Origin of the sequence: Exilibacterium tricleocarpae (assembly GCF_007004655.1) — a bacterium.
GTDB lineage: Bacteria > Pseudomonadota > Gammaproteobacteria > Pseudomonadales > Cellvibrionaceae > Exilibacterium > Exilibacterium tricleocarpae.
The window spans coordinates 188,329-245,999 of record NZ_ML660087.1 but is presented as its reverse complement, the minus strand read 5'-3'; the positions used below and the strand labels follow the sequence as shown (position 1 = coordinate 245,999).

Annotated in this window: 48 protein-coding genes (2 of these 48 only partly in view); 12 read left to right on the top strand and 36 right to left on the bottom strand. The window is 52.5% G+C overall.

The window, feature by feature from the left end; translation table 11 throughout:
• The 27 genes from FKG94_RS00985 to FKG94_RS00855 form a co-directional block, all read right to left on the bottom strand.
• Nucleotides 1-664: the 5' portion of a DUF1702 family protein gene (locus tag FKG94_RS00985; RefSeq protein WP_142902311.1), read on the bottom strand. The gene continues 308 nt to the left of window position 1, outside the view; the window shows 664 of its 972 coding nt (coding positions 1-664); it begins with the start codon at nt 662-664; its stop codon lies beyond the left edge, outside the window.
• A 17-nt stretch (nt 665-681) separates the two neighbouring features.
• The gene (locus tag FKG94_RS00980) at nt 682-2,994 is read right to left on the bottom strand and encodes an efflux RND transporter permease subunit (RefSeq protein WP_142902310.1); all 2,313 of its coding nucleotides are present in this window, start codon (nt 2,992-2,994) and stop codon (nt 682-684) included.
• On the bottom strand, nt 2,978-4,015 hold the full coding sequence (locus FKG94_RS00975) for an SMP-30/gluconolactonase/LRE family protein (RefSeq protein ID WP_142902309.1): 1,038 nt from the start codon (nt 4,013-4,015) through the stop codon (nt 2,978-2,980). Before FKG94_RS00975 ends, FKG94_RS00980 begins: the two co-directional genes overlap by 17 nt.
• Before the next feature lie 112 nt (nt 4,016-4,127).
• Entirely contained in the window at nt 4,128-4,679 is a 552-nt protein-coding gene (locus FKG94_RS00970) for a leucine-rich repeat domain-containing protein (RefSeq protein ID WP_142902308.1), read from the bottom strand.
• A 53-nt stretch (nt 4,680-4,732) separates the two neighbouring features.
• Complete coding sequence (locus FKG94_RS00965) at nt 4,733-5,953, bottom strand: choice-of-anchor Q domain-containing protein (protein ID WP_142902307.1); 1,221 nt, start codon at nt 5,951-5,953, stop codon at nt 4,733-4,735.
• Between the two features lie 239 nt (nt 5,954-6,192).
• On the bottom strand, nt 6,193-6,690 hold the full coding sequence (locus FKG94_RS00960) for a DUF6265 family protein (protein WP_142902306.1): 498 nt from the start codon (nt 6,688-6,690) through the stop codon (nt 6,193-6,195).
• Between the two features lie 82 nt (nt 6,691-6,772).
• Entirely contained in the window at nt 6,773-7,546 is a 774-nt protein-coding gene (locus FKG94_RS00955) for a hypothetical protein (protein ID WP_142902305.1), read from the bottom strand.
• Between the two features lie 1,148 nt (nt 7,547-8,694).
• Nucleotides 8,695-9,702, bottom strand: coding sequence for a hypothetical protein (locus FKG94_RS00950; RefSeq protein WP_142902304.1), 1,008 nt, complete (start codon nt 9,700-9,702; stop codon nt 8,695-8,697).
• A 646-nt stretch (nt 9,703-10,348) separates the two neighbouring features.
• Nucleotides 10,349-11,353, bottom strand: a complete 1,005-nt coding sequence (locus tag FKG94_RS00945; RefSeq protein ID WP_142902303.1) for a hypothetical protein — start codon at nt 11,351-11,353, stop codon at nt 10,349-10,351.
• A gap of 825 nt (nt 11,354-12,178) precedes the next feature.
• Nucleotides 12,179-12,784, bottom strand: coding sequence for a PqiC family protein (locus FKG94_RS00940; protein WP_142902302.1), 606 nt, complete (start codon nt 12,782-12,784; stop codon nt 12,179-12,181).
• A gap of 9 nt (nt 12,785-12,793) precedes the next feature.
• Nucleotides 12,794-13,756: an MlaD family protein gene (locus FKG94_RS00935; RefSeq protein ID WP_142902301.1), complete on the bottom strand. Its 963-nt coding sequence runs from the start codon at nt 13,754-13,756 to the stop codon at nt 12,794-12,796.
• On the bottom strand, nt 13,741-14,523 hold the full coding sequence (locus FKG94_RS00930; protein WP_142902300.1) for an ABC transporter ATP-binding protein: 783 nt from the start codon (nt 14,521-14,523) through the stop codon (nt 13,741-13,743). The genes FKG94_RS00935 and FKG94_RS00930 overlap by 16 nt, the downstream gene beginning before the upstream one ends.
• Nucleotides 14,524-14,552: 29 nt before the next feature.
• Nucleotides 14,553-15,680 carry an MlaE family ABC transporter permease gene (locus FKG94_RS00925; protein WP_218943385.1) on the bottom strand — a complete coding sequence of 376 codons (1,128 nt, stop codon included), beginning with the start codon at nt 15,678-15,680 and terminating at the stop codon, nt 14,553-14,555.
• A 236-nt stretch (nt 15,681-15,916) separates the two neighbouring features.
• Nucleotides 15,917-16,777 carry an FAD-binding oxidoreductase gene (locus FKG94_RS00920; protein ID WP_142902299.1) on the bottom strand — a complete coding sequence of 287 codons (861 nt, stop codon included), beginning with the start codon at nt 16,775-16,777 and terminating at the stop codon, nt 15,917-15,919.
• Nucleotides 16,778-16,795: 18 nt separating this feature from the next.
• Complete coding sequence (locus FKG94_RS00915; protein ID WP_142902298.1) at nt 16,796-17,374, bottom strand: electron transport complex protein RnfA; 579 nt, start codon at nt 17,372-17,374, stop codon at nt 16,796-16,798.
• On the bottom strand, nt 17,364-18,032 hold the full coding sequence (gene rsxE, locus FKG94_RS00910; protein ID WP_218943384.1) for an electron transport complex subunit RsxE: 669 nt from the start codon (nt 18,030-18,032) through the stop codon (nt 17,364-17,366). The genes FKG94_RS00915 and rsxE overlap by 11 nt, the downstream gene beginning before the upstream one ends.
• The gene (locus FKG94_RS00905) at nt 18,022-18,723 is read right to left on the bottom strand and encodes an RnfABCDGE type electron transport complex subunit G (protein WP_142902296.1); all 702 of its coding nucleotides are present in this window, start codon (nt 18,721-18,723) and stop codon (nt 18,022-18,024) included. The genes rsxE and FKG94_RS00905 overlap by 11 nt, the downstream gene beginning before the upstream one ends.
• The gene (locus tag FKG94_RS00900) at nt 18,704-19,768 is read right to left on the bottom strand and encodes an RnfABCDGE type electron transport complex subunit D (protein WP_142902295.1); all 1,065 of its coding nucleotides are present in this window, start codon (nt 19,766-19,768) and stop codon (nt 18,704-18,706) included. Before FKG94_RS00900 ends, FKG94_RS00905 begins: the two co-directional genes overlap by 20 nt.
• Complete coding sequence (gene rsxC, locus FKG94_RS00895) at nt 19,765-21,132, bottom strand: electron transport complex subunit RsxC (protein WP_218943383.1); 1,368 nt, start codon at nt 21,130-21,132, stop codon at nt 19,765-19,767. The genes FKG94_RS00900 and rsxC overlap by 4 nt, the downstream gene beginning before the upstream one ends.
• The gene (locus FKG94_RS00890; RefSeq protein WP_218943382.1) at nt 21,129-26,099 is read right to left on the bottom strand and encodes a 2-oxoacid:acceptor oxidoreductase family protein; all 4,971 of its coding nucleotides are present in this window, start codon (nt 26,097-26,099) and stop codon (nt 21,129-21,131) included. Before FKG94_RS00890 ends, rsxC begins: the two co-directional genes overlap by 4 nt.
• A gap of 153 nt (nt 26,100-26,252) precedes the next feature.
• Nucleotides 26,253-27,215 carry an RnfABCDGE type electron transport complex subunit B gene (locus FKG94_RS00885; RefSeq protein ID WP_218943381.1) on the bottom strand — a complete coding sequence of 321 codons (963 nt, stop codon included), beginning with the start codon at nt 27,213-27,215 and terminating at the stop codon, nt 26,253-26,255.
• 133 nt (nt 27,216-27,348) lie between these two features.
• Nucleotides 27,349-27,609, bottom strand: coding sequence for a hydrogenase maturation nickel metallochaperone HypA (locus tag FKG94_RS00880; RefSeq protein ID WP_142902294.1), 261 nt, complete (start codon nt 27,607-27,609; stop codon nt 27,349-27,351).
• 30 nt (nt 27,610-27,639) lie between these two features.
• Complete coding sequence (locus FKG94_RS28625; RefSeq protein ID WP_179957421.1) at nt 27,640-28,251, bottom strand: hydrogenase maturation protease; 612 nt, start codon at nt 28,249-28,251, stop codon at nt 27,640-27,642.
• Nucleotides 28,248-29,579, bottom strand: coding sequence for a Ni/Fe hydrogenase subunit alpha (locus FKG94_RS00870; protein WP_142902293.1), 1,332 nt, complete (start codon nt 29,577-29,579; stop codon nt 28,248-28,250). The genes FKG94_RS28625 and FKG94_RS00870 overlap by 4 nt, the downstream gene beginning before the upstream one ends.
• Nucleotides 29,572-30,360, bottom strand: a complete 789-nt coding sequence (locus FKG94_RS00865) for an NADH-quinone oxidoreductase subunit B family protein (RefSeq protein WP_142902292.1) — start codon at nt 30,358-30,360, stop codon at nt 29,572-29,574. The genes FKG94_RS00870 and FKG94_RS00865 overlap by 8 nt, the downstream gene beginning before the upstream one ends.
• 3 nt (nt 30,361-30,363) lie before the next feature.
• Complete coding sequence (locus FKG94_RS00860) at nt 30,364-32,349, bottom strand: 4Fe-4S dicluster domain-containing protein (protein ID WP_142902291.1); 1,986 nt, start codon at nt 32,347-32,349, stop codon at nt 30,364-30,366.
• Nucleotides 32,342-32,827 carry a cyclic nucleotide-binding domain-containing protein gene (locus tag FKG94_RS00855; RefSeq protein WP_142902290.1) on the bottom strand — a complete coding sequence of 162 codons (486 nt, stop codon included), beginning with the start codon at nt 32,825-32,827 and terminating at the stop codon, nt 32,342-32,344. The genes FKG94_RS00860 and FKG94_RS00855 overlap by 8 nt, the downstream gene beginning before the upstream one ends.
• A 480-nt stretch (nt 32,828-33,307) precedes the next feature.
• Here FKG94_RS00855 and FKG94_RS00850 point away from each other — a divergent pair, with 480 nt between their 5' ends.
• Nucleotides 33,308-33,667, top strand: a complete 360-nt coding sequence (locus tag FKG94_RS00850) for a DUF7670 domain-containing protein (RefSeq protein ID WP_142902289.1) — start codon at nt 33,308-33,310, stop codon at nt 33,665-33,667.
• Nucleotides 33,668-34,122: 455 nt separating this feature from the next.
• Nucleotides 34,123-35,265 (top strand): hypothetical protein, encoded by a 1,143-nt coding sequence (locus tag FKG94_RS00845; RefSeq protein WP_142902288.1) that lies wholly within the window; start codon nt 34,123-34,125, stop codon nt 35,263-35,265.
• On the opposite strand, the gene FKG94_RS00840 is transcribed toward FKG94_RS00845, so the two are convergent.
• The 3 genes from FKG94_RS00840 to FKG94_RS00830 are packed head-to-tail and all read right to left on the bottom strand — an operon-like array spanning nt 35,266 to nt 40,351.
• Nucleotides 35,266-36,978 carry a class I adenylate-forming enzyme family protein gene (locus FKG94_RS00840; protein WP_142902287.1) on the bottom strand — a complete coding sequence of 571 codons (1,713 nt, stop codon included), beginning with the start codon at nt 36,976-36,978 and terminating at the stop codon, nt 35,266-35,268.
• Nucleotides 36,887-38,782: a CocE/NonD family hydrolase gene (locus FKG94_RS00835; RefSeq protein WP_179957420.1), complete on the bottom strand. Its 1,896-nt coding sequence runs from the start codon at nt 38,780-38,782 to the stop codon at nt 36,887-36,889. The genes FKG94_RS00840 and FKG94_RS00835 overlap by 92 nt, the downstream gene beginning before the upstream one ends.
• 33 nt (nt 38,783-38,815) lie before the next feature.
• A complete protein-coding gene (locus FKG94_RS00830) occupies nt 38,816-40,351 on the bottom strand; it encodes a M28 family peptidase (protein ID WP_179957419.1) in 1,536 nt (511 codons plus the stop codon).
• Nucleotides 40,352-40,361: 10 nt separating this feature from the next.
• On the opposite strand from FKG94_RS00830, the gene FKG94_RS28620 reads away from it, so the two are divergent.
• Together FKG94_RS28620 and FKG94_RS00825 are read left to right on the top strand one after the other, a co-directional pair.
• Nucleotides 40,362-40,652, top strand: coding sequence for a hypothetical protein (locus FKG94_RS28620; protein ID WP_179957418.1), 291 nt, complete (start codon nt 40,362-40,364; stop codon nt 40,650-40,652).
• Between the two features lie 156 nt (nt 40,653-40,808).
• Nucleotides 40,809-42,098: an MFS transporter gene (locus FKG94_RS00825; RefSeq protein WP_142902284.1), complete on the top strand. Its 1,290-nt coding sequence runs from the start codon at nt 40,809-40,811 to the stop codon at nt 42,096-42,098.
• 55 nt (nt 42,099-42,153) lie between these two features.
• Here FKG94_RS00825 and FKG94_RS29455 read toward each other — a convergent pair whose 3' ends face one another.
• Nucleotides 42,154-42,600 (bottom strand): MaoC family dehydratase, encoded by a 447-nt coding sequence (locus FKG94_RS29455; protein WP_425460024.1) that lies wholly within the window; start codon nt 42,598-42,600, stop codon nt 42,154-42,156.
• Between the two features lie 487 nt (nt 42,601-43,087).
• Here FKG94_RS29455 and FKG94_RS00815 point away from each other — a divergent pair, with 487 nt between their 5' ends.
• The 4 genes from FKG94_RS00815 to FKG94_RS00800 all read left to right on the top strand — a co-directional run bounded on the left by FKG94_RS00815 (nt 43,088) and on the right by FKG94_RS00800 (nt 49,953).
• A complete protein-coding gene (locus FKG94_RS00815; protein ID WP_142902282.1) occupies nt 43,088-43,357 on the top strand; it encodes a hypothetical protein in 270 nt (89 codons plus the stop codon).
• 352 nt (nt 43,358-43,709) lie between these two features.
• Complete coding sequence (locus FKG94_RS00810; RefSeq protein ID WP_142902281.1) at nt 43,710-44,387, top strand: TetR/AcrR family transcriptional regulator; 678 nt, start codon at nt 43,710-43,712, stop codon at nt 44,385-44,387.
• Nucleotides 44,388-44,816: 429 nt separating this feature from the next.
• Complete coding sequence (locus FKG94_RS00805) at nt 44,817-47,171, top strand: TonB-dependent receptor (RefSeq protein WP_142902280.1); 2,355 nt, start codon at nt 44,817-44,819, stop codon at nt 47,169-47,171.
• Nucleotides 47,172-47,370: 199 nt separating this feature from the next.
• Nucleotides 47,371-49,953: an alpha/beta fold hydrolase gene (locus FKG94_RS00800; protein ID WP_142902279.1), complete on the top strand. Its 2,583-nt coding sequence runs from the start codon at nt 47,371-47,373 to the stop codon at nt 49,951-49,953.
• Between the two features lie 148 nt (nt 49,954-50,101).
• Here FKG94_RS00800 and FKG94_RS00795 read toward each other — a convergent pair whose 3' ends face one another.
• Complete coding sequence (locus tag FKG94_RS00795) at nt 50,102-50,614, bottom strand: fasciclin domain-containing protein (RefSeq protein WP_142902278.1); 513 nt, start codon at nt 50,612-50,614, stop codon at nt 50,102-50,104.
• A gap of 386 nt (nt 50,615-51,000) precedes the next feature.
• On the opposite strand from FKG94_RS00795, the gene FKG94_RS00790 reads away from it, so the two are divergent.
• Together FKG94_RS00790 and FKG94_RS00785 are read left to right on the top strand one after the other, a co-directional pair.
• Entirely contained in the window at nt 51,001-51,333 is a 333-nt protein-coding gene (locus FKG94_RS00790) for a hypothetical protein (RefSeq protein WP_142902277.1), read from the top strand.
• A 25-nt stretch (nt 51,334-51,358) separates the two neighbouring features.
• A complete protein-coding gene (locus tag FKG94_RS00785) occupies nt 51,359-52,228 on the top strand; it encodes a DUF547 domain-containing protein (protein WP_142902276.1) in 870 nt (289 codons plus the stop codon).
• A gap of 369 nt (nt 52,229-52,597) precedes the next feature.
• On the opposite strand, the gene FKG94_RS00780 is transcribed toward FKG94_RS00785, so the two are convergent.
• Nucleotides 52,598-53,614, bottom strand: coding sequence for a GlxA family transcriptional regulator (locus FKG94_RS00780; protein ID WP_142902275.1), 1,017 nt, complete (start codon nt 53,612-53,614; stop codon nt 52,598-52,600).
• A gap of 125 nt (nt 53,615-53,739) precedes the next feature.
• On the opposite strand from FKG94_RS00780, the gene FKG94_RS00775 reads away from it, so the two are divergent.
• A complete protein-coding gene (locus FKG94_RS00775; protein ID WP_218943380.1) occupies nt 53,740-55,149 on the top strand; it encodes a hypothetical protein in 1,410 nt (469 codons plus the stop codon).
• Between the two features lie 179 nt (nt 55,150-55,328).
• Here FKG94_RS00775 and FKG94_RS00770 read toward each other — a convergent pair whose 3' ends face one another.
• The 3 genes from FKG94_RS00770 to FKG94_RS00760 form a co-directional block, all read right to left on the bottom strand.
• Entirely contained in the window at nt 55,329-55,925 is a 597-nt protein-coding gene (locus tag FKG94_RS00770; protein ID WP_142902274.1) for a hypothetical protein, read from the bottom strand.
• Nucleotides 55,926-56,508: 583 nt separating this feature from the next.
• A complete protein-coding gene (locus FKG94_RS00765; protein ID WP_142902273.1) occupies nt 56,509-56,865 on the bottom strand; it encodes a DUF1428 domain-containing protein in 357 nt (118 codons plus the stop codon).
• 256 nt (nt 56,866-57,121) lie between these two features.
• Nucleotides 57,122-57,433 carry a YciI family protein gene (locus tag FKG94_RS00760; RefSeq protein WP_142902272.1) on the bottom strand — a complete coding sequence of 104 codons (312 nt, stop codon included), beginning with the start codon at nt 57,431-57,433 and terminating at the stop codon, nt 57,122-57,124.
• Nucleotides 57,434-57,622: 189 nt separating this feature from the next.
• Between FKG94_RS00760 and FKG94_RS00755 the strand changes: the two genes are divergently transcribed.
• Nucleotides 57,623-57,671 carry the beginning of an ArsR/SmtB family transcription factor gene (locus FKG94_RS00755; RefSeq protein ID WP_142902271.1) on the top strand. Its footprint extends 281 nt past the window's final position, so the window shows 49 of its 330 coding nt (coding positions 1-49); it begins with the start codon at nt 57,623-57,625; its stop codon lies off the right edge, out of view.

The following is a 57,671-nucleotide window of genomic DNA, read 5'->3' as shown; positions in this document are numbered from 1 at the left end:
ATAGTTCACCCTGCGCCTCAACAGGCCAGGTCAATATCTGTTGATGGATTCTTTCGGGACTACCACAATGGACAAACCACATAGCGCGCCCAACGCCTTGCAGATATACACTCCTGCTCGCGCCTCTAAACCTTATTTTTCGAGCGGTAACAATCCTTTTTGTGTAAAAAAAAGTATCGTGAAAACCCCAGCCATCCAAAGCCAACCAACGCAACAACGGATGCATACCTTTAAACAACAGTGAACGCGACCAGGGTATCTTTGCAAATGTCCAACCTATTCCGACATAAAAAAGATACTTATACGATTGACTAATTTTAAGAAATTCCAGATATTGCTTTCTCTGGCTGAATGCCCGGAGTGTGGCATCAATGATCGAGACAGACATTGCCGCACCTTCGTACCTGAAGCCACGAAATCTATCCTCCACTCCTAAAGCTAGTGATAGCTTATCGACATCTCCGTTATCCAAAGCCAGATTAAAGCCTTCTACAAAGTTTTCACCAATATTTTGCAAGTGCTGCGTTTGCTTTGGGCAGGTGGTGTCAAAGCCCCGATAGTCGAAATCCACCTCCCTCTTGGAGAGATACAGCTTGGACTTAAAAAAATCCGTTAAAGGTGCACTGCCCTCTTGATTTTGAAAACTAGCCACTCTTTTCGTCATTATGGGGCTCCTTGAACTTAGGGCCTTGCGGTTATCTCAAGAAAGTCTGTATTTTTCTGTTGTGTCTCCGTCTGCAAGGCCTGCATGACAAATACAGTGACTACCGCCGCAACCGTGACCGCCGACATAAGAACCAAACCCAACTGTGTATTTGCCGGTACAGTCGAGAAAAGCAAGATGCCAAATCCCAGCAGCATAATGAGGCAATCGACTAAGATCGCAAATACAACTGTTTGCTTTAGCAAAGCGTCACGCTGATAGAAATAGTGAATCGAAAAATCGACACCCACTCCGAGACACACTGCAATAAACATTGACGTTGCAATACCTAAGGGAATAGACAACCAGCCCATAATAGCCAGGGAAGCCACACAGGCAAAAATAGAGGGTAAAGTCAGCACCGCCGCCGGCATTGGGTGGCATGTTATAAAACACATGCAGACAAAGATGCCCCCAATAGCGAGCATTACCGATGTTATCTGTGAAGACACCAAGCGGCTGATCATATTCTGGCTCTTGTACACATCACCACCAAAAGTCATCTTGCCTTGCATGGGTTTTAGTACCGATTCGTGAAATCCCTTCGCAGTTTCAATAATCAACCCGGTATCACGGTAATTCGCCTCTTTCAAATAGATATTGACCATTGCAGTCGTCAATGTGTCGTTCACCACTTCCCGGCGCCGGTGCTCTCCCCGCCCCAGGTCAATCTTCCTCCACATCTGGCGAATGTTTATCGGGTCGGTCGGTAATTCATACCGGCCATCGGGTCGACCGTCGGCCAGGTGTTTAGCCACCCTCAGATGTACAGCCGGCCCTAACACACCGCCAACACTGGGCAGTTGTCTGAGTCTTTCCTCAAATCTGTCAAATGCTTCGATAATATCCGCTTGGTGGAAAGGTGGGATATCCTGGCCGTTATCGGGAAACGAGACCCTTATCCGCAGGATGTGCGTGCCCAGCAATGCGCTGTTAACTTTTTGCATGCTTTGATAGAACGGGCTGGTTTTAGCAAAGCCCCGCACCCAGCCATCCTGCACTTCAAGCTGAACAAGCCCCAAAAAGAGCAGAGCGACCGTCGCTGATACTATAAGTGTGTACTGCGACTTTCGAATGCCGCATCCCGAGGCCATTTTTCGACTGAAAGCACTTAAAAGCTCTACCAGCGTAAACCTTCGCTTCCCAAGCTTGATGGGCTTCAGAGTTAGGACAGCCGGTATAAACATCAGCGACCAGAACATACAAAAGAAGATGCCAACCGCAGCCCAAATACCCATTGCTCTCAATGAGACCAGATCGGCGGACACAAAGGCCAAGAAACCAAGTGCTGTTGTGACAGACGTCATAGCGATGGCGACGGCTAACCGGTTAAAGCTCCTGGCGTTAAACAACTTGCTGGTCGCGATACCCTCTGCCTGAGCGCTGCGGTACCAGGAAAAGAGATGCACTTCATCGATCAGGCCCATCGACATTAGGATAATAGGCAAAACCGATGTCGTCAGATATATGGACTCGCCACTCCAACCGTACAAACCAAAGGTAAAGGCCAAACAGGCTAAAACCTCGGAGAAACACAGAGCCACAACGCCACTGTGTTGAAACACAAGCCACAGTATCGCCGCTACGGCCAAAACGGCGAGAGGCATCATATAGGCCAAATCGCGCAAGATATGATCGCCCAGTCTATTTTCCGCAACGGGTGCGCCTACCAGGTGAAGCTGGTGCATATCGTCCTGGTGCTGCGCAGCTATCCGGCTTAGCTGATCCAATAGCTGCGGCCTCGACATATCTTGCTGTAAGCTGACTATGACCGAAGCGCCGGAGTAATCCCTGCCGATAAGCGTTCCCGCCACTATCCTGCCCGCCTCGATATCGGCCCTTAATGCCTGTAGCTCTCTTTTTGTTTCCGGTATTGGCACAAGAAACGGGGCGTAATTGAAGGAATCCACCCTGTCGCGCCCCTCAGTGGCCAGACTGTAAACTTGTCTTATATCAAAGCCCGGTATGCGGCTGACGGCTTCGGTCAGCTCCGCCACCAGGGAAAGCGTATCCCTATTGAGTACGCTTTCTCCATTGCGCCGCTCCAGATATATTACAACTTCTTCGCCAAGGTTAAACTGCTCACCAATCTCTCGATCGGCAAGCCTTGACAGATTGTCATCCGTCACCAGGGCGTCACCACCCAACTTCAGCTCAATAGAGAATAATCCAGGCAGGCACAGCAACAAAACAATGAAAAAGCACCCGATAGTTAGCCGGGGATGCCTTACAGCCACATTAGAAATTGCCTGTGGCTGCAATCCAAAAACCGTTTTAACGGGAGGTGACATTATTTAATCCGTTAACGGCAAAGACTTGAACTCTATTATTGCGGGTATCAGCCACGTAGAGATTGTCCACCGAGTCGATACTGATACCCTCGGGAAACAGGAATTTCCCGGAACTCTCTCCTCGCGCACCATAGACTCCCAGGAATTTTCCTTTTCCACTAAATTTTTGCAAACGGTGATTGCGACGATCAACCACCCATAAACTATTAGCTGAGTCAATTGCCATTCCCTTTGGCTCCACAAACTGGCCCTCTCCCGTTCCGACACTGCCGAATTCATCAATAAACTGCCCTTTCGCAGTAAACCTTTGAATGCGATGATTGGCTGTATCTGCCACCAGGACATCCCCATTGCGGTCTATCACCACGTGGGTCGGCTTACGCATCTGACCGGGCTTGGTACCGAAACCACCCCAGGAAAGCAGGTGTTTCCCCTCAGGGCTGAATTTCTGTACACGGTGATTGCCGGTATCCACGACATAAAGCATACCTTTTGCGTCTATGGCAATTCCGGTAGGGTTAATAAACTGCCCCTCTTTCGTGCCCTTTGAGCCGAAAGCGTGCAGGAATTTGCCAGGACGTTCGCGTAAATTTGACGAGCCCACTTCGGTCTTTTGCACCCGGTGGTTTTGGGTATCCACAATATAGAGCTTTCCTTTGCGGTCGACCGCCAGACCATGAGGCTCCTTAAACTCGCCGTGTTGGTCCCCGCTGGTCCCCCATTTATCCACAAACTGCATATCATGGGTGTAAACGCGAACCATATCCCGTCCCTTATCAGCCAAGACAACAAGGGTGCGGTTGCTACTCTTACGGTCCAAGGCAACGATCCCCTGTATGGAATTGAAGCGCCCCAGGGTCACACCACCTTCCCCGTACTTGTATTTATAGGTAAGCAGGCCTGATTCCGGTTCTGCCACTGTGTTGAGAGGCAATACTGTCAAGCTGGCGGCTATTGCAAGCAGCTTAAGGAGAGTTACCCCCGGTCCACAATTTACTTCACTAAGCTTTTTCCCAAACATAAACACCTCTTCACTGTCTTTAGTTGTAAATGAAAACTATGAAATAGCGACGACGTTGGTCTTCGTTTTATAGTTTCCCTAAAAACCTATTCCATAGTTTATCGAAATCGCGTTAGCCGGGCTTAAACCTTCCCTCAATTTTGGTGTTGTGCAACTGACGTTTCAGCCTGTTAACAGCCGGTTTTGATACTTGGGTATAGGCCAATCCAAGCCATTTAAGATTCTTCAGAGTAGACAATTTCTGCAACCCCTGATCCGTGACTTGTGTATAAGTCAGATTCAGCCGCTCTAGCTGATGCATTTTTCCTAACTTGGCAATACCGGCATCAGTCAACTTCAACAAGTGTAAATCCAACGCTACGATCGATCCTATATCGGTTATATGATCGATGCCTGCATCTGTGATATCGCCGCCGAGTCTTAACTTAAACAGGCTGGGCACTTCTGCCAGATGGCTCAGGCCGTTGTCACCACCTTTCCAAAATGAACCAATGGAAACCATAATGCCCCTATTGCCATAGTGATCTTCCTTGTATTCAATCGCAGCCCCTAGGGCTTTCAGCTTTTTAATAGCACTGTTTTCAACATCTGCAAAACTCGAAGCGGTAGAGAGCAATAAGGTAAGAAGCGCTAATCTATTTATAACAGCGGCTATTTTTTTCATTGACTACACCCTCATGAGCCATCCTAACAGGTTTTATCACTATTGCGTTTTTGCTACAGCAGTTCGTAAGCACCGATATCACACCGTTTATTTTTTTGATTTTTCAGCCTCGGCCGATCCAATTGATCCCTTTGTTCACAGGCACTTTCGCTGAAATCAAACGGACTGCCTGTATCTATTATCGGAGAGCTGGATTTTGGCGGGTGAAAGGGGGGTTTCCCGGCAACTTGTTGCAATGGCAGCAGCTCCGGCAAAATACCGACCCGATCATTTTCTTCCTGGCGGTTAAACTGGCAGTTGTAGGTCTTGCCTAAGAGGTTATAGCCACTGGAATTTATCACTCCGCTGCAGTCGGGTGAGAACTGTGCAAAGTTACCGGACAGAATTGAGTTGGACATGACAACGGGAACAAAAGTGTGGATACCACCGGCATAGATATCTGCGCTGTTATTGGTAATCGTGGTATTTTTTAGCAGCATGGTGTCATAGTTTTGTATCGCGCCACCGCGTTGACCGGAAAAGTTCCCGCTTATGGTCGTATTGGTAATGGTGGAGGCACCTCTGGACCAAATACCGCCGCCAGGGCCCAGGGCCTCGTTCGCTAAAATAGCACTTTGTTCAACAATGAGAGTACCCGGGCCATACTGCACAGAATTTTGAATAGCACCACCAACACCCGATTTCCAAAAGGCCCGGTTTTCACGCAATATAGAGCGCGAAATTCTCAGGATTCCATCATTGCGAATGCCTCCACCATCGTCACCCGATACATTTTTCTCTATGGTCGAATCTACCAGATGTAAGGAACCGACATTCCATATGGCCGCACCATCAAAGCCAGTGGGAGTTCTGCCGTTTCTGATTGTCAAGCGGCGGATAACGACATCGGCCGACCGGCTTATTCTAAGCAACCTGAAATATTTTGTGTTCGAAGCGTCACTTCTCTCAAGAATCGAACCAGCCCCTTGAATTTCGATAGTGGTCGTCAATGCCGGTAAACCAACGCCCGCTTCACTTTGATGATCGATATCCTTTATGGTATGGACACTATTGTCTTCCAGACGTATAACACTTCTGTCCGGATGTTGATTGGCGCTGTTGATCGCGTCTGCCAAAGAACAAAATACCTTTGCCGACTTATTACATGATCTGTTGTCTTGCTTCACCAAAAGTAGATTCAGGTCGTCAGTCTCTTTGTTGTTGTGTGCACAACTCACGACCAAAAGCAGTGCTCCCAGGAAAAAAACATTTCTTACCGTGCCTGCAGAGATCATATTTTTTACTCTTTGTCAAATAGCCTGGCACTGCTTTACACCCAATGATCTTATCTGGAAAAAATACTTATATTGATGTTTACCAGCTAAGTGTATTTGCGCCATCCAGGATGGCGCGACAGATGCATAACAGCTTCTGACCACACGCGCTGAAAGGCGACGCAAATATGTCAAGCAATAACGAACTGTAGCTAGTGACTATACGAGCGTCACCACCGACAAAATGTTAATTATTAAAACTATTTAAGCTTTTTACTTCTAAGCGCTTTCAAATGTGTCTCGGCACCACAATCAACCGGCGCCATATAGAAGTTTTGAACTTTTTCTTTGTTCGCACCTTCGATGCGCGCATTTAGCATGCCATCGCTCTGATAACGATAAGAGATTATTTTGGGATAGTCATTTTCCATATTTTCAAATACAACTTCCTTATCACCCAGCTTCACCATTTTGAAATTTGCAGCCTCTTTTCCATCAGGATAGGGACGATAATTGACGCCCGATTGATCTTTGTAAATCCTGATAAATTCTACAAACCTGTTTTTATTGTCAATAACAATCTGACTATTCCCCAGAATCGTATCGCCCCTGGGCCTGGTGAAAGTCTCCCGGATACTGCCGCTCTCACCCATATTGCCTTGCCAGCAACCGGAAAGGAATGACAGTTTTTCCAGCTCCGTAGCACTGGCCGATGACATAAGAATGATACAAATACCCCAAAGCGCACAACGTGCCATATATAACCCCTTAAGAAGACCTAGCCTGCCGCCACAGCGGAGGCCAGGTTCATATCTATTATTGTTAGCAGGATAACAATCACTAGTGAGAGTAATAGCTATCTTTCAACGAACGCAGGCCCTTACGTACCTCCTCAGCAACCTTCTTGCCAAGCATATACTCTTCTTCGGTGATCTGCAGCATATCTTCGCAAGTGCCATCGCGAAAGATAATTTCAGAAGCCGCGTTCCTGCCTACTGCCGCCTGGGTGTTGACCCCCAGTACGCTTGAATCTTTGATTTCTGTGGGTTTTTCGAAAGCCACGCTTACATTCCTTGGCGGTATCTCAAAGACATTTTTCGTAAAGGCTACGCCCGGCTTATTGGAAACTATACGTTTCTGCCCTATCCATACATCATAGATGGCGTTATAAATAATATTTGACGGATAATCGCTGCCCTCCTGCAGGGCAATGACCAGGCTCTTTGGCTGAACGGGCAGCTCTGACAGCGTGAAAGTGACATCGGCGTCGAGGTACTCGCTGTAACCATATAACTCCCAATCGGCGATAGTAAACTCGATCTGCCGATAACCGAGGCCGTTGGTTATGGGTTTTTCTCTCTCCAGTCTCATAAAGGCTGTCAACTTGAGAATTTCTACCGGGCTGGTTTCACTTCTCGCCATATCATAAATGGGGATGGTAATCACCGACTGCTCATACTCCGTACCCGCCATTGGTGGATAAGCGCTTGAATAATGGCCGTGCGGCTCTGATTTCGCGGCAGCCAAGCCGGAGATTGTCGACATGATAAAAACTGATATAAGACTGAGAATACGAAAATAGGAAAGTGGTTTTAAAAGTTGATAGACGTTCATGACTGTGCATCTCCGCTTGACTTTAGTGTGTGCCGGGTCGTGATCCAACCCAACCTGGGTCTAACTGACTGCATTTCCTTTTGTGAGCGACGACATAAAGCTCTAGAAATTTCTGAAGAATTTCCAAAAATCATAAAACTTGATAGTTAATTTGCCTTTATTTAAAGGCTATCTCTTTTCGACGTCTAATTTTTCATATCTTACTCGCCGATTGATCTTTCACCCCAAGCGCAAGCCGATCACGCATGGCGTGATCTATACCGGTTGGATTTTCAGGCTATTTCGGGTAGGGCTATCGCTTCCTGCATATCGGGGTATCTATTACAAAGCTAGTTCTTATTCTTCACACACTTCTTTTTCACCCACTTCAGAAGTATGTCCTCATGTTTCCGAGGCTTGCAGGGCTGTCAATGTTACACAGGCAGTTTTTATATTGACTTTCTTCGCCTACAGTGCTCATTGGGCGTAATAGTGGCTCTTCTCAACTAAAAATGTCAATTGCCTATATTTGCGGTATATCTTCGTCTTTATGGCTGAGATGAATCAATCTCATTAACCGCGCCGCAAGTCGGTTAACTCCAGTGACAGGAAATAGGGAAGGATGACACAAGGTTAGTTAACGTGACGGTTATAAGGTTTTTCTATTTTTAGTGTGTCTATTTATATTTCAAATTAGTATAAATTTCTTACCGATAGGAGAAGTAGGCTGTCGGTTATCCACAACGCCTGGGTATTGCTATTACGCAACTGTTGACAACCGAAATCATGAATTCAAACCCTCAAGCCAAATTGCACCAAACCTCTAGCAGATTAGTACCAGGTGTTTTTCGTTTGTCGATATCTCATTGAGTTTCCAACGATCAGTCGGGCAATAGTTAAACTGAATAAAGATTTCATATTCTCGATTGGATAAGTCTCGAGAAAGGCGCTTTCCAACAGAATGCTGATACCAGATGTAAGGCTCATCTCTCAAAACCCGCTGACCGGAAAAGCCAGGGTAGTGCAGGAGAGACACGGTGGTCTGCGCACGAACGCGGGCCTGAGAAGCAGAAGCTATGCAGAAATTATCTCAGAACGGTATGTCATATCAACCTTTCAAAAAAGCGGGCCAACCATTTCCAGGCCTGCCCGCTTCCAAAAGTTGAGACTTAATTACAGAAGGGGACGATGTCGCTGCCTGCCGTCTCTGTGAACCGGCATGGGTTCCAGCCCTTATAGCCTTTTTGCCCTGCGGTGATAGCTATACCTTTTCTTGGCAGAGCAATCTGCAATATATTACCTATCGGGTAAAAGCTAACATCGCCGACCGTTATTTTGAGATCTACGTTAGTGATCAAGCTGGCAAGCTCATTTTTAACCACTATGGCAAGGTCTTCTCCATTGTAGTAAAACTGACCGTCTGGAAGGTAAACATCCAAACCAAAGATAACCTTGGAGTAATTATCCGCCCTGTGTTCAAGACTCTCCCTTATTTTTTCTTCTACTTCGCTGGCGAATTTTGCTTCAAGACGGTTGGTTAACAAATTGATCCCGGGGATCAAAAAGTCAAGTATCGTATCGGTATCTACATTGACATTTAAGCGAAAGTCGTTAAACACCAGATTATCGATAAGTCCCGTGTAGACGTTATAATTACCGGTCAGCCTGATATTCTGTGCCGTGATTGAGGCTGAAGCTTCAGCATACCAGCTCTTCTCAAACTTGGCGTGAGCTGAAAGATTAAAACCACCAACACTCACCCGAATATTACCTGTGGAATCCCTGTTTCCCTGAATATGAAATTCAATTGGACCGGTCAATGAGGCACCGCTTCTCTTCAACGATAGGCCTTCATCGCTGGCGAGCTGGCGTGCCGCCTCGTTAAGTTGCGTACTAATCGCCCTCTGTAACGCCAGGCGCTGCATAAACACATCAATCGTGGCACTCGATACCTGTGATTGAATCTCGTTGTATCGAGCCTCGCCAGGAAAGTTGAGTTTGTTGGTATAGCATAGACCAAACCCGCTTGCAGCCACATGGAAATAACTGGTAACCCGCTCAGTCTCATAGGTATAGGGCGGCGCGTCGATACAGGCATTGATATGAGTCAGGGCGAAAGAGGTTAAGGGAGTTAATGCCACAACGGCACTTAGTACAATTTTTTTCAGCGTCATCATTTATCACTCCGTTGATTTATCCTCTGCAAGCATTTGACACAAGCAGAGGTAAGTCAATTGAAAAAATACCGATCAACCGGAAAATTACAATTTTGTAACACTTTTCGTCCTATTAAACGAAACTGTTACACAAAAAAAGCCAACTCCCGATTAATCGAACAGGGATCAAATTTATCCATAGATCTTACATTGGGATCAAGACCATATAGGCGAAATATTTTTTCAGGTTATTATAAAAACACATATTACGAAGTCATTCCCAATGAGAACGTATATTACAGGAACGAGCGTTACAAAATGTTTGCTATGAAAGAATTTTGTTACAATAATTTGTCAGCAGATACTACAAGAATTAATTGCCCGCAACCTTCGCTTAGAGTAACAGTGGTTTTTCAGCACCACTAAGTTTCTCTACTAATGACAATATCTTTGAGGTAGGCAAACAGGAATATTTTCACAACCTACTGACTGAAAAGCGGTGCAGATATCACAGAGGTGCAGCAACTGGTGGAACGCGGCGATCTGCGCACGAACGGGCATCGGGGAGGCAGGGATATACGGAGATTATATCGAGGGTAACAGTCAACTTAACCCTTTTAAAAAAGAGCCGGCCGTTGCAAGGCCGGCTCGTATCAGCATACCGACACTAATTACAGAAAGGTGTGATACCGTTGCTCTCTGCATTTCCGAACCGACAAGGATTCCATCCGATATAGCCTTTTTGCCCTGCGGTAACCGCTAGACCTTTCCTCGGCAAAGAAATTTGTACTATATTGCCCGTAGGGTAAATGTTAACGTAGCCAACCGATACCTTCACATCCACATTCGTAACCAGGTTGGCAAGCTCGTCTTTAACCAATAGGGCGAGATCTTGACCATTGTAGAAAAACTCGCCCTCGGGGAGATGGGTATCTAAACCAAAGATAACGGTGGAATAATTATCCGCTCTGTGTTTCAGGCTCTCTCTTATTTTATCTTCCACTTCATTGGCAAATTTTTCTTCCAAACGATTAGTCAACAAATTGATTCCGGGGATCAAAAAGTCGAGAATCGTGTCGGTATCGACATTGACATTCAATCGAAAGTCGTTAAATACCAAATTATCGATAAGTCCCGTGTAGACGTTATAATTACCGGTTAGCCTGATATTTTGTGCGGTAATCGAGGCTGAGGCTTCAGCATACCAGCTCTTTTCAAACCTGGCATAGGCCGAGATGTTAAAACCACCAATGGTGACACCAATATTGCCCACAGAGTCCCTGTTTCCCTGAACATGCAATTCAATCGGGCCTGTCAATGCAGCGCTGCTTCTTTTCAGCGACAGCCCCTCGTCGTCGGCCAACTGTCGCGCGGCCTGGTTAAATTCGTTACTAACTGCCGCCTGTAAAAGGAAGCGCTGGGTAACCACATCCCTGGTAGCACTCGACACCTGAGATTGAATGTCGTTATACCGGGTTTCACCAGGGTAGTTAAGTTTATTGGTGTAACACAAACTAAATCCGTCTTTGACCACATGAAAATAGCTGGTGACCCGCGCATCCTCATAGGTGTGCGGCGGCGCCTCAATGCAGGCATTGATATGAGACAAGCCAAAAGAGGTTAAGGGGGTTAGTGCCAGGGTAGTACTTAGTATTAATTTGCTTAGTGTCATTGTTTCACTCCGTTGATTTATCCATCACCGGCATTTACTACAAGCAATGGCATATCAATTGAAAAAAGGTTTTTTAATGGGAACAGGTATCTCAAATAAAAGGCATACCAGTCGATCTGTTAAAAAACTGCAATATTTTTCGTGTTGCCGGGAAAGTCGTTAAGCGAAAAATTTCGACTCCTGTTTAATTGAAAAGAAACCAAATTTACCCACACACCTGACACGAGGATCAAGCCCATAGAGATGGAATATTTTTTCAAAATTTTTCCAATAAGTTTTATACAATAATATGCGCTACAAAGACATCCACCAAGAAAACACCTGTTACAACTACAATGTTACAAATACACTTTTACAACAGTGCACGTTACATCTGTGTGTCGACGCCCCACCGTAGAATCTGCACCTTCTTGACAGCGCCCGGCACCCAAAGACACTCCATGGCGTCTTTCACCGCCAGTATGTATTCGAAACGAGAGTTCGGCACTTTCTGATCGCCAAAAAAATACTGCGTCTTATCCGTAGTTACCCAACAGTTACGGTCTGACTGCTTACAACTTTTTTCCGGTGGTGATTTTTTATGTTGACCTACGGATGGCTGGAGAGAGGCAAGGTTGAATTGCCTAAGGTGGTGAATCACCTCAAGCACGCGTATTTGTACCAACGCGCTATAGCATTAATTGTTGCAACCACGCTATATATGCCCACCCCAGTGAAAACGGGCCGACACTCTGGAATGGCTACATTATACTGTGATGCGATATCGACCATTACTAACGCCCGGCCGATCATCCCGTCATTGGCCGCTACAGCCCATTATGCAATTTAGCTCCGTTTAGAGCCGGCTGCTGCAGTAAGCGCTTGGTGCACTTCGGTACTGAACTGCTGCAACAATGCGCTCATCGCTGAAACTGCACCTGCATGGGTCGATTCAGCCCTACTTGTACGCGAGAAATTGCCGGCAGCCACCACCTCACCGTGCTGGTCCAGCCAGGCCCAGACAGCTTCCAGCCGTGCGGGGCCGTCCAGTTTTACATCGAAGCGCAAGATATCGACCCGCAAGCGCCGTAGGGGTCTGGTATTGAGCATGCTCGGGTGTTTCACATACAGGTAGCGGGAATCGAGATTAGTGAAATGTTTCAACAGTGCAATCTGAAATTCGTTTTCGATATTGCCGGCCCACTGCTTGACATTGGAGACCTTGATGTTAACGCTGGAATTACGCTCGACAATAGACGCCCGCTTCAAATAGTCAGCAAAAGTAATCGGCCCGAGTGCAATCACCTTAATATCGCCATGCGCTAACTTTTGATCGGCCAGTTGTGGCGACGACAGCACGTAGTAATCGGTCTCAACGGACTTTCCCGAGGAAACGCAGCCCGCCAGCAAGATGCTTAGCGACAGGATGGGTAGTCGCAACAAACGGTTCATAACTTTATCCTAGGGTTGTTTGCCCATTAACAGGGATTCCGGGTTACGCTGCAGAGTTTCAGCCAACTGGCGAACCTGATCAGCAGAGCGCTCAAAGGCACCTAGCGTCTGAATCAAAGCGACGCTAAGTTCCGATCCGGGCTGTATGGCTTGTTGATACGTCTTGAGCGTGCTCATCGCCCCTTGCAGGGTAGTGTCCAACAGTGCCAGTGATGCGGATGCCGATTTGAGTGCTGGCCTAGCTGTAACCGCCGCTTCATTGATCGAGTCTGCCATTTGTCGCACGGATTGTGTAGCGGCCATTAGTTCCGTCGACAAGGTTTCTTTATCGTTATCCAACACTGACAGGATACTGTTCAGGTGGGTAATCGCGGCTCGCAGTTGCTGCGCGGTAGCCTGCGACTCCTCTGAGCCGAGGATGTTGTTTAACCCCTGAGCGATGGCCTTGAAGTCGTCCACCAGGTCCTGCACTACATCGGCCACAATCTCATAGTCGCTGGGCACGGTTGGAATAACCGGATAGTTGTACTTGCTCGGCAGTGAAAACTTCTCCAGGTCTTCAAAAAATTCCAGCTGCACCTGGAGTCGCCCGGTAACCATATTTTCGGCCACTAACTGTGCGGCAACGCCCTGGGCCACCAGATTTTGGATCAGTGCCAGGTGCTCACCTTGAGTTATCGGGTCGGGATCATCTCCCTGAGGGACGATAATACCGGTCACTCTGACAACGATCCGTGTTTCACTTTCGTCGAGCTCCAGATTCATGGTCCGCACTTCGCCAATTCTTACCCCGCGAAAGGTGATATAGGAACCAATTGCCAACCCCTTCACATTGCCCTCAAACGCCATCTCAACTTTCTGCTCCGGCTGAAACCAGTCGCCGGAACCAAAGACGAGCAAGCCGGCTGTCAGTACCAGGATGGCGCCAATCGCGAACAACCCGATATTACGGGCACTTACTTGTTGGGACATAATGTCGCTTCTTTTGTTGCTCCGCGCCGTAAAAAACGCTGTACTTTTTCAATCTCACAGTACTCCAGCAAATCGGCCGGCTTGCCGGTTGTGAGCATGGTTTTGGTTTCCGGGTCGAGGAATACCGAATTGGTGCCGATGGTGAGGATACTGGCAAGCTCGTGGGTAACCACAACAATCGTGGACTTCAGGCTGGCATTCAGTTCCAGAATCAAATCGTCCAGTAAGCGCGCGCTGACCGGGTCCAGACCGGCGGAAGGTTCATCGAAAAACAGAATCTCCGGGTCCATGGCAATTGCCCGCGCCAGGGCAGCCCGCTTCAACATGCCACCACTGATCTCGGCGGGGTAGTAATCGGCAAAGCCGGCCAGGCCGACCATCGCCAGTTTAAGCTCCACCAGCTCCCGTATCTCCGCACGGCTGAGTGCGGTATACAACTCCAGTGGCATACCGATATTTTCCGCCAGCGTCAGCGAACTGACCAGGGCGCCGGCCTGATAGGAAACGCCAAATTTCTGCATCAGTTGCCGGCGCTCGGTTTCGCCGGCATCCCAGAGACTGGCTTCATTAATCAACACTTTTCCTTGCGCCGGGTGCAGTAACCCGAACATATGCTTTAACAAAGTGCTCTTACCGCTGCCACTGCCGCCCATAATAATAAAAATATCGCGCCGGTTGACATCGAAAGTCAGATTTTGCTGTATCACTTTGCTCCCATAGCGCATGGTCAGGTCGCGGACTTTGATATGGACGGCGTCAAGGTTCATCGTTTTGATATATACAGTGTCGGGGGTTCTCAAATGCCCAATACGGTCGTGACAATAGTAACGAGCGCATCAAAGACAATAATCAGCACTATACCGAGCACCACCGCCGCGGTTGTCGCCCGGCCGACGGCGGTGGCGCTGCGGCCGGAGTTCATGCCCATATAGCAACCGGCCAGGGCGATTAAAATACCGAATATCACACTTTTAAACAGGCCGATAGCAAAGTGCCTGAGCGGCACGCTATCGATCATTTGTTCAAAATAAAGCGTCCAGGACAGGTCGAGCATCACAACACTGACCAGGCCGCCGCCGAGAATGCCCATCAGGTTGGCGTAGATAGTCAGCAGCGGCATCATAATGACCAGCGCCAGCGTGCGTGGCAACACCAGAAAATCCGCCGGTGCCACACCCATGGTCTTGAGCGCATCGATCTCTTCATTGACCTGCATACTGCCCAATTGTGCGGCAAAGGCGGCACCGGTGCGACCGGCCATAATAATGCCGGTCATCATCGGCGCCATCTCCCGGGCCATCGCCAGGCCCACCAGGCTGGCGACATAAATACTGGCGCCAAACCTTTCCAGTTGCACGGCACCGACAAAAGCCAGGATCATACCGATCAATACGCTAATCAAGGTGACGATACCCAGCGACGCCGGCCCGCAATCGGATAAAAAGGCGAGCAAATCGGCGCGTCGATACACGGCTTTACCCCGCAGCCAGTGGCCGATAGAGACCAGGGTTGTGCCGATAAAAGTGGCAAAGGCAATAAATTGACTGTAAACCGAGAGAGTGCGGCTGCCGATACGTTCCGTAAAATCGGGCTTGTGTTTGCTGTCGAGCTGACCGGGACGGGCCGGTATGGCCTGTGCCAGGGCGATCAGGCGCACGACCCCTTCGGGGACATCACGGTTTTCGATGCCGATACGGCGACTTTGGGCAGCGGCGGTGATAGGCAATAAGTAGGACACCAAGGTGCTGTCCCACTCGCCCAGGTCCCGACCGTCGACCACCAGTTGGCGGATATCCGCATGACTCACCCGCTCAATGCCGGTGGCGGGATTCTCCAGGCCGCCCGTCAACAACCAGTCACCCGCCAGGGTGATATGCAGTGTACCGGTGTCTTCCTGCGAAATCTTGATAGATTTACCGATCAATAGTCGCCTTAATACACAGCTTGTGGTGAATGACGATACCCAAATTCGAGACTGTACAGCTTGGGCCCCAAAGCCGGTAGAGTAGCCTGAGATTATGACGGAAATCAATGCAGGCGCATTATTACCAGTATCCGTTGTTCAGCCTTTTAGAGATCCAATACGCCGGCCTGGCCCTATACCGGGCGGTCGGCAGCCATATCCAACGGCAGCCAGCGAACTGAGCCAGGCCCGGCCACTTAATAGATTAGCTCTATCCAGCGATCTTCCTCGATAAGCTCCGACTTTATCTGTTGCCATTTCTCCGCAGAACCCGCGATGCGGCCAAACACCTTATCCAGCGTAGCCTGGATATCCATACGGCCGGCAATATAGCTATAGCCCTTTTTATGGGTCAGCATCTCAAACAGCTCCTCGGCCCACTGCTCCAGTGCGCTGTCCATGGCCACGGGGTCGGACCAGTGAGGCCTGGGACTCAGGGCCTTGATCGCCTCGAAGGTTTCCTCGTCATAGTATTGCCCAAAGTCGTCTTTCTCATTATTCATATAGAGCAGTTCAATCCCCGATCGCGCGCCGTAAAACAAGCGGACCCTGCCCCTCCAATCCCCCACATCCCGATACAGGTGCTTGATAAAGGCGCGGAAAGGCGCAATGCCGGTCCCCATACCGATTAACAGCAGATCGGTGTCCTTGTCCTCGGGCACGGGAAAAGGTGAACCGAAGGGGCCATTGATGGTCAGGCTGGCACCGGACTGCAGGTCACACAGGTAGTTGGAGGCGATACCACGGTATTCCTCGCCGCTGTAGGCGTCGATATAACTACAACGCTTCACACACAGTTTTACTTCCGGTTTACCATTGTTATTCCAGTCGGCGGTATCGGCGACACTGTAGAGACGGAAATGATGGCGGTGGCCGATCTCGTCAGAACCGGGCACAATCACCCCGATACTCTGCCCGATCCGGTACTCGAACGCCTGCTGCTGCACTTCGAGCACTATCTCCCTGACCTCCTCGGGCGAGGCGGCCGGTGTTATCCGTGTGTTCGACAACACTGTTGCCTTATAGGTGGCGCCCGTATCGTAATCCTGCAAACGCATGGCAGTCCTCCTGTTGTTTTAGCCCAAACCTGCAAATCCCATAAAAGAGAGCGAGAGAACACCGGCGATCATCAAACTGATGGCCGTCCCCTCGACGGTATCCGGTAACCGGGCCAAGGCCAGCTTCTCCCGGACGCCGGCCATCAGTATCAATGCCAGCATAAACCCGAGCCCCGCCCCGAAGGCATAGACGATCGACTGAATAAAATCGTAACCTTTGTTTGTCTGAAACAGTGCCACTCCCAGAATCGCGCAGTTACTGGTAATCAGTGGCAGAAAAATGCCCAGTGCGCGAAACAATGTCGGACTGGCCTTCTTGATAAACATCTCCACCAACTGCACCGTCGAGGCGATAACGACGATAAAAGCGATCAACTGTAGATAAGGTGCGTTGAGTGCTTGCAGGACCCGATGAATAAAATAGGCGCAGATGGAGCTGACCAGCATCACAACGCAGACGGCCACCCCCATGCGTGAAGCCGTCTCCAGTTTCGCCGAAACGCCCAGGAACGGACAGATCCCGAGAAAATACGCCAGCACGAAATTGTTGATCAGGCAGGCGTTGATAAAAACTTCCCATAGAGAATCACTGTTCACTGCCCATCTCCTGCAATCTCGCTTGCAACCGTGGCTGTTTTCGCTGTTGACGCTGCTTGATGCGGTTGAACAACAGCAGCCAGGCACCCAGGGTAAAAAAGCCGCCGCTGGGTAAAATCATCACCACCCAGGGTTGATAGTTATCGGCAAACAGCGCGACCCCGAACAATGTCCCGCCGCCCAGTATTTCCCGAACGCCTCCCATGCAGAGCAACGCAAAGGTAAAACCCGCCCCCATACCCAGAGCATCCAGCAACGACCTGCCGATACTGTTCCTGGAGGCAAAGGCTTCGGCGCGCCCCAAAATCAGGCAGTTGACGACGATCAACGAGATAAACGCGCCGAGACTTTTATGGATCTCAAGACTGATGGCCTGAATCAGGTAGTCAACCACTGTCACAAAAGTGGCAATGATCAGTATAAAAGTGGCGATGCGCACCTGTGGGGGAATATAGTGACGCAGGCAGGAGACCAGCAGATTCGACAGCAGCAAGACAAAGGCGGTGGCCAGCCCCATGGTCAGGGCGTTAATCGCCGAGTTGGTGACCGCCAGCACCGGACACATGCCCAGAACCTGAACGAACACCGGATTCTCCCGCCACAGTCCCTTGAGAAACTCATCGGCGCTGCCGCGCCTGACAACCTCTTTACGAATCACTATGGGCTTCTCCGGCTGCATGAAATACCTGGAGGTGGCGCTGCACGAGCGGAATCCATCGCCGTGTGCTGGCCCTGAGTATGCCGGCGACAGCCTTGGATGAAATGGTAGCGCCGGTAATACCGTCGATCTCCCAGGGCTCGGTTTTTTGTCCCGGTTTGACCGCTACGATCGCGTTCTTTATCGCACTGCCCTCTGCCGTCAGGCTGACATCGAGTTGTGAAAAATTTTTAAGGAAGCTTTTATCCGTTTCGATTTTACTGCCCAGTCCCGGCGTCTCCTTACTTTCCAGCACCTGCATGCCGGCGATAACCTGCCGATCCGGTATATAACCATAGAGTATTCGAATCGTATCCTGGTACCCCATCCCCTGCGCCTCTATCGCCACGCCGATTAACTGCCCGTGCGCGCCGTACCCGGCGTGGATCACCGCCTCAGCGTCGGACGCATCTGTGTTCGCATCGGCAACAACAAAGTGTTCCCCGCCAGTTAGCGCAAAGGCCAGCTTGGTATTGGCGCCGGGCAGCACGGTAAAAATCGCCTGCGCCAACGCTTCGGACCGGTTTTTCTCAATAGCCGACAGCGTCAGCAAAAAAACCGACACAATCATCAGCGCACAGACCAAGCCCACGCCGACCAGGGCGCGGTAGACGATCCAGGCGGGCTGTTTGTCACTGGCGATAATCTTCATGGTATCTCTCGCTTTTCAGGCCGCTTTTATAGCCAAACACACGCGGCTGGGTCAGCGCGTCAATATGGGGCGACAGGGCGTTGCCCAGCAAGATCGCATACATAACACCCTCGGGCATACCGCCCCAGAAACGGATAACGATAATCAGGGCACCAATAACGATACCGTAGATCACCACCCCCAGAGAGGTCATTGGCGAGGCCACCATATCGGTGGCCATAAATACCGCGCCGAGCATCAGGCCGCCGGAAAACAGCGTAAACCAGGGCCCGGGATAGCGCGCCGGGTCCAGCCCGTTGAACAGCGCGCTGAGAATAATCACGGTGCCAAAAATCGCGGCCGGAATTCTCCAGTTCATCATCTTGCGCGCGACCAGCCAGATGCCGCCCAACAGAATCAACACACCACAGGTCTCGCCCATGGAACCGCCGGTAAACCCGAAAGCCAGGTCGTAAGTGCCGGTCGGTTGCTGGTCGAATTTCATCAGCGCCAGCGGCGTCGCGCCGGTAACACCATCGGCCGCGGTAAGCGAGTAATCGGGTGTCATAAACGGTAGCGTCAGCGTGGACGACGGCAAAACCTGGAAGCGCTCCGGCGCCAGCGCCGGCGTCCAGGTCGTCATCGCCGCGGGAAACGCCGCCTGTAAAAAGGCGCGCCCTACCAAAGCGGGGTTGAATGCATTGTAGCCGAGCCCACCGAACAGGTACTTTCCCAAAGCCAGCGCGACTACGCCGCCGCCCACCACCATCCATAACGGCAGCCCGGGCGGCAGGGTCAAGCCATAAAGCAGCCCGGTAACCACCGCCGACCAGTCCCCCACGGTTGAACGCCGGCCACCGCCGCGACAGAGCAGGTGTTCGGTCGCCACACAGGTCAATGTCGCCACTGACAGCGTCAACAAAGCACCGATACCGAAGGCATAGATCGCAAACGCCGTTGCCGGCAGCAGCGCCCACACCACATTGCGCATAATATCTTCAACACTGCGCCCGCTGGCGATATGGGGCGAGGTTGAGATTTCCAGCGTCTTGCGCAGATCGTTCATGGCTTGCCCCGCCGTTTTTTTGCCATCACCTTGGCGGCGCGAAAGTACTGCACCAGCGGGATATGGGAAGGGCACACATAAGAACAGGCACCACACTCGAAACAGTCCATAAGATGAAACTTTTCGACCATGGTTTCGTACTGTTCGTTCCTGGCGAGCAGACCGAGCTGCGAGGGGTTGAGAAACAACGGGCAGGCATCGACACAGTAGGCGCAGCGAATACAGGGGGATTCTCGACGTCTGCCACCGGTTTCGCGCTCGGTGAATGCCACGAATCCAGAGGTGCCTTTGGTGATGGGAATATCCAGGCTGGGCAGGGCGGCTCCCATCATGGGTCCGCCCAGGAAAACCTGGCTTAAGTCCTTCTCGACACCGACATAGTCCAGGGCAAACCGCAGCGGCGTGCCAACCGGAATGCGATAATTTCCCGGCTTTTTGATTGCCGGGCCGGCGATAGTGATGACCCGCTCCTGGATACCGCGGCCAAGGGGCAACAGGCGACCGACCTCGGCGGCGGTAGCCACATTGACCACCACCGCCTGCACATCCGCCGGCAGTCCGCCGGAGGGCACGTCCCGGTTCAGTAAAGCCTTTATCAACAGTTTTTCAGCACCCTGTGGATACTTGACTTCGAGCAACTCAACCGAAACGTGATGACCGCGGGGCAAAGCCGCGCGCAGAGCCGTGGCGGCATCCTGTTTATTGGCCTCTATGCCAATAATGGCACGCCGGGCACCTGTGGCCTTAAGCAGGTAGCCGATGCCGGTAAAGATATCGTGTCGCTGTTCCAGCATCACGCGATAATCGGTGGTCAAGTAAGGTTCGCACTCGACACCATTGAGAATAAGGGTGTCGACGCTATGCCCGGCGGGGACTTTTAGTTTGACATGGGTGGGGAAGGCCGCACCACCGAGACCGACGATACCGGCGCGCTGGATGGCTGTGATAATTTCGTCGGCAGTGGCACTATCGAGATCACAGGGCGTACCGGAACTGACTTCCTGGGTGGAGCCGGGGAAGGGTTTCAAATAAATCCCGGTTACCATTTTCCCGGCGATGCTGGGCATTAACCCAATCCGCTGGATCAGCCCCGAGGCTGGGGCGTGCATGGCGACGGAAACGAAACCGCCGGGCTCGGCCAGCAACTGGCCGCGCTCCACTTCCTGTCCCTCCCGCACCACCGGCACAGCAGCCTCGCCAATATGCTGCGCCAGTGGAATATTCATCACCGGGGCAAAAGGGAACTGGCGAATCGCGAGTCCACGAGTTTGCTCTTTCGACATGGGTGGATGCACCCCGTGGGCGAAGCTCGGGTCCCGGTGGACAAAATGTCCGGCCATTTGACGAAACCATTGCGCAGTCAATTGAATTTTTCCCCGCGCTTAATCCACTTGTCGATATCTTTCGCCGAACGGTCGCCGGGCAAGCCCGGATGGATAATCCGGGCCGTGCATTTTTCCGCCGCCTTGACCAGGTCTTTATAAGGGCCGGCCAATGGATTTTTGATATAGGCTTTCTTGGCGTCGTTGTAAGCAAAAATACCGGGGTTCAGATTAGTGCACTCATCGCAGGCGGTGCACTCCTCGGTATCGATCCAGGGCGCCATATAGGTTGCCGTATCGGCGTCGACAGACACCGCCGGCACTGTGTCGATCGCCGGGCCGGCAGCAGCGGCCACGGCGGCCCCCGCTGTTGCCGGCGCGGCTTCCGCGCCCGCCAGTTTGAGCAGGCCGTCTGTGAGTTTACTGACCACCTGCCGGCGAATCTTATCCTCCAGGTCTGCAGCGGGCGGTGTCTGTTTGCGCGCCACGCCGGCGACCGCTTTCAGTAAAATCCAGAAGTCGCGCCGGTCTTCGCAGGATTCCACCATCGCCTTGGCGACCAACAGGCGGCTCAAACGCTGCTCCCTGTCGACGGTCCAGATAAACGGATACTGCCCTTCCCGGTCGGCTTCCGGCAGTTCGAGAAAATCGGCCAGCGGCACCATGTTTTCATGCCAGGTATCCGGCGGCGCGGTGCGAAAGTGTTTGCGGAAACGCGCCTCGGTCATGGCAAAATCCGCAAACGTCATCGGGACGTCGAGGGTTTTCTCCCGCCCGCCCTCCAGGTACTTGAGGGAATAACGCGGCCAGAGATCGTCAATGGCGGGGTTGCGCTCCAGGTCGAAGCACTCCGCCGGGGTCTTGCCGTTGTCGGGGTTGTAACGGAACAGCGGATAGGCCCGCGATTCGACCGCCAGCTTGGCCTGGCGGTGCCCCATATCATCGCCAATACCGTGTTCCGGCTGGCAGGAGGTATACAGATTGAATAACGCCGGTCGCCGGGTCATCAGTCCCTCAATGAACCCTTCGATCATATGGTTGGCGTTGGCGATAGTGCTCTGCATAACATAGGTGGTGCGATGGGCCATGGCGATCAGCCCGATCTCTTTGCGCGCCTCCTGCTTCCCTTTGATCACCTTGCCGAATTCGGCCATATCCGATATCTGGCTGAAAAAGCCCGAGGTACAAGCCTGACCGCCGGTATTGGAGTATGCCTGGGTATCCAGGATCACGACTTTGAGGGGTTTGCCCGACATCATGGCGCGGGAGAGATTCTGAAAGCCGATATCATACATGGCGCCATCGCCGCCAACCGCCACCACCGGCGGGCACAATTGGAACTCCTCGTCACTGAAGGCCTGCCAATCAAAATAGGTGAAAAATTCATCGTGCTCAGCGGGGTTGTAGTTGCCGGCAACTTCCAGTTCCGCGCAACGAATCGCTTTGAATCCCTCGGCCATCTTCGCCATATGTCCTTCGAACACACCCATGGCCAGGGAGGCAGAATCCTGAAACAGGTGGTTGGCCCAGGGAAACGGGTAGGGATTGAATGGATAGGTGCTGCCCCATACCGAGCTGCAGCCGGTGGCGTTGAGGATACCCATATTAGCGCGCCCCTTGCCACTGGTGCCTTCGGTATAGCGCCACTTCAGGTCCTTGAGCTTGGCGACCAGTTGTGTCATTTTTTCCAGCCAGGCCGGGTCGATGGGTTGACTGCCGGTCAGGTCTTCCATCTGCGCGGCGATATCCGCCAGTGTCAGGTCATCTTCACTTTTACCGTTCGATACCCTGGCCTTCAAAACCTTGGCCATCGACTCGGTATCATCAATATTGACAGCCTGCACCAGTTTTAACTGGATGTGTTGTTCAAGTTTTTGCAGCAGTTCGTCAAGATACGCCAGGTGCCTGGCAACTCGCGGCCGCATCAGGGATTCCACCGTGGCGATGAAAAGGTGCAGGGCGGTTTTTTCCGAACACCCGAGGCAAGCCCCATCGCCGCTGGTCAACCCCAGGTAGGACTCCTTATCCAGCAGGATAGTCTCCAGCGCCCCAATACCCTCCTCGAGATTATCGACGCGAATATAGTTATCCGGGGTGTTGGGCAGGTCCAGCCAGAACGCCCAGTTCTCTTTTAACTGTTTTACCGATTCGTCGGTTTGTGTCACCGGCCGCAAGGCATCGTCGCCACACACGGCCACACACTCCATGCAACCTTTGCAGGTATAGGGGTTGACGGTAATACTCAGCAGTCCACCGGTGCCGACCTGTTGTCTTTCATGCAGCGTGTAATAGGGGCGGGTCAATGCAAACTGAAACCCATCAAGCGCCTCTTCGAAAAGGTTAAATTCCTGCTTGAGTTCAGCTTTTTGCGCATCGGCAAGTGCGGTGCCGTCCGCCAGGCGGTAGTCGCCGACGGTTTTTTCAATCGCCTCGTGTAACATCGGGCCGACGCTGTCGGCCTCTTCAGCCTGATTGAGCCGCTCGCGAAACACAGGTTCCAGCGCACGTACGGCACGGGGCAAATACTTGAGGGGATGCCCGTTTTTCTTCACTCGCGTCACCACGGTATCCAACACCTGTGACACCTCATTGACCAGCCCGGGTATCGCAGTGTCCGGGCAAACGGTGTAGCAGTCGCCGCACCCGGTACAGTTTTCGCCGATAAACTGCGGGTGCTCGAATCGAATACCCGTCATATCGCGGAACAAAGCCGAGGCCGCCGGCATCACACCCAGGCCGATAAAGGGATCGGCAAGGTTGTCGCTGCCCTGGCCGCGGGCGTAGAAACTGCCCGTCTGTTCCCAAAACCGATGGATATCGGTAGCCGCCGCGCCGCTTTGGGGCAGTTTTTTAACCATGATAGGCAGGCTCGGTTCGCTGTGGCGCTCCACCAGGCTCAGCGCCTGCACGCCAATCGGCTGGTCGAGGATTTCCTGCAGCTCGTCAAAACCACGCTGCACCACGCGCACATTTTCCTCGACGACACGGGCGCCTTTATCACCGAATTTATGTTGCAATTGCGCTCGAATGGCGGCCAGTAACTTTTCCTCGGTAAAACCGCTCTGTGACATCACCGGCGCTGCCGCAAAAAACGCGCCTTGAAAAGCCGTGCCCTGCATGCGCAACTGCAGATCGGGGTCTGTCGCTTCCTCGCGGGCAATCTTGAAGGCATCCAGGTAAAAAAGCCGGATGTGTTTGTCGACAATCATCTGCTGATAGTGCTCGGGTATCGCCGCCCACACCCGCTGCGGCGACGGCTTGTCACTTTGGATAATAAAAATCCCGCCCTCCCTCAGACCAGCCAGGGCGTTGGTGTGGTGAAAAACATTGGGGTCCGGTGACAGGACCACATCCACATAGAAATACTCACTGTTGACCCGAATCGGTTCGGGCGCCGCGGACAGGTAGTAAGTGGTCGGCTGCCCCTTTTTTTCTGAGCCGTATTTCGGATTGGCCTTGATATGGTACCCCAGCAGTTCAAACAGGGTCATGGCCAGGTTTTTGCCGGTGGTAATGGCCCCCCAGCCACCGACCGAGTGGAAGCGAACGGTGATGCTCTGCGCCGGCATCAGGTTCGGATTTTCACTGCCGCGAATAGCGAGTTCGCGCAGCTCGGGGTAGGCATCGGCAAGGGTTTGCTGATAGACATCTTGTTTGGGCGTCGACGCCTGTTCGTGCAGGAAATCAATAGAGAGGTACACATGCTTTTTTTGTCTGCCGGCGGGCAACATATTTTCTACCGCCGCAATCAGTCCTTCGGGTTGCAGATCGCGACTACCTAAGCCGAAAGACCCGGAATAGAGGTCCGGGATATCGGTCATTTTTTTATAGTGCGCCAATTCGGGGTGAGGCGCGGCCTTGTCACCCTTACCATTCTCTATGCACTGGCTGACGGCCGCGCGAATCTCCCGCATCAGGGGCAGATCGACCGCCAGCGGCTGGTCGAGCCGCTCCAGCACCACAACGCCCTTTTTACCTTTCAGCATCAGACTTAACAGGTCGGCAGGGAAGGGTCGAAACATCAAAAGATTAACCACACCGACTTTGAGGCCGCGGGAATCACGCAGATAGTCCGCCACCGCCTCGGCGTTGGGAACCAGGCTGCCCTGTCCGACAATCAGGTAATCGGCATCGTCGTGCCGGTAACCCTGGACCCTGGCGTAACGGCGACCGGTCAATTCATAGAATTGGGACAGCGCCTGCTCGGTAAGTTCTTTGAGAGGGTCAAAAAAGAACGGGCGCTGAGCTGCCACGCTCTGCATATAGGCGTCCTGGTTTTGCACCACACCCGCCATCACCGGGTTGTCCACATCCCACAGTTCGGGAATGCGCCGGCGGGTGTCGCCGTAGATAATTTTCTGTGCGGGTGTCGGCGTATCGATAATATCGTCCGGCCGCCCGAGGTATTCCGCAATCAGTGCCGGCTCCGGCAGCAGCAGTGACTCGATCAGGTGGGTTGTCAAAAAACCATCCTGCGCCACGATACCGGGGGTCAGCGCCAGCTCCGCGATACGGTGGGCAATAATATTCAGGTCCGCCGCCTGCTGCGCATTGGCGGCGAACATCTGGAAGAACCCCGTATCATCCACACAGTGGTAATCGTCGTGCCCGGCGTGAACATTGAGCGTGGCTTTGGTCATCGCCCGGGCGCCGATATTCAATACATAGGTCAGGCGCTTGCCCACGGCCGCATACAGTGACTCGTGCATATAGGCGATGCCCTGGCCGGAGGAAAAATTGGCAGCGCGCAAACCGCTCATGGCCATGCCCGCCGTTACCGCCGCCGCGGCGTGCTCGCCTTCCGGTTCGATAAAAATCAACGGCCTGCCGGACATATTGATATGCCCCTGCGCTGTTGCCTGGGCCCACATTTCACCCATCTGTGTCGACGGCGTGATAGGATAGGCGCCCGCGGCATCGCTGGACTCGCGCTCGCACATAATAACGGCGGTATTGCCGTCCATAGCGGCGCGTTTGCCCGGGTATTTGAAGGTTCTGGGTCTGCTCATCTGGTTCGATCCCACTCTTGCAGTCAGTTCGGGAAAATCCTTTTAGGAAAGTCCTACTGGAAAGTTCTATCGAGAAGGTTTTCTTAAGCAGATCCTCTCAAGCAGGTCGTCTTAAGAAGGTCCTCTCAAGAAGGTCCTCTCAAGAAGTTCCTCTCAAGAAGGTCCTTCCGGCAGCATCGAATGGCGGACTATCTTTTTGCTCGCCGCCCCTTTCGTTATCTCACCACTGTCGTCAATCCAGACAATAGCCCCGGTGGGACAGCGCTCGATGGCGACGCGGCTGCCGCGGTCACCGACAGAGTCCCGGCCCTTGGTATAGTCGATCACAGGCAGGTTGTTTTGCATGGTGATAAGATGACCCGGCGCGTCCACCGCACAGCGTCCGCAGGCAGTGCAGGCCACTTCGCAATAACCCCGAATCCAGTCCCCCTCTTCGAGGTTTTTGCAGGGCACCCACAGGTGATGGTCCACGCGCTGTAGGGAAAACAGGTCTTTCGGACAGGCCTCTATACAGTCGCCACAGGCGGTGCACTTGTCTTCATCCACCACCGGCAGATCGTGGTCGTTCATGACGATGGCGTCAAAGTCACAGACCCGCTCACAATCACCCAGCCCCAAACATCCCCACCAGCAACCTTTGCCACCGCCGGCGACCTGCGCCGCAGCGCCACAGGTCGCTGCGCCGCGATAGTGGGCAACCTTTGTTGCCACATTGGCGCCACCCGCACAGGCAAGTCGTGCGACCTGTTTGACTTCCACCCCCGCCTCAACGTGCAAAAATGTGGCGATTTTGTCGCGTTCAGCCTCCGAGCTGACGGTGCACTTGCCGGGTAGCACCGCGGCCGCTACCAGGGCTTCCGCAAACAGGCGGCAACTGGGGTAACCGCAGGCACCGCAGTTATTGTGGGGCAGCATGGCCTCCACCACATCCAACCGCGGATCTTCTTCGACATGCAGTTTTCGGCTGGCAAACAGCAACAGTGACGCGAGCAGGAAGGTCAACACGCCAATCACACCCATTGCCGTCAAAATTGTCATCGCAGTAACCCGCTTGCCACTGTTCTCCTTATCGTTACCCTTGCGGGCCATAACCTCGCTATGGCTATTGTCTGCCAATTTGCCCTCGCCCGGCCAGAGCGGCAATACCGGTTATTGACGCAGATCAATCAACAAATGCGGGAACAGCCGTGTAGCGAACGGACGAAAACCCACGCCCTGCACAATGCCACTGACCTCCACGCATCGCCATTCAATCACCGAGCGGCTCCGCAAGGTCGACCGAGACGACTTCAACACTGCCCAGATAGTCCGGATCTTCAACAATATCCAGGCTGATGCCATCCAGTTTGCGCCGGCCGATTTCCTGCTCAAAATGTGTCCGCAGATGGGCGGCGGAACCGCCTGCCAACACACCCAGACGAACCGACACGGCCCGCAATTGCGAGCCGCGATCGCGGGCGGTGGCGAGCGCAGTATCGAGCAGGCTGCGGATCATACCGGTCTCGTGCATATTTCCCTCCTCGAGGCATGGGTTAACACCTCAATCCCGGGCGAACTCGCCAATAGCGGCCCGCACGCGGTCGGCAAATGCGTCTATGGCCCGGCTGACAGGTGCCGAGAGCGCTGCTCCCGGTTCAAACTGCATACCTTCAATACCGATAAAACAGCCCTCGGGCAGACACCGGCCGAGGGCCTGCCCCAACTGCAGCACTTCTGCCGGCCCGAATCCGTGTGAAGACACCTGCCTGGCGGGACTCACATGGTTGATCAGTTCGCCGAAGGTCAGCCGAATCACCTGCCCCGGCCGCCCCGCGCCTGTCACGACGTCCAGCAGTATCACCGGCCCATCGCTGTCGAGCAGATCGAGTAATTCAGCGCCTGGTCGCCCGGCAAAAACAATATCCGGGTTGGCGGCCGGCGCTTTTTGCGCGAGCACACTGACGCCGGCTTTATTCGCCGTCTCCGTTTTCGGCACCTTTGTTTTTACAACTGTCGTTTTTACAACTGTCGTTTTTACAACTGTCGTTTTTACAACTGTCGTTTTTGCAGCTGTCGTTTTTGCAGCTGTCGTTTTTGCAGCTATCATTTTGGCAACGATAAGCGCCGCGCCATCATCACCGGCGGCGGCGTTACCCAGTGCGACAATCTTCACTGATCAACCTCTTGAGCGGTATCGTCACGGTCGATATCAAGGCGTAAAAAATGCGTGGCGCAGGAGATACAGGGGTCGTAAGAGCGAATCAACTGTTCACACAGGTGCGTCGCCTGTTCATGTTCCTGCTTATCTTCCAGCGCCAGCAGTTGCGGCGTCACAGCCACCAGGTCCGCCTCGATCTGTGCCTGGTTCTGGGAGGTGGGCGGGATGATTGTCGCTTCTTTTACCAGGCCGTCGTCACCGATCTGATAACGGTGGTAAAGCAGACCGCGCGGCGCTTCGGTAGCGCCCGCGGCGATGGCTGCGCGCGCCGTGTAAGCTTCAAACGCAGGCACCGGCCGCTGATAAGCGTCGATGATATCCAGGGCTTCGGCAAGGGCATGGACCAGTTCCAGCGAACGAACCACAATCGATTGATAAGGGTTGCGCACGGGCAAGGTGAGACTACTTTTGTGCAATGCATCCAAGGCCTGCGGATGCAGACGCTGGTGATGGCGGTTGAGGCGGGCCATCGGACCGCATAAATAGTGCTGTCCGTTTTTCAGGCGACTTTGCAGGGCAGTGGAATGGGCCACCTGGGATTCCGTGATCCGGCTGTGAAAATCGGCCACTGCCACCCTGCCCTGCCCACTGATATAGATATGATCCCCCCACTCCAGGGGGTAGTCAGTGCCGTCGAGACAAACAAACGTATAGTCCTGTTCGAATGCCGGGAAGGAAAAACCTGCCGCCCAATGCACGGTCGCCAGGGCATCATTGAGCGCCTCTTGCAGAGTCGGGCGCAAGTCCGCCAGCAAACGCGCCTCAGGCGCGCTGGTAAAACCACCGAGCCGGACACTGACCGGATGTATCGCCCGCCCGCCCAGTAAGGCAATCAACCCATTGCCGGCTTTCTTTATACGCAAGCCCCGCTCGACAACCGCCTTGTGATCGGCCGCCATTGCCATGGCACTGGCATAGCCGAGAAAGTCCGGGGCGTGGAGGAGAAAAATATGCAGCGCATGACTCTCAATCCATTCGCCACAGTAGAGCAGCCGGCGCAGTGCGCGAATCGGTGACGCCGGCACACGTCCCAGGGCATTTTCCAGTGCCCGCACAGCGCTCATCTGATACGCGACCGGACAGATACCGCAGATTCTGGCCACGATATCCGGTACTTCCTCGATCGCGCGTCCGCGCAGAAAAGCCTCGAAATAGCGGGGGGCTTCAAAAATATTCAGGCGCGATTCAATCACTTGGCCGTCTCTGACTTTCAGGTAAAAACGCCCCTCCCCCTCAACCCGGGTCAGCATATCGACTTTGTAGACTTTTTCCCCGTCACTCATGCCGCCGGCTCTCGTCTTCAAAGGCCGGTGCGCCCGCCGTAAACAACCGGAACGAGCGCAGAATCTCCTGCTCCGACTTGCCGATATTTTTCATATGCGCCGCCAGGGACTCGGTGGCAGCCGCTTCCCGGGGACCAAAACAGCCGTAGCAACCGCGCCGAAATGCCGGGCAAATAGCACCGCAACCGGCGTGGGTCACCGGTCCCAGACACGGCGTGTTATCCGCAACCACAACGCACACCGTGCCCCTGCGTTTGCATTCAAAACAAACACTTTCGTTTTTAATCGCCGGCGACCTGCCGCGCAAATAGGCGCTGATCAGCTCCAGCAGCTGGTTCTTATCGATCGGGCAGCCGCGCAATTCAAAATCCACCGGGACATGGTGCGACACCGGTGTGGAGGTGGCCAGACTGGCGATATATTCGGGCCTGGCATAAACCGCTTTTCGAAACTCATCGTGATTGGCAAAGTTGCGCAGAGCCTGGATGCCGCCACTGCTGGCGCAGGCGCCCAGGGTGACCAGTACCCGGGAGCGGCTGCGAATATGCCTGACTTCCCGCAACTGTTCGGGGGTGGATACCGACCCCTCAACAATGGCAAGATCGAACGGCCCATCAGGCCGGGCCGGCGAAGCCCCTTCCGGAAAGTGCACGATATCGATTTTGCCGGCCAACAGCAGCAGCTCATCTTCACAATTCAGCAGCGTTAACTGGCAACCGTCGCAGGAGGCGAACTTAAAAACGCCCACTCGCGGTCGTGCCGCTTTGTTCCTAACAACCATGGTTTAAAACCCTTGTTTGCCAAATAAAAAAGCCAGCCTGTCGTAGCTGAATACCGGTCCGTCCTTGCAGATAAAGTAGGGACCGTACTGGCAGCGCCCGCAGTGACCGGCCGCGCATTTCATATTGCGCTCCATGGAGAGATAAATATTTTGTGGAGGAACCTGCGCCTCCCGCAGCAGCCGCACCACCGCCAGCATCATCACCTCCGGGCCACACACGAAGTAGAGGCCATTCACGGGTATGTCCTTGCGCCGCAGTAAGGTAATCACGGTGCCTACATTACCGGTCCAGTCGCGGGTGCTCTGATCGACAGTCACCGCCACTCTCAAAGCCGGATTTTGCTGCCACTGTTTTAATTCCCGGGTAAACAACAGCGCATCTGCCCGCCGTGCGCCATAGATCAGGCGCACCCACTCAGTGTCGTTGTCTCTATCCTCATTCGCCAAGCTTCGCATCACGCCCCGCAGCGGGGCCAGGCCAATGCCACCGGCAACCACCGTAACGGGCCGATCGCGAGTCTGCGCCATCGGCCAGGCTGAACCGTAGGGACCGCGAATATCCAGCGTCGCGCCGAATTTCAACGCACTAAGCGCCGCGGTAACATTGCCGACACTGCGAATGGTGTGTTCAACAGCCCCCTCGCTATTGCCGGACAAGGAAATGGGCACTTCACCAATACCTGGCAGGGAAAGCATATTGAACTGCCCCGGCTGGTAGTGATAATCCGCCGGCATATTCAATACCAGCGTCTTGACCTCCGGTGCTTCGGCAACCACATCTGTTACAGAAACTTTGGTCGTTGCAAAGAGAGGCGCCGTAGAACTGTCAGCACCCTTGACGGCAATCGGCCGATGCTCGGGCATTGGCACCGGCGGTGCGGCACCGACGCCGATAGCCGCCACCTCTTCGGTCAGGTCAATGCCGACCGGGCACCAGGCGATGCAACGGCCACAACCGACACAGCCGCTGGTGCCGAATTGAGATTTCCAGGCCCCCAGTTTGTGCGTTAACCACTGCCGGTAACGGTCCTTAACGGCGGGTTGAAAGCTGGCGCCGTTGACCTGCGAATGCTGTTGGGAAAAACACGAGTCCCAACTGCGTTCCCGCTGCGGGGGGGCAACGCCCAGGTCGGCTGTCTCATCCACGGAGTAACAAAAACAGGTTGGACACACCATGGTACAGTTGCCACAGGCGAGACAGCGTTCTGCCACGTTATCCCACTGGGGATGCTCAAGGTTGGCAAATAAGAGACCCTCCAGGTTTTCGGTCTCAAGGTGCCGACCCATTTGTTGCCGGCATTGTGCCAGGCCGGCCATCATGTCATCACATTGGTTCTCAGTTGCAGGTTCAATCGGTAGTTGGGCGACAACCTTCTCACCGCGCCGGCTGCCCGCCTGTACCAAAAACGTATCGTCAAATTCCGTCAGGCAAATATCGAAGCCCGATTTCACCTCCGGACCCGTACCCATGGAATCACAGAAGCAGAGGTCGCCGGCCCGCAGGCAATTAACCGCAACGATAAAGCTGGCTTGCCGTCTGTTGTGATAACCGCGATCGATATATTCACCGCCGATAAAAACACGGTCCTGAATAGCCATAGCGGCCAGATCGCAGGCGCGCGCGCCGATAAACGCGGTGGCGACGGCATTGTCGTCGGATTGACGCCACAGCCCGGCCGCTTTGTCAAAAGTGGCTCGATGCAAGGTTTCCCTGGCCGGAAACAGATACTGTTTCCAGGCGTGCGGCCCCACAACAAAATCGAAAGCGCGGTTATCCCCCGTTTTTTGCAAACGATAGCTGCCCGGTGCCTGTCTGTCCGTCCAGCCCACAGGCAAATCCGCCGTAGTGGCTATATCGCCAATGACGATAGCACCGTTGCTGACAGTCGGCCCGAGTAACCGAAAGCCCTTTTTGGTTAACAGCGAAAGCAGTTTTTCCAGGCCGGAGCGCGGCATGGACTTGAGCCTGTCGGCCTTTAACTCAGTCATCCCTGCTCCCGAATATATCCAGAAACTGCAAGCGGCTGCCCGCAAGCCGCTGGCCAACGGCAGCCAGCGCGTTTTTCATGATGCGATAACCGATCTCGTGATCCGCCTCACACAAATCACGCACCGCTGTCGCCGTCACGCGTAGCAGGCGACAGGGTTTTAACGTGTGTGCTGAAGCCTGCCAAACACCGTCCGGCAAGAGTGCAGACCAACCCACCAACTGACCCTTAGAAAGCGTTGATACAGTGGTTTCATAGTGGGCTCGTCCCGGAATCGAGACGGACAATGCTACGCGCCCCTCCAGCAGTACATAGAAGTAATCCGCCTGTCCACCTTCACGCAGGAGTTCTGTATCGACGGGAATATCCACGAGCGTGAAGAGAGCGGCGACTTTTTCCAGCCGCAGGCGGTCAAGGCCCTCGAAGAGGCTGAGTTCGCGAAGTAACTGACTGTCGACAGCATTTTGGGCACTTGCCATTTATCCCCCAAGCGGCGTTGACGAAACAGCAACATAACTATGGAGGGTAAAGCGCTTTTTACCTTGACGCAGGTCAGTATTCAGATTTTTAGCGATATAACGACATTCAAATCGCCTATTAAGCCAATGATATCCACTTAAGACCGTCATCGGAGGGTGGTGTTGAGTAAAGTGACTCACCTTAAACAGTTGGTTTTACTACGGTATTGACACGTGTCGACAAGGACTTTCAGCTTGGGATATCCAGGCTTTGGACTCTATTTGCACGCCAATCTGGTGCGGTTCACCAGCCAGCCTGACAGAACTACGGCGGGCGCGAGGTCCAGCAAGCTCGCCAACTCATTGATTTCTTTTAAAAAAAGAGGAGCATGCTGCAATTGATGTGGGTCACAACAAATTTAAACCTCGAACGCCATAATTCCCAAGGCGTATTGAGCCACTGGTATTTTTGACCTCACAGCTTGCAGGACGGCACTCACAGTGAACAACACCCGATTAATCAAACTGCTGCGCTACTCTGCGCGAATAACCTTGGCCGTTGTCGCCCTGTCCTGGTTCGGCTTTGCAGTGTTGTCCGGTGCGGGAAACGGTCTCCGTGGACTACTGGCAAACCTCCCCAATACCCTGCCATGGCTGGGCCTGGCCATCGTTGTCTATGTAGCCTTTCGCTGGGAACTGGTGGGCGGGGTGCTGGTTCTGGTCACAGGTTTGGCGTCAGTGGTCTTTTTCAATGCGTGGGCGGCACCGATTGTCCTCGTTGGCGCGTCACTCCCGGTAATTGCGGCCGGTACCGTACTGCTCGTCTGCTACTATCTTGATCAGCACGGCAGCAAGCCATGATCCCGTCGGCTGCCATTTGCTTCAGCACTTTCAAACTTCATATCTAATTCAATATCTCTGTTGCTTAAGTTAACTTACTCCTGCGCTGGGTAACACCACCTAACCAGCAGCAATCGCGGCAAATCGAAAAGTCTTTCTGCGTTAGCCAACGCCTAACTCGGCTGTAAAACCGAGGAAGAAATTTTTTAAATTATAAAAAATAGGTTTCAGCATCACGTATATGTATAAAACATTGAAAAAAAACGGTATGCGCTCTTTATTTTAATGTAAAATATCAAAAGCGTTTTCCAGATGCAGGTTGGCATATAAATAAGGAACGTGTTTTTACATACGAATAAGAGACAGGTTTTTATAAAAAGTAGGCGTCATCCCAACACAACACCTCATAATGAGGATACAGATTACCTCAAATTAGGCTGGTAGTTCTATGCCAACCGAGAACCTGGAGGGCGTTAATGAAAAGTCGATTCACTACGGATAGGTCACCAAGACAGTTGACATATCTTATTGGGCTTTTTTTCCTGATTCAAATTCAACCGGCACCAGCCTTCTCCTGCATGCCATTCGACCTGCAAAGAAACTATGAGAACTTCCACAGCGTCCTCGTTGCCGAGATACTCGCCTGTTCAGTAGAAATCCGTGAAAACGCTCAGAACACAAGAACCTGCAGTATTAATGCCACCGACATATTCAAAGGTGAAGCTAGGGATTTCGTCATCGACGGCAGCCACGCATTCTACGAAAAGCCTTTAGTCGCCGGTGAGTCGTACTTGTTATTCCTCAATGAAGATGGCCTATCGCCCGTTTGCAGCGGCAAGGGCATAGTCGACCCGGAGGCGAGAAAAGTATCTCTAAAAGAAGTCATAGAAGCTACCAATGCCGGCGACACTGCTAAGGTGCGACTGCGCCAGCACGCCTACTTCATACTGACCCAGCTCAAAAAGCTGCGTGATTACCGCGATGGAAAACGTACCGGACTGAAGGATTATTGGCTATTCGAAGATAACGGCTATCACTGCAGTCTCACCCAGCTCAACAACGACCTCTCCGAGCTACGCATTGATATCCGGTTCTCCTATAACGATGACTTCACCAAATCATCGACTGAATTTCCCATTAAACAAATCATCCCACAAACAGAAAAACAGGTGCAGCCCGCACTTGGCAACCTGCAGATGTCGATCTACCTGCCTCACCCTGTCCGAATTCAAGACAAGCCAGGTGAACTGATCATCGATGGCACAAGCTATTTATTTAAACCGCGGCTGGAGGAAACCTATTTACCCACAGAGCCGTTGGAACTTTTATCGCAAAACAGTAGCTATCATATTTACGGTCAACCTGCTACAGACATCTTGGCGAGACTGGAGCGGCAACCTGAAATAAAGTTTCGGACATATATTGAAGAGACAAATAGCAAAGGCAATGCGATATCGGATGATCGGAAATTGTATATTTCCTCTAAACCGATGCCCAAGGCTTCTACTGCTGTGGTCAACGGCGGTTATGAATACCCGATTGATACATTTGGCATTGACGAGGCACTCTCTAAATTTGTCGCGTGCAGGAAAACGTGGCGTTTGAAATTAAAGGAATAGTCAAGACTCGGCCTTGGTTTTCAATGTGTATTTATCGATCTTTCCGTTTGCCAGCATGGGTAAGTTTTCGACGATATGAAATGACTTTGGCACTTTATAGTTTGCGAGGACGGTTTTGGCATAAGCTCGGATGGCACCTTCGTCAAGAGTCGGGTCGGATGCGATGATATAGGCTTTACCAACTTCTGCATAAAGGGGATCAGGTATGCCGATTACAGCTGCCATGGCAACGGCGGAGTGACTTTCCAGTGCTTTTTCAACTTCTGCCGGATAAATATTGTAGCCGCCGGATTTAAACATCTCCGACCGACGACCGACAATGATAAAGGCCCCGTCTTTACGCCGTTTCGCTAAATCACCTGTTTTTAACCACCCGTCTTTCGTAAAGGCCGCAGCTGTCGCCGCGGGTTGACGCCAGTAACTTTGCATCAGAAAAGAACCGCGTACATAAATTTCCCCGACCTCGCCATCGAGCGTTTCCAGACCATCAGAATTAAATAAGTTCACCTCATACTCAGGGGGCGGCCAGCCCACAGTGTACGCGAGAGTCTCGTCGTCATAACCCTCGCCGCGTAGAAAAATAACGTTGCCCGTTGTTTCCGTCATGCCATAGACATTGCCAAGATTAGGACAGATTTTCCGTAATCGGCGCACCAGATCAAGAGGGGCTGGATTGCCGCCCCAGATAATAGTTTTAAGTGAAGACAAGTCGACGTCTTTAGGCGGTTCACCGGGAAATGTCATTTGCAGCATCGCTGGAATTTGGCCGAGAGATGTGATGCGACGCTTTTCTATTTCTTTCAATATGCCCTTGGGGTCGAAATCACGCATAAAAACAATTGAACCGCCGCCAACAAGGGTATTGCAGCAGACATCCCCAACACATGCAATATGATTTATGGGAAAGTTGCAGAGGACTATGCGTGCATCAGCCTCTGTGCTGTATTTCGCTTCAGTTCGTCCACAATAGATGAGACCCTGGTGGTTCAACATTGCACCTTTCGGCGAGCCACTGGTGCCGGACGTATAGACAATCAGACAGGAATCTGTTGACGCAACAGCGGCACGGACCTGATTTAAGAAGGTTGCAGCTATTTTTTCACCTCGCTCCAAAAAATCGCTCCAGGATGAGTTTACTACCTCGCCCGCAGCGTCCGGAAGGCTAATAATTTGCGATGACAGGTGTGCTTCATCCAAAATTGCAGACAATTCTTGAGCGTAGTCACGCCCGTCAATTTGTGTGCGGCAAAAAACAAGAGTCGGCATACTATCCCTGAGCGGATGAGTCAACTCTCTTTTTGAGTATTTTGGATTTAGCCCGACCCACACAGCACCAATTGACACTGTCGCAAGAAAGACCAAAAAAAAGTCGGGGCCGGGCTGATCCAGCAGAGCCACACGGGCGCCGCGCTTAACACCGGCGGCAAGCAAAGCCTTTGATATCGTATTCACCGCTAATTGTGCACTCGAGTACGACACTACCTGGTCTTCGCAGAAAAATGCGGCCTTTTCAGGAAAGTGCTCAGCGCCGTAAGCCAAATATTCATCAATACGGTCAAAAGCCTTTGGAAGACGGGACGGATCATTTGACTTGTGTCGATACTCAATAGGCATTTTTTTACTACTCGTCATAAACAACAGGTAACACCAGATGAGATGTGTATTTTGGTGAATAGTGAACTGAATTGGTGGCGATGCGACCTTCTTTTTCATCGAAGTTTGCCCCGCCCGTATTCAAATTTCGATCAAATCGCGGGAAGTTGCTGCTGGAAACCTCCAACCGGATTTGATGGCCTTTCAAGAACACGTTACTGGTGGCCTGCAGGTCAATTTCAACCTTATATACTCGACCTGGTTGCAGGAAGTGTTCGCGATCATATCCTTTACGCCATCGCATGCGTGTAATGCCGTCAACGATATTGAAAGCGCGACCATCCGGGTAGACATCCACTAATTTAGCGGTAAAGTCGGTATCTGGCATATCTGAAGACACAAAAAGCACGGCTTTAACCGGACCGGTAACATCAATGCTTTTCTTCAGAGGCGCAGTAGAATAAACCAGTACATCCTCCCGGAGTTGTATATCACTCTGGTCGTAAGCCCCTTCTGCACTCTTGCCGTCTTCAACAGGGACACAGCAGGTTGGCCCGCCGCGCGTGGGAACGGGATTGAGAGGATTGTAGAGAAACGTATCGCGACCGGGTTTGCTTGGCGCATCGGACTTAAGCACACCATCACCTTTGCGCGATCGGGCGCCGCGGGTGCTGGCTAAATAGAATTTTGTAAACCGGGTATTTGATACAGGCCAGGACTCAGAAGTGCGCCAGCGATTTAGGCCCATCTGATAATATTGCACCACCGGCATTTCGTTGATGCCATTATTAACGCCCCTTAGCCAATGGTCGAACCAATTCAGGTAGAGCTTCCAGTAATCGAAGCGCGCATCACCTAAATTGCGGTGCCCAACCAACGTTGAGCCGCTGAGACTGTGTTGCATACAATGGGTGGTCGGATCGATAACGATGCGATGATCGTCGCCAAGGTCTCCGGAGTGACTTTGAAAGTGTTTCAGTTGGCTAAAGACATCTGCGGGACCGTAATCATACCAACTTTCAATAAACAGGGCGGGCACAGCAATCTCATCGCCATCGCGCAGATAGGGAAACTGATCCCAATAGGGGCTTTTTGGCGAATTCGAGATAAAGGATAGAAAGTCGTTGTCCGGGATCGCCTTGTCATTAAGCGCCGCAGCGACAGGCAGGGTCAACATTAACGGCCAGAATCTCCCGGTGTAATTCGGCGGGCCCTCAATGCGTTGCGGCACTTTGCGCCCATGGCTGGTAAACCATGACAGCCCCATAGCGAGCTCAAAGGCACCGCCGTTCCAGAATGCAAATTGCCGGTACCGACCGCCGGCACCGCCGCTTGCGCCGGCCGATGCGATAGGAATGGCAGCACGCCACGCAGCATGCTTCAGCCGTGCGGCGGTGACCTGGTTTTCACCTAAATAGGAACATCCGAAGGTACCGATTTTACCGTTCGACCATGGTTGGCGCACAATCCAGTCCATAGTGTCGTAGCTGTCGACATCATCGTGTGAAGTGGGAGCGAAAACCCCCTCCGAATCGAATTTGCCGCGCACATCCTGGACGGCGACCGCGTAGCCGTGGGTTACAAATGTAGCAACGGTGCCCTGTACAGAGTTGTCCGGGTGAAATGCGTCCTTATCGTAGGGCGTACGAATTAAAATAAGCTCAGTCGGGGTTCTATTTTGCGGCAGATAAATATCGGTACTGAGCGAAATTTTGTCGCGTGTTAGTACAGCTTGTGAGGATAGTAAACGCCAACTATAGCGGCCTTCTGGTCGAGCGACAGGAGCTTTGCCGCTAAAAGGACCGCTAAAATGAGGAGGCCGTTCCGCCACAGGCTTTGGCCAAGCCAGGATAGGGATTGTGGCCAGTGCGAGTTTGCTGACAAGCACTAACCGTATCTTCCAGGCCTTTATCGACTTAGCCATCTGCGAATCTCGTGTATATGCGCACGTTGACATTCAGTTTTGAGGGTTCGACTTTTCTGAGTTCGGTGCAAATGCTTGTCCGAATGGGCTGTCGGCATACCAGCGGGGCGAAACGTCTGCGTCGGCGACCATCTGGGTGATAAGTGCGCTGATCTGCGCATACCGCGCCGCCGCCACCCAGTTGAAAGGCAACCCGGGGTCGTCGCTTGGCTGGTGGTAGTGCTCCCGCAGGAAGGTTGCGCTAATAGGGCTGCCCCTGGTCTTCTCGGCGGTCCTGATCGACAGTGCCGGAACCCCCTTTTCAACAAAGCGATAGTGATCGGAGCGCGTGAAGTGACCCTCTGCAGGTGAAGGGTCGGGAACATGACGCAGGCGCATTTGCGCGGCAGCCCGGTTTACTGCCAGTTCAAGCGTTGAGTGCGCGGCGCCAAGCGCAATAATATCCGTAAAATCAAACAGCAAGATCGGCATATCGAAATTTAACACAGCCACGATCCGCTCTCCATCAGGGCGAATGGGGTGATTGGCAAGATAGTGAGAACCGACCATGCCGTCCTCTTCCGCCGTTAGTGCGGCGAACACTACAGACCGTTTTGGGGGCGTGGGCGCTTCGGCGAGTAGCCGGGCAATTTCGATCAGCGCTGCAATTCCGGCGGCGTTGTCCATTGCACCATTATAAATGGGATCGTCTGTCCGCTGCTCCATAACGCCTATATGATCGAGATGTGCTGTCAACAGAACGGATTCTTTGGAAAGCCTGACATCGGAGCCGGGCAGCATGGCAACAATGTTTTCGCTGGTCAACGTTCGCATCGCACTGGTACGCTCGATGCGGACGGCGGCACCCAATGGGAAGCCGCGCGGTTTGCCGCCGAGCTGATCCGCTTCTGCCAGAATCGATGCAAACGACTTCTGCGCTTTTTCAAACAACATCTCCGAAGCCGATCCGGTTAGGCGCGCCGTCGCACGATTGGCGGACGGTGCCGGAGATGCTTCACCTTGTTCGTTCACCCATGTTGTTATCGGCCGCGAGAATGTCTCCTTGATAAGACGCCACGGCCGGCGTTTTAGTGATGCCGATGTCTCCAGCTCAATGGTTGCAACAGCGCCGCGTCGACGGGCAGCGGCGGTTTTCTGCAAGGCCAGGTGAGCACCTGTTGCGCCCGGCAAATCGCCAGGAAAGCCGTTTAAGAAAACTGCGACTTTGCCCCGGAGATCGAGCCCGGCATAGTCATTCAGCCCGTGCTGCGGCGCATCAATGCCGTAACCTACAAAAACAGCTTCACCCTCTACAATCTCATGGGCCGCGGTGACCGAAGGCCCTATCATTATGTCCTCGTTGTCGCCGTCGAGGCGCTGGCCGTTGATCCTTATACTGGGCTTTGCAGCCGTCAACCCGGCGCGAGACAGAGGAACATGCTGATAAAAACTGCTGTTGTCTCCAACTGGCGCCAGCCCAAGTGCCGAAAATTGCGACGCAACATAACGGGCTGCAATTTTATAGCCTTTCTCTCCCGGCTTGCGTCCTTCCAACGCGTCATCAGCGAGAAACGTGATATGTGCCTTCATAGAATTGGAAATGGACTTATCGGGGACTATTTGTGTTGACGCCGCTGCCGCCGCTGCAGTTAAGAGAAAAGCCGTTATCACTACCTGCGCCGCATTGATCATTAGCAAGCCTGTTTCGTATCTGCCTAAAACTTTGCCTAATCATCGCCTTGAATCAATACAAAAACAAGTATTATTCTTTTTTAAGGAGATAAAAATTTATCTCGCAAAACAATTTTTTATCTATATTATTGATTTTTATAGAAAATTAAATATAGCCTCAACAACTCAAGTGGTTTTACCCCTTGAAAAAAGATTATAACTATAATTAAGATTAGAAAAAGGACTGAAGGCGACAAGCGGACAGGCAGCAGATTATACGCTCACATAACAACTGCCTATTGTTTAGCAACACGTAACCATGGCCCGACAGCCGATCGCGGCTACCCCATAACCGTTAAAACGGAGACTTCGGCGTATCGATAGCGATGTAACAAAATCAAAGCAAAATAGCGACAAGATCTCGGCTCTGTCTTATGCCGCAGGCTCCTTTGGAACCGGCGTATTTTCGACAGTGCCGTCAGTACTGCTGCTTTACTACTGCACGGAGACGCTGCTTCTTGCTCCCCAGGCTGTTGCGATCATCTTGGTTTTACCTAAGCTGTGCTCTATCGTTTGGGACCCTTATGTCGGGGCATGGTCAGACGCAGTTAGATCGTCATGGGGGCGCCGACGACCGTTTATGATTGTCGGTGCGGCCGGGACCAGCTTACTGTTTGCAGCAGTGTTCAGCCCGCCCGACTTCACACCACCGTTGCTTTTATTGTGGGTGGCCCTGGCCTACTTCACAATGAATGCGTTCTATTCGCTTTTTGCTGTGCCGTATACCGCCGTGCCCGCCGAAATCGCCGGCAACGGGGCGATGACGCTACGCCTGGTCGGTGCGCGCATGATGGTCCTGATGATCGGCATACTGGCCGGCGCAGCGGGCGCTCCTGTTTTGATTGCGGCGTTTGACGGCGGTCGCGATGGGTATGCGGCAATGGGCACCATCGTCGCCGCCGCATGCTTTATCGCAATGCTGCTTCCGATCAGAATGCTAAGCCGGCACGATTACTTTAGCGATACATCCTGGAGACCCCCCTCTATTGGCAATCATCTTGCCGGCATGCGGGTGACCCTTGCGAATCGAGCTTATCGCTGCCTGCTTTTCTCTTTTCTGGCACAGGCGGCCGCCTACGGCGGTGTTTCGGCGGCACTTCCTTACATTATCAGCCAGATGCTGGGACGCAACGAGGCAGATATCGGGGCGGGCCTTGGTGTAGTCATTATCGCGTCATTCGCAACGGTGCCAATATGGACGATAGCGGGTAAACGACTGGGTTTTGCCGCCGGCATTGCCATTGCCGGCATAGGGTACGCTTTGGCCACCATGTCTCTGGCAATCAGTATTTATGTTGCTGGGAGCTGGGGAGTTGCGCTACTACTGATGGGAGTCGCGGGCACCTTTTTCGCCGGCTTACAGGTACTTCCTTTTTCCTTTGCCGCGGAAATTGTGCGCAGCACCGCCCCCGCGGAGGAAGCCAAGTTCGCCGGCCTGTGGGTGGCCGCTGAAAAATTCGGCCTCGCCGGGGGAGCCGCGATATTAAGCCTGGTACTAGCACTGGGTAATGATGCTGTCGTTTCCACGCTTTATGCAGGGATTGCACCCATGGTGCTGGTTTTGTTGTCGCTGCCCTGGCTGTTCGCTTCAACTCGCACTGCGTGAGGGACAAACAAAGCAGAAGGACAAACAAAGCAGAAGAACAAACAAAGCATCAGGCTTATGCGTGGATAAGGGCAAGCCACTCTGCTGTCATAACGGGCTTGTCGTCATTATCGGCTTCTACCGTAACATCAAATACCAAAAGATATTGCCCCGGCTCCCGCTCACTAACAGACCGGCACTTGAAGGCAGCGCGCAGGCGGCTGCCGACAACAGCCGGCCGGATAAAGCGCACACGATTGAACCCATAGTTAATATGCTGGCGGGGCACGCGCCGATCAGCCAGCATTCCGGCAAAGTGCGTGAGCAAAGACAGGGTCAAAAAACCCTGCGCGGCGGCAACACCGAAGGGCCCATCGGCGGCCTGCCTGGGGTCGATATGATGCGGATCAAAGTCAAGCGTTATACCGCCGAAGGCGGTGATTCGATCCTGCGTCAGCTCAAGCCAAGGTGTTACGCCCAAGTCCTGCCCTGCTAAATCGTCGTAGTTACTCACATTCTGCATGCTTGGCTCACTCATTTGTTTAACCTTTATGTTACTTGACTTCAGAGGAAAAGCTCTCTGAGATGACACTGAATAATCGTGAATTTTCAGGCCACCGGGATAAGGCTGATCTTCGGTAAATGCAATGGCAAAGCCTGCCTCAGAGCCACTCTCTCATTACAGTGCGACTGAATCTTGCATCAAAAATAAAAGAGTGTCAATCTGTTTAACAAATGCTGAAAATAGATTTTTTACAAAATTCAGTACATTTTTACTTATTTATTTCATTAAAAAGTGAAATTTTGTCTAATTCATATAAATATTAGTTTTTATATCTATACTCTTGATAATAAAAAAGAGTAATAATATTTTTAAATATGTGTTTTCACCACAATGAAGTGCACCTCCCTTCAGCAGAAACTGAAGGCCATAGTTCGAAGCAATCCTGTCTGGACGACTTCTTGTAGCGGTATAGGAGGCTTAAAACGAATCGAAAAAAGTGCGCTTGATGCAATACCCGCTTACAGCTTATGCAGCGCCGTTTGTGCTACACCCGACCGACATGACCGACGAGGACACTGGCTGGCCTGGCACCCGCCTGATCAGCATCTTGGCCGAGATAGAAGACATGCCGACCCTGACGCCATCACCCTTTGATGCTTCACTGCGCATCGAGGGTGTGCCCAGAGCGGAGCTGCGGACACTGATTGATCGCGCAAGTTTGCCCAGGCCTATCGCCACCGCACGACCGCAACCCGCAAACATAGTCGCCAAATAAATTTTTGCTAAATCTGATAACTCTAAGCAGGCGACGCAAACTGTATTTCGCGGTGCTACTAAGCCGAGTTCGGTATGACCGCCGATCGCCGGAAGGAAAGCAGCAAAACAGCAAGCCGAAGCAGCTAATTTCCACCCCACAACCTGCAAACTGCCACCTCAGCCGAGCCGCGACATCCCGATTCACCGTTATTTAGGGTCAAGGGGGGGCATATCCCACACAGGTCCAAAGTTGGATAAAACGCCCAAAGTTGGTAAACTCCCCTCACTCAGCCCGTCTGCAGGGCCTCTTATATCAATGTCGATCCGCTTGTGATCATCGCAATCAGCGTTTACCAGAAAGTATATTTTGAATGCCAACTACACCGAAAAAGCGTCAAAGCGTAAAGGGGGCCAGAACCCGAAGACTCATCAAAGACGCATTTATCGTGCTTTATGGGCGTTTAAGTTGGGCTGAGATAACGTTAGATGAAATCCTCAAGGCGACAGGGTTGACCGTCGGCGCTTTTTACTTTCATTTTTCGAGCAAAGACGAACTTATTGAGGAAATCGCGGTTGAGACCTGCAAGGGATATCACACCGTTATCATCGATGAAATTAACTGGGACTGTGACTTTTTCGAAATCGCCCACCAGATAATTCATCACTATTATCAAAGCTATATACGCAACCCCGTCCTTTCTCGACTGATGTATTCGGTTGTTTTTCGTCGTTCAACGGCACATGCGGTTTGGCTTGAAAGCCGCAAGCCACTGCGCGAAAAAATCGAACAGTCAATTCACGGGGCTCTATCCGATCACTCTGCGCAAACACCTGTCGATGTGGCTTTCACCTCTCACCTGCTGTTGTCAAGCCTCGAGGACTTCCTGTTTGCCGTGTTTATGTCAAAAGGCAATACCGAGCTGTCGAGCCTGGCATCCGGACCGGATTTTTTCATCAGACAACAGGCTATCATTTGGTATCGGAGCGCACTTGGCAAAGACCCAACCCACAAGCTGGCCGGTCGTACTCCAAATAGAAAAAACGCTTAAACCAACATTTCGATGCGCTCTGATTTGTGCCGACTTTGGCGGCAGAGCTGTCGGCGATTGTATTTGCGCAAAGCACAACTTTTCATCTTCATCTCCTACCGAAAAGACCATGAAGGGCGCTAAAGCGTCGATCCACTACCTCGAGCCTAGCCCGAACTTGCCAAGCTTAAAATAAGCGTCATTGCAGCATAGACGCACCAAACAGAATATTATTTCTTTTTGGTATAACGCATTCAAACAGGACCTTGAGACCATAAAAATAGGCTCTATGCCTAATTTACGCGTATATCCGCACTGAAAGCCCAAGATACCTTACTTGTATCGGGTCAACATTCTGTTGCTTGACATTTAAAATAACATAGGTAAGCTCTGTTTTATAAATCATATGATCAAATTTTGAGCTGCTATTTGAGCGACTAGGAGGGGTGGATGAATAATAAAGTGGGGTTAACTTTACGGCGCAGTGTGTTGGTGACGGGCAGCGCTGCATTGCTGGCAGCGCCTTTTGGTGCGTCTGCACAGGCAGATGGTATTGCGCGGACAGAAAGTCCAGCAGGTCCGGCAGATCTCATAGAGGTAATTGTGGTGACCGCCGCCAAGCGGGAACAGAATCTCCAAGATGTGGCTGTTGCGATTACGGCGATTGACGGTGAACAATTGGCGAACACGGGGGCCACGGATATCAGCGATTTCGTTGCCCGCGCTCCCGGACTGGCTTTTCAACGAGCGGATCGATCCTCTAATCAACTGTCGATACGTGGCTTGACCAGCTTCACCAGATCTGCCTCCGAATTTCCAATGGTTGGCGCCTACTTTGACGAAGTACCGATCAGCGAAACCAGTATCCCGGATATCGGTTTGATCGACCTGGAGCGTGTTGAGGTGTTGCGTGGACCGCAAGGCACGCTCTACGGGGAAGGGTCGATGGGCGGCACCATTAAGTTTATCAGTGTTAAGCCAAATTTTGAGATGATCGAGGGCTTTACCACTGCCGGGGCTTCGACAACCCGATCCGGTGGTGAGAATTACACGGTTTCCGGAGCCGTGAACCTGCCGCTCGTCGAGGACCTTGCCGCCGTCCGTATTGCCGGCTTCTATGAAGATGACGGTGGTTTTGTAGACAATGCCGGCAATGGTCAAGAAGACGAAGACGCCTATGAACGCCAGGGTGTCCGGATTTCTGTTCTTGTTGAGCCAACTGATGCGCTATCCGTGAATTTAACGGCGATGCATCAGTTATTTGAAGGCGGCATTCCATCAAATGTTTTTCCGACCAATGATCCAGGTCTAACGCCGCCGGGATTAACGACATTTGGCGATGAGGTTGCCTACCGTCTGTCGCCGACATTTTCGGAAGATGAGGCCAGCATCTTTAATGGCGTCATCAGCTACGATTTCGGTTTTGCAACACTAACATCATCCACTTCGTACTATGATCGGGAGCGCAACGGTGAGCTTGACGAGACGACTACGGCCCGCACTGTAGAAGCGGCGCTTACGCCTCTGACGACCACGCTCGGTCTTGGCCCCTTCGTATTGACCAACGGTATCCAGACTGTCTATGCCAGCGGCAACGAAACCTTTGCACAGGAAGTGCGCCTGACCTCAAACGACGATACCGGTTTGCGCTATACCGTTGGCGCATATTATCGGACGCGGGATGTTTTCTCTGACAGTGATACCCGGGCCTCCGACATTATTCCGCTAAATACCACTCTGCTGGGTCTCGGCTTGAGCGGTAACCCCGACTATGCTGGAGAACTGCAGATTGCGACCGCCGATGTGTCTTATCGCCAGTACGCGGTGTTCGGTGAGGCGACGTACGCCGTTACGGATCAGCTGGATGTGACCGGCGGACTGCGTTACTTCGAGGAACGTGTGCGCGGCGATCAGACGGCTGTAGCAATTGATGCCAGTACACCCGGGCCAACCTTCTTAACGATCATTACATCCAGCTTCCCGGAAGTTGAAACAACCGAGGATAAAACACTGTGGCATTTTGGGGCGTCTTACCACTTCGCCGACGACCTGATGGCATATCTCAGCGCGGCTCAGGGCTTTCGCCCCGGCGGCGTAAACGCCCGTGCCAATCCCACCCCCGGAGCCGACTCTCCGCTTGCCTTCGAGTCTGACGAGGTGACCAGCTATGAAGTTGGGCTGAAGTCGCAATGGTTCGACGGGGCTTTGACCCTAAACGCCGCAGCGTACATATCCGATCTCAGCGACGCCCAGTTCGAGGATGTACGGGATGGGCTGTTTCCGGTTGTCCGCAATGCAGGGGGCGCCGATATCAGCGGTTTAGAGTTCGAAGCCCTTGCCGCTCTGACACGTAACCTTAAGTTTGGCGCGACACTATCATTTTTAGACGCCGAGTTTTCGCAAGATGCGCTGCCGTTTACCACACCTGCCGGCGACGTTAATTTCATTGTTCTTGATGGACAGGCATTGCCGGTCGCCCGGGATTACTCCGCGAGCGTATTCGCAGACTGGCGGTCGTCCTTGAGCAACACAATTGGCTTTACAGCCTATGTTGATATCAGTTATGCCGGAGAGGCCGAGGTCAGCACAGTTCGGGCCGATACGGGCGCGCCCGGTACGTTCTACACCCTTGACGATTATGTGCTTGCCAACGCGCAAGTCGGCCTCGAAATCGAGGACGTTATTCTGACGTTATTCATCGACAATGTGTCAGATGAGTTTGTGGAATACGGAGGTACTGTAGCCGACGGAATTTCCCGCAACAAGCCAAGAACAATAGGCCTGCGTGCACGCATGGACTTTTAGCTAACGCGTATTAAAATAGAAAGTCAGGTATAACCAGGCACTCGATGATGCGAGGTTTCTTCTCGCATCATCGCCTCGAAAGGTCTCTCCTCTCCTGCTTATTCAGATTTAACCCACAGAGGCGTTTCGTGCAGCAAATTTTGATGCTGACGGTGTCTGTATTGATTGTAATATCAGCGTTCCTTTAAGGAGAAGTTCTATGAAGTCTGGGTTCACGGTTGCCTGTGTGGTGGTCGCGTTGTCAGCGATATCACTCGCTTATGCGGATGCACAGATTCGCTGGCTTGATCAATGCCCGGTTGGCGCGAGTCCCGAAACGCGTTGCGGTGAGCTTTTGGTTCCGGAACGGCGCGACTTGGCGCAGAGCCGCACAATTGTTGTGCCGATTGCGGTCATTCCGGCCCCGGACCAAACCAGCAAAGCGCCCGATCCATTTTTATTCCTTATGGGCGGAACCGGTGGCGGCTTCAGCGTTCTGCGCGATGTCGCCGCTCTGCCTTCGATTATGAATCGCGACGTTATTGTGATGGAGCAGCGCGGCAACCCGATGGCAACACCCTTTTTTGGCTGCCCTGATGTGCCTTTCGCCGATCGGCTGCACCTCGTTTACAACAGCAACGTTACTTACACTGGTGAGGAATCGGTGAACGCATGTCGCCGCAACCTGCTCGACCAGAACATTGATCTGCAGGCGTACACCACGCCGTCTGCCGCGGAGGACCTCATTGCCCTGAGACAGGCTCTCGATATCGAGTCATGGAATGTCTATGGCGTATCCTATGGCGGGCGTGTCGCTACAACCTTGATGCGTAAAGATCCCAAGGCGATCCGCTCTGTTGTCCTGGACTCTGCACAGATCACCGGCACCTGGTTTTCGCCGTGGGAGCGGTTGAGTGCGATCGGAACGTTTTTCGACCGTTGCGCCGCTGCGCCCCATTGCGGCGCGCTTTACCCCAAGCTCCGTAAAATCTTCGAGAAAACGATAAATCGCTTACATAAACGCCCGGAGTCTATTCTTTATGCCGGGAAGAAAGATCGGATTGACGCCGAAAGCTATCTACATCTTGTAGTTTGGTCCCTGTACCAGATGGGTTTGGACGCCACGTCGCGCCTGCCGGCGGCAATCCTGGCATCAGGAGAGGGTGATTTCAACGCTCTTCTGGCAATCAATTCGATCTATGCCGGATACAAACCTGCTTATGTACCGCCCAATACGGGCTACAATCCGTTGGAAGTGCATAACGCCCAACAGATTAGCATGTTATGTGCTGAAGAATTTCCCTACAACCGCAATGATAAGGGCAGACAAAAGGCCGTTCGCGAGGGATGGAACGAGACAACTGTCAAAGTGCTTCAAGCCATAGAGAAAGTGGAGCGTCAAATTTGCGATCAGTGGGGTTTTGAGCCTGATGATCCGGCGCAGGCGCAGGCGCCGGTCGGTGACCGTCCCACATTGATTTTGTATGGTGAGCACGACACAATTGCACCGCCGTCCCATGGACGAATCGCCCATGAGAGTTTGGACAATGCACGCTTCTATATATTTCCGTGGACGGCGCATGCCGTCATCTACGAGCGGCAATCCTGTTCAATAGGTGTGATACGCGCGTTTATTGAAAACCCGTCGGGCAACCTCGACACGAGTTGCATCTCTGCCATTGCGGAGCCGGTCTGGGTACCTCCCCACAGCGGGCGTGGCGGCCATCCGCTGGCGTTGATGCACGCGCATGCTGCGAACAGTGTCGTCAAATATGGCTTGCCCGGGCGCAGCGTTTATGTCTCGGCGCCAAGAATCAATGTCGATGGCGTTGTTGCTGTTGGCATCCGTGATGCCCGAACCAACACACCCTTAACCGGAACGGAGACATTTCGTGTCGCAAGCCAGACTAAAATGTTCACCGCGGCTGCTATTTTGCGCTTGATGGAAGAGGACAAACTCTCCCTGCGACAGCCGATCGCAGGTCTTATTTCCCAAGCAGCAAAGGCTGAACTTATCGCGGGCGGATATGATCCAGAAGCTATAACAGTGCACCAATTGATTGAACACACATCCGGCATGCCTGACTATGCCACGGACCCCGCCTATCAGCAGGCTATCTCTGCCGATCCGTCGAGGCAATGGACCAGATTGCAGCAAATTCGCTGGGGTGCGGTTCGAATGCGGTCTATTGGCAAGCCGGGCGAGGTCTTTCACTACAGCGACACCGGCTATGTGCTCCTTAGCGAGATTATCGAGCGTGCGACCGGCATGCCCCAGGCAGCCGCTTATCGAACCCTGATCGACTATAAGCGGCTTGGGCTGCGCCATACTTGGTTCGAAAGTCTTGAGGCCGCCGCTGCGGGTGCGCCGCCCCGCGCACGGCAATATGCCGGACCGATCGACATCACCGACATCAATCCATCGTTCGACCTTTACGGGGGAGGCGGACTGATTTCGACGCTGCAAGACCAAGTCCGTTTTATTCAGCAGTTGTTTGCCGGGAAAGTATTCAAGCAAAGATCGACCCTCGACAGGATGCTCCATATATCACCAACCAACTTATCTGCCAAAACAGGCGACGGCTATGCTCTCGGGATTAATAGAGTAACGGTTGACGGTGTTGTCTGCTGGGGACATTCAGGGTTCTTTGGTTCAGCCGTTTACCATTGTCCGGATGAACAGATATCCGTGGCGGCAAATCGCTATACGGCTTCAGCGCCGCCGACCTATAACGGTCGGGGACCTTTACAGACAGCGATTTTGATGCAACGTCTGCGTACCGAACCCGCCGACCGGCGCTAGCGCGGATGTTGCCATGGTTCATTTGACGGCATCGTCATTGATGATACCGACGTGGCCAGTAATGCCCAAGTTAAACGGTAATAGATAGCGGTAGTAAGAAAAGGGCTGCAGCTTTACCATACAGCCCCTTCTTAATCCATCGACACGCTTAGGAATTCGGTAGGATAACCGTATCGATCACATGAATGACACCGTTGGAAGCTTTGATATCCGTAGCTACAACCCGAGCATTATCAACCATGACACCATTACCGCGAGCGGAAATTTTAATGTCGTCACCCTGCACTGTTGTCGCCTTACTCAGCGCTGCGGCGTCCTTTGCATAAACGGCCCCGGAAACCACATGATAAGTTAAGATATCGACCAACTGCTGTCTGTTCTCGGGTTTCAACAATGACTCGAGCGTTCCGGCGGGCAGTTTTGCGAAGGCCTCATCGGTTGGCGCGAATACCGTGAATGGTCCTTTACTCTGCAACGTCTCGACCAAACCTGCGGCCTTTACTGCAGCAACCAGTGTTGTGAACGCTTCATTACTGGCAGCTACGGCAACAATGTCCTTATTGGCTTTCTTCCCGTATTTATCACTGCCGGCCATAGCCGCTGCCGATATCAATGATAAACACAATGCAACTGTAAAGAAAATACTCTTTCTAAAAATCATAACATTACCCCTTGACATAAGTGAGTTGACTAAGTCCTGTTTGCAATCTACTCACTGATACGTGCTGGTCCTGACCCCGGATCACTCGAACGAAAACTCAGCTACAACCTTAGCTGAAGTGGCATCGATTTCTTTTTCACTATTGCAACGTGACGCGTATATGCCCTATTTACCCACCGTCCAGCCTATCGGGCGAGAGGGGAACTTCTGCGACAATGTGGACACGCTTTATATGGTGATACACTTAACTTATTAAATAAAATAGTGCTACAGAGTTCGGGCAAGAGGGGATTTTTACTTAGGTAACCAGTGTCAGATACTAACAACGTTTGACAAAACCCTGCCACATCCGGGTGGGCCGGGCCGCTCAGGAAAAATAACCCGCAATGAAAAGCTATATGCTAAGAACACTTTTGCATAATCGTGGGGTGGCGCTGACTGCAGGCGAACAAATAGACAAGATTCCCCCCTTTTTCAGAGATTTCCAGCGAAGGTTTGGCTGCCACGGCATTTTCTCGGCCGGGATAAATACTGGCCGTGTTGTCTATCGCGTGTTTAAGAAGCTTGATTTTGCCACTTTCCTTAAAAAAGGCTGTCATAGAACTCAAGTTTTCCGTAGACCAAGAAGTTGCGGTGCGCAATATCGTGAGTGGCTGATGGCTGATGGCCGGCTTAAGGAGCGATTAGCAGACATATCCTACGGCGCTAAGTTCACTTAAATTGATTAAAAAATGGAGACAAACTATGCCTGTCACTCAACACCTAATAGCCTGGCGTGTACCAACTGCCGCTGCCCGCCTCGCAGTGTTACAAGTGTTGCTGTTGTGCTTGTCGTGGACACTTCCGTCGTTAACTGCGGCGGGACCCAAGGCAAAACTGATCGATTTCTGGACACCCAGTAATAATCAAAACTCGGCATCAATCGACCACAGTGAGTGGCAAGAAATTCTGGACAGCCGCCTCGATGCGTCCCACCCGTCCGGTGTCAATCGTTTTGACTATGCGGCGGTGACCGAGGCGGAGCGCGTGAAACTGCAGAACTATCTCCAACGCCTGCAAGCCATAGATATTCGCGATTACAGCCGCCCGGAGCAGAAAGCGTTCTGGTTCAATCTATACAACGCTCTCACAGTCGAACTTATACTGCATAACTACCCGGTAAAATCCATCACCAAACTGGGCAAACGCTTTTTCAGCTTCGGGCCGTGGAACGATAATATTGCGGAAATAGCGGGGCAAAAATTGAGTTTAAACGATATCGAGCACGGCATAATGCGCCCCATCTGGCCGGACAATCGCATTCACTACGGTGTTAACTGCGCCAGTATAGGCTGCCCGAACTTGGCGGCTACCGCCTTTACCGCCGCGAATACCGATTCCCTGCTTGATCGAGCCGCGCGCGATTTTGTCAACCACCCGCGCGGCGTGCAATTTAAAGGTAAGAAGCTGCTTGTATCCAGCATCTACCACTGGTACATCGAGGACTTTGGTGATAATCACGAGTCCCTGATCGAGCACCTTATACAATATGCCGAGGAGCCTCTGGCAACGCAGCTAAGGCAATTTGACGGTAAAGTCGATCACGATTATGACTGGGATCTGAATGAACCCTAGCGTTCGGGTTTTAGTCTGTGGGGGATGATGATATTTACTGCCAATCACAATAGTGAGATTTTGGAAACCGGTCTGCTTTAGCAATGACGTCGCTATCGCAACGCCGCCGTGACAAGCCAGACGGGAAAGCTATCGCGGAGCATTTGGGTTTGGCTCCGCTCGCCATGGGGGCTGGTTCGGCTGCGATCGTTTCCAGTTGCCACGCAGTTCCGGTGAGATGGAGTCCAAAGTTGCACCGATATCACTTTCATTGCGGAAGGAAGCCACCGTCGCCTTATGATCATCTCCGGCGTAGCGCAGGCTGATCTCATAACTATCATTTTCAGCGCCGACTCACGCGAGAACTTCAGCGAGGCTTCCTATCGCGTTTTAAATACCCTGAAATCGTTGTCTGTATGCGCTTGGACTAATGCCGGTACAGCGCTTGAAAAGCCGCCGAAAGGAACCGGCGTCATCATAACCGACGCCGAGGGCGACTGCATCGACCGGCGTATGGGTTGACTCCAGCATTTGTTTGGCTTCTTCAATTCGCAGAGTTTGCACGTAGTCAAGCGGCGCGTACCCGGTGGCAGCCTTGAAACGCCTGGCAAAGGTGCGGCCGGCAAGACCGGATTGCTCTACCAGGCACTCAACCGGGTTGGCGACAGCGTAGTGAGAAGCAATCCAGCTCTGACACCTTGCGATCACCGCATCATTGTGCTGCTTTGGCCGCGCCATCGCCGCAAAAGGCAACTGCCCGTTGCGACGATCACCGAAGAGAAAGATTTTGGCAATTCTCCGGGCTTCCTCTTTGCCGGAGAAGCGAGCGATAAGATAAAGGGCGAGGTCCGACCAGGAGGCTGACCCGCCGCTTGTCACTATCCGGTGTTCCGGTCCCGCCGGGGAGAGCACGCGCTCGGCTTTTAACACCACCTCGGGATAGTGGTTCTGTAGAACTTTTTGCACACTCCAGTGGGTAGTCGCTTCGAGCCGGTTGAGTAAGCCTGCCTCGGCGAGCATCAGCGCACCGGTACATACCGAACAGATGATAGCACCGCGCTCATATTCCTCCCTGAGCCAGGCGGTCGCCTGCGGCCATCTGTCGCGGGGGTCGAAACCGTCCTCCAGCGCCAGATCGGCGACAATAACAATATCCGACTGCTGCGTTTCCGCAAACACCCGATCCGGCACAACGGGAACACCGAGAACGGTGCGAAAGGCTTGCTTCGACTCGGCCACAATCTGTGGCGACATCAACCGTGCGTCTTGGTGCTGGCCGGTCAACACCTCCCAGGTACGGCCAACCGATGAAAATACTTCATGCAGACTATAGACCACAGCCGCCGAAGCATCCGGGACCGCTAACAGGCTGACACACAGTGCTGAAGGCAAGGTAGGGGGTGACATAGCGCAAGTTTGGCAGATTTGACCCGTTTTTGTCGACTTCACGTCTAACCCGATGCTGAAATTTCCCCCATAGTAGCGCCGTAACAGTGATCGTAGCGGTGATCACAACCATGGGAGAAGAAAAAATGTTTGAAATGACTCGCAGGTACGCCCTCGGAGCAGCCATGATTGGCGCCGGAACCCTGCTCAGCAACTGCGGCCTGCCGTCGGCCGGTGCTCGGACTACACACAGAGGTCGCCTACTACTCAACGGGATGGGAGATTTTCCGCCGGGCTTGGTCGAAGCGGCAAACTTCCCGCTGATCGAGGCCATTCACGGCCGGCGCTCGCGCCGCTTCGCCCGCGGCGCCAGTATACCCGGCGGCCCGCTGGCTTACACCTCGAAGCATCCGCCGCAACCGCTCGACGAACTGCAACAATTGTTGCTGCTGACGGCAGTTTGCGGCAATACGGGATGGTCAAACCTTATTCCTTACAACCGCCATTATCGACCCGCAATACCTAACTATGCGGCCGCGGCGGGCGGCAGAAGCTTTCCCTCCGCCGCAGGCTTTCACACCACTGAAATCTTCTATACGGATGACAAGGGTGTTTACTTTTTTCCAACGCGGGACCTCGCACCGCTCACGACGGCCGGCGGGCCCGATGAAGCTGATCTCGGGGCTTATCTCGACGCACATAAAAACAGGATCATCAAACTGGCAGACGGTCGGCTCAACACGCCGGCCTCGCCGATGCATATGGAGATGCACAACGATTGGTGTGCAAATGTCCCAGGTAGTACGCTGATAATTCCGGTCGCGGATCTGGCCCAACACCTTATTCTCGTACTATGTTATCTGGTGCAAAACGGTGTGTGCGTTTACGACGACATCAACGGTCGAGCGATCCCCGGCATAGAACAATTCAAAGGTATTGTGGATACCGACAATGCCTATCCGCTTAGTGTTGTAGAGCAGACCGGCCTCACCGAGGTAACTGTAGAAGTATCAACGGCATGTTATTCCGGGGCGCTGATGCTGCAGGCACTGGGTCTCGGCGGCTGGATGTATGAAGGCATCAATCCACTCAGTATCCTCGGCGCCAGCAATGAAGACGACGTTCCGGGGTTGGGCTTTCGATACGATACCGACGAACGCTGGCCGCTGCCGAACGTCACCGGCCTTCAAGGTATTTTTGAGGGTCACTGCCCGCCCCACTTCAGCAGTATGGGCGCCGCTGTTGATGCTGTTCTAGAACGCAAGTTTGGCAGCGGCGGTCCCTATAATGCAAAGACACTAGGTCCTTACAAGAACAACGCCGGTATACGCGGTCGCGCAATGCCCCATGGTGAGGAATTCAGAAACTGCGTCGTCACGATAGCGCAATATATTTTCGATACCTTCGGGCGCTTTCCCGCGTCTGTCCCATCCATATTCGCAATGATGTATCTGCAGGCACATGCGTTGGATACGGATTTTTACGACAAGTACTTTTCGCCCGGGGCTTATCTAAGAACACATGCACGCTATGCAACTGACTGGGTTAAACCGTAATCGATAGAGGTCCTATATCGATAAAGGCCCTATAAAAAGAGCGCCTGTATAAACCATAGCGCTCTTTTTCGCCGCCTACTGAAGGGGCCGGGATTAATTCGACAGTCGAGCCGCCGGTGGCCCTAACACCATGAAAGCTCGCCACAGAGGTAGCCGGCCGTCCAAACCAGCAGGATGCGTTACGAAGACAGGCGCACAGGTGTGTGACGCCGCCGCAGATCGGGTTCTAGAAATTCCAGCAGCTCCTCGCCTCTGGCCGACAATCGATCGCCAAACTGCAGTACACAGTTTGTCCATCCGGCTTCCTTCAGTCGCGCCATGCCCCTGCCGGTTGTCACCCGGTCGCGGCTGATACCGCCGCCTGCACCGGTACCGACAAAATCTCCCTGATAGTAGCCCTTGCTGGCCAGGATAAAACGCATATGGGGGAAGCGCGCCGCATATCGATAGTGCAGTTGATGGAGAGCATCGCTAAGCCTGTCGGCACAACTGGCACAGGGCGAACGGTTGATCGCTATGGTGACTACTATCGGGTCGTTTAGCTGTGGCGTCCACTGCTGAAAAGCCGCATCGAGCTCAATGTGCCAGATGGAATCCTGCAACAATCGCTGTTCGGCATGATCACCACTGCTGCTGGCCATACGGCGAGACCCACTTGGCGTCCAGTTACACATCAATAGCGCATAACTGGTCTGGCCCGCCTGCGACAGCGCTGCTCGATGGCGATTGACATCGGGACCGTAAAAAAGCTCGAGTTGTCGCCAGTGTAAAATCATAAACACCTCCCTCGTTGATGATTTAAAAAGTACTTATTGCCCCGCCTACCCTATAGCAATAATACCCGCCTGAAAAGGAGAATTCTTTGACAAGCCCGACTAAAAAACAAGTCTGTTTCCGGGTTTTTCAACAGGCTGGAAAGCTCTCCACCAACACTCATGACCTAAAAATCAACGGTTTCCAGAGATGTGTTCCTAGGTGCCAAGATCGCAACTTAATCTGGAGACAACGACGTAGAGAGCCTGGCATACAATTTCATACCAAACACTTTGAAACTCTGCATAACAATCGAAGAGTTTTCCCGGAGCGGCTTATTGCTCTCGTAGAGACAAAGACAGCTCCGGTTGATTGCCCCCACGACCCGGTGCAACGTTACTAAGAATCGAGTAGTTGGCTGTTCCGTTAGCGACGGTTAAACTGACTCAAGTGGCCGCTGCGCGGAAATACTCTGTTTCGCCGCCCGCGGACCAATGGTTCGCCGGTGCCCTAGTCGCTTTCGATATCTGCCTCGAAGCTTGGTTTCGAGCACATTTGACGCCGTCTGTCGGGCCAAGCCTGAGTCATCAAAATTGAGTAGTGCAATTATTTGTCGACAATAGTTTCAAACCCACCAAAAATCAGCCGCTTGCCATCAAACGGCATAGACTCCGGGCTCACCCCCTTCATTCTTGGGTCTTCCATAGACTTTTTCATTCCTGCATCTCTCACGTCCTTTGACGGCCACACTACCCACGAAAATACAACGGTTTCATCTTTCATACATTTTACCGCCATTGGAAATGAGGTCACTTCCCCGTCGGGGATGTCATCACCCCAATTTTCAACAACTGAGAGCGCCCCGTGGTCTTTAAACACTAATGACACCTCCTCAGCAAGCGTAAGGTATGCTTTTTTATTTGCAGTTGGAACCGCCAGTAAATAGCCATCTACATAAGTCATGTTGATCCTCCATATACCAAGTATTTTTCTGAAGTTAGCATCCATTTTTTACAAGAGGGTCGTCTTGATAACCATCAAACTCCTGGTCTATTTGAGTGCTTGGAAGTAGCGACACGTAAAACTAAGCCGTTGCTCTCCTTTTGCCACCGAACCATAAACAAGTACGAACTTTTTTCATACCGATCATTTGTATATATCTTTAAAAATTCTCATCAACATTAATCTTAATCCACGTACGACCCATCTAATGTAAATCTCACGGATCAAAAGTTTCCGCAATTTCGACTGAACCACCATCATCTAGCAGCGGACAGCCGCGCGCAATTGAGATCGCCTCGTCCAAGCTTTTGGCGCTGAAAACTCCATACCCGGCAACCGGGTTGGAACCGCCATTATTAACAACGCTGCCGTCGCTCATCACTGTGGTCGACAAACCGACTGGTTTACCAGCATCGATGACGTCGGAACCAATCTCAGTAAACCACCGCTCCCAGGCAGCGATCGCGGCCTCTGCTTCTTCAGGTGAATTTTTTCCACCACCATGATAGACGAATAAAAATTGTGCCATACTGAACCCCTTGAGAATTGTAACGAGCTAACTATCAGCAGCTCACCAGGAAAATTAGTTAGTTTTTCACCCCGTTTTACCGATAGACAAATCCGGAAGCAGGGTGTATCTTTATATAGCAATATGCACATATGATCAAGTAGTGATAAGTGTAAGAGTAGTGGTAAAAACAGGAGTAGTGATAAATATATGCTCGATTCAACGTTGTCTGCGTTATCAGACCCCACACGCCGCGCTA

What these genes read in the sequence shown, in the direction of transcription:
- FKG94_RS00980 (WP_142902310.1), bottom strand. Translation starts at nt 2,994, where the DNA reads ATGTCACCTCCCGTTAAAACGGTTTTTGGATTGCAGCCACAGGCAATT.
- FKG94_RS00975 (WP_142902309.1), bottom strand. Translation starts at nt 4,015, where the DNA reads ATGTTTGGGAAAAAGCTTAGTGAAGTAAATTGTGGACCGGGGGTAACT.
- FKG94_RS00970 (WP_142902308.1), bottom strand. Translation starts at nt 4,679, where the DNA reads ATGAAAAAAATAGCCGCTGTTATAAATAGATTAGCGCTTCTTACCTTA.
- FKG94_RS00965 (WP_142902307.1), bottom strand. Translation starts at nt 5,953, where the DNA reads ATGATCTCTGCAGGCACGGTAAGAAATGTTTTTTTCCTGGGAGCACTG.
- FKG94_RS00960 (WP_142902306.1), bottom strand. Translation starts at nt 6,690, where the DNA reads ATGGCACGTTGTGCGCTTTGGGGTATTTGTATCATTCTTATGTCATCG.
- FKG94_RS00955 (WP_142902305.1), bottom strand. Translation starts at nt 7,546, where the DNA reads ATGAACGTCTATCAACTTTTAAAACCACTTTCCTATTTTCGTATTCTC.
- FKG94_RS00950 (WP_142902304.1), bottom strand. Translation starts at nt 9,702, where the DNA reads ATGATGACGCTGAAAAAAATTGTACTAAGTGCCGTTGTGGCATTAACT.
- FKG94_RS00945 (WP_142902303.1), bottom strand. Translation starts at nt 11,353, where the DNA reads ATGACACTAAGCAAATTAATACTAAGTACTACCCTGGCACTAACCCCC.
- FKG94_RS00940 (WP_142902302.1), bottom strand. Translation starts at nt 12,784, where the DNA reads ATGAACCGTTTGTTGCGACTACCCATCCTGTCGCTAAGCATCTTGCTG.
- FKG94_RS00935 (WP_142902301.1), bottom strand. Translation starts at nt 13,756, where the DNA reads ATGTCCCAACAAGTAAGTGCCCGTAATATCGGGTTGTTCGCGATTGGC.
- FKG94_RS00930 (WP_142902300.1), bottom strand. Translation starts at nt 14,523, where the DNA reads ATGAACCTTGACGCCGTCCATATCAAAGTCCGCGACCTGACCATGCGC.
- FKG94_RS00920 (WP_142902299.1), bottom strand. Translation starts at nt 16,777, where the DNA reads ATGCGTTTGCAGGATTACGATACGGGCGCCACCTATAAGGCAACAGTG.
- FKG94_RS00905 (WP_142902296.1), bottom strand. Translation starts at nt 18,723, where the DNA reads ATGAAGATTATCGCCAGTGACAAACAGCCCGCCTGGATCGTCTACCGC.
- FKG94_RS00900 (WP_142902295.1), bottom strand. Translation starts at nt 19,768, where the DNA reads ATGAACGATCTGCGCAAGACGCTGGAAATCTCAACCTCGCCCCATATC.
- FKG94_RS00890 (WP_218943382.1), bottom strand. Translation starts at nt 26,099, where the DNA reads ATGAGCAGACCCAGAACCTTCAAATACCCGGGCAAACGCGCCGCTATG.
- FKG94_RS00880 (WP_142902294.1), bottom strand. Translation starts at nt 27,609, where the DNA reads ATGCACGAGACCGGTATGATCCGCAGCCTGCTCGATACTGCGCTCGCC.
- FKG94_RS00870 (WP_142902293.1), bottom strand. Translation starts at nt 29,579, where the DNA reads ATGAGTGACGGGGAAAAAGTCTACAAAGTCGATATGCTGACCCGGGTT.
- FKG94_RS00865 (WP_142902292.1), bottom strand. Translation starts at nt 30,360, where the DNA reads ATGGTTGTTAGGAACAAAGCGGCACGACCGCGAGTGGGCGTTTTTAAG.
- FKG94_RS00860 (WP_142902291.1), bottom strand. Translation starts at nt 32,349, where the DNA reads ATGACTGAGTTAAAGGCCGACAGGCTCAAGTCCATGCCGCGCTCCGGC.
- FKG94_RS00855 (WP_142902290.1), bottom strand. Translation starts at nt 32,827, where the DNA reads ATGGCAAGTGCCCAAAATGCTGTCGACAGTCAGTTACTTCGCGAACTC.
- FKG94_RS00845 (WP_142902288.1), top strand. Translation starts at nt 34,123, where the DNA reads ATGAAAAGTCGATTCACTACGGATAGGTCACCAAGACAGTTGACATAT.
- FKG94_RS00840 (WP_142902287.1), bottom strand. Translation starts at nt 36,978, where the DNA reads ATGAAAAAGAAGGTCGCATCGCCACCAATTCAGTTCACTATTCACCAA.
- FKG94_RS00835 (WP_179957420.1), bottom strand. Translation starts at nt 38,782, where the DNA reads ATGGCTAAGTCGATAAAGGCCTGGAAGATACGGTTAGTGCTTGTCAGC.
- FKG94_RS00830 (WP_179957419.1), bottom strand. Translation starts at nt 40,351, where the DNA reads ATGAAGGCACATATCACGTTTCTCGCTGATGACGCGTTGGAAGGACGC.
- FKG94_RS28620 (WP_179957418.1), top strand. Translation starts at nt 40,362, where the DNA reads ATGGACTTATCGGGGACTATTTGTGTTGACGCCGCTGCCGCCGCTGCA.
- FKG94_RS29455 (WP_425460024.1), bottom strand. Translation starts at nt 42,600, where the DNA reads ATGCAGAATGTGAGTAACTACGACGATTTAGCAGGGCAGGACTTGGGC.
- FKG94_RS00815 (WP_142902282.1), top strand. Translation starts at nt 43,088, where the DNA reads ATGCAATACCCGCTTACAGCTTATGCAGCGCCGTTTGTGCTACACCCG.
- FKG94_RS00810 (WP_142902281.1), top strand. Translation starts at nt 43,710, where the DNA reads ATGCCAACTACACCGAAAAAGCGTCAAAGCGTAAAGGGGGCCAGAACC.
- FKG94_RS00805 (WP_142902280.1), top strand. Translation starts at nt 44,817, where the DNA reads ATGAATAATAAAGTGGGGTTAACTTTACGGCGCAGTGTGTTGGTGACG.
- FKG94_RS00800 (WP_142902279.1), top strand. Translation starts at nt 47,371, where the DNA reads ATGAAGTCTGGGTTCACGGTTGCCTGTGTGGTGGTCGCGTTGTCAGCG.
- FKG94_RS00795 (WP_142902278.1), bottom strand. Translation starts at nt 50,614, where the DNA reads ATGATTTTTAGAAAGAGTATTTTCTTTACAGTTGCATTGTGTTTATCA.
- FKG94_RS00790 (WP_142902277.1), top strand. Translation starts at nt 51,001, where the DNA reads ATGAAAAGCTATATGCTAAGAACACTTTTGCATAATCGTGGGGTGGCG.
- FKG94_RS00785 (WP_142902276.1), top strand. Translation starts at nt 51,359, where the DNA reads ATGCCTGTCACTCAACACCTAATAGCCTGGCGTGTACCAACTGCCGCT.
- FKG94_RS00780 (WP_142902275.1), bottom strand. Translation starts at nt 53,614, where the DNA reads ATGTCACCCCCTACCTTGCCTTCAGCACTGTGTGTCAGCCTGTTAGCG.
- FKG94_RS00775 (WP_218943380.1), top strand. Translation starts at nt 53,740, where the DNA reads ATGTTTGAAATGACTCGCAGGTACGCCCTCGGAGCAGCCATGATTGGC.
- FKG94_RS00770 (WP_142902274.1), bottom strand. Translation starts at nt 55,925, where the DNA reads ATGATTTTACACTGGCGACAACTCGAGCTTTTTTACGGTCCCGATGTC.
- FKG94_RS00765 (WP_142902273.1), bottom strand. Translation starts at nt 56,865, where the DNA reads ATGACTTATGTAGATGGCTATTTACTGGCGGTTCCAACTGCAAATAAA.
- FKG94_RS00760 (WP_142902272.1), bottom strand. Translation starts at nt 57,433, where the DNA reads ATGGCACAATTTTTATTCGTCTATCATGGTGGTGGAAAAAATTCACCT.